We start from the raw sequence: 55,993 nt of genomic DNA, 5'->3' as shown, positions 1-55,993 counted from the left end.
ATCTGAGCACTCTGGCGTAAAAGGCGGGCCCGCGTCAGGCGGCGGCCTGGACGGCGTCCACGCGGGCCAAGGCGCTCAGGTGGTGGCGCCGGGCGTACAGGAAGGCCATGCCGATCGCGCAGCAGGCCGCGCCGACGACGTACGGCACCGCGATGCCGATCTCCTCGCCGAGCTTGGTCGCGACGAACGGCGCCAGCGCGCCGCCCATCCAGCGCACGAAGTTGTACCCGGCCGAGGCCACGGGCCTCGGGGCGTCGGAGACCTCCATGGCCGACTCGGTGAAGACGGTGTTGTTCAGGCCGATCGGGATGCCCGACAACACGGTGAACACGATGATCCCGGCGTGCGCCCCGGCCGGTCCCGACACCGCGATGCCGAGCTGGAAGACCGCGAGCAGGCCGAGGGCCAGGTACAACACGTTCACCGAGCCGATCCTGCGCTGGAGCGGCGGCGCGCCGAACACCGAGGCCAGCGCCACGCAGACGCCCCACCCGAAGAACACCGCGCCGATGCCGTACGGCGACATGTGCAGGATGAAGGGGGTGAAGGCGAGGATCGTGAAGAAGGCGAAGTTGTAGAACAGGGCGGTGAACGCGGTCGTGGACAGGCCGCCGTGGGCCAGGGCCCGGATGGGGGCGCTGAGCCTGGTCTTCACCGCGGGCTTCGGCCCGGATCTGAGCAGGGTGGCGATCAGGACGAACCCGGCGGCCATCAGCGTGGCGGTGCCGAAGAAGGGCGCCCGCCAGTTCCAGTCGCCGAGCAGCGCGCCGACGAGGGGGCCGGCGGAGATGCCGAGGCCGAGCGCGGCCTCGTACAGGATGATGGCCGACTCCGCGCCGCCGCTGGCCGCGCCGACGATGACGGCCAGCGCGGTGGCCACGAACAGGGCGTTGCCGAGCCCCCAGCCGGCGCGGAAGCCGACGAGTTCGGCGACGCTGCCGGAGGTGCCGGCCAGCGCGGCGAACACGACGACCAGCGCCAGCCCGGCCAGCAGCGTGCGCTTGCCGCCGATGCGGCTGGAGACCCAGCCGGTGATCAGCATCGCCACGGCGGTGACCAGGAAGTAGCTGGTGAACAGCAGGGACACCTGGCTGGGCGTGGCGTGCAGCCCCTGGGCGATGGAGGGCAGGATGGGGTCGACGAGGCCGATGCCCATGAAGGCCACGACCGCGGCGAACGCGGTGGCCCAGACGGACATCGGCTGGCGCAGGATTCCGCCGCCGGATTGCATGGTGCTCCCTTACTCAGTGGGTGTGTCGGCGCCGAGCTTGGCCAGGACGGGCAGGGCCGCCGCGAGCACGTCGCGCTCGTCGTCGGTCAGGGCGGCCAGGTCACGGGCCAGGCGGGCGATCCTGGCCCGGCGTACGGCGTGCAGCCGGTCGCGGCCCTCGCCGGTGAGCTCGACCGTCCTGACGCGGGCGTCGGCCGGGTCGGAGCCGCGTGCCACCAGGCCCGCGTACTCCAGCCGGTTGATCTGCACGGTCATGGTCGGGAGCTGGACGGCGTGCTCCTCGGCCAGCTCGGTCATCCGGCGCGGGCGGTGTTCGAGCGAGCCGAGCACGGCGTACTGCTGGGTGGTGACGGGCTGGCCGGCGCTGGAGCGCCGCAGCAGCAGGACCAGGTGCCGCAGCACCTTGGAGACCTGCTCGGCCATCTGGGTGGGATCGTCCCTCATACTTAGCCAAACTAACTTAGCCTGGCTAATATTCCGGGCGAAAGGAAGGCGGCACCCCCGCCGGGGATGCCGCCCGCCAAGGATTACGGGCGCTCGGTCTCCAACCGGACGGTGTCCTCCACCGTCACCTGCTTCCTGGCCCCGATCGCCGGGTCCAACGGTCGCAAGTACGTCTGCCGCACCCCGGGCACCCGGTCCTCCACCACGAACGTGGCCCGCGTGTACGCCTCGGCCCCCGGTTCGTGCACCTGCGGGACGACCTTGAAGTCGGCCGTGAGCAGGTCTCGCTCGATCTTCGTCAGCACGTAACCGCGCTGGTTGTTGTAGAACTTCAGGTGCGGATTGATCGTCAGGTACGGATGCGTGGCCGGGTCGGAGTCCGCGCCGTCGCCACCGGTGGTGATCGAGGAGGCCACCAGCTCCGAGCCGACGGTCGGGCCGGTCGGGTCGTCGTAGTCCAGCTTGAGGTCGCTGGCCCAGTGGGCGTGCACGTCGCCGGTCAGCACGACGGGGTTGCGGACCTGGGCGTCCATCCAGCCCTGCGTGATGCGCCGCCGGGAGGCGACGTAGCCGTCCCAGGCGTCCATCGAGGTGATCTTGGCGGGGCCGGCGTTGTTGTCGCGCTGGGCGAAGAACACCTGCTGGCCCAGGATGTCCCACTGCGCGCGCGAGCGGTGGAAACCGTCGATCAGCCACGCCTCCTGGGCCGCACCCGTGATCGAACGGGCCGGGTCGAGGGCGGCCGGGCAGTCGCGGTAGCCGTCGCCGCAGCCCTGGTCGTCGCGGTACTGGCGGGTGTCCATCATGTGGAAGGTGGCCGTCCGGCCCCATCGGATGCGCCGGTAGAGCTGCATGTCGATGCCGCGCGGGATGGAGGTGCGGCGCAGCGGCATGTTCTCGTAGTAGGCGCGGAAGGCGGCGGCGCGGCGGGCCGGGAAGTCCGGCTGGGGCACCTCGGGCTTCTCGGGCACCTCGTCGGCCCAGTTGTTGTCCAGTTCGTGGTCGTCCCACACGACCAGCCAGGGCGCGGCGGCGTGCGCGGCCTGGAGGTCGGGGTCGGCCTTGTACTGGGCGTGGCGCTGGCGGTAGTTCGCCAGCGTCTCGGTCTCGGGGCCCTCGTGGTCGCGGACGTTGCCGCCGGGGATGGTGTAGGTGTCCTTGGTGTACTCGTACTGGTAGTCGCCCAGGTGCAGGATCAGGTCCGGGTGCTCCTCGGCCAGCCTGCGGTAGGAGGTGAACCAGCCGTGCTCGTACTGGGCGCAGGAGACGAAGGCCATCGTCAGCGCGCCGTGGGACAGCGGGTGCGGGGCGGTGCGCGCCCGTCCCATGGGCGAGACGTACGGGCCGACGCGGAAGCGGTACCAGTACTCGCGGTCCGAGCTCAGGCGGTCGACCTCGACATGGACGCTGTGCCCCCACTCGGGCGCGGCGACGCTCGCCCCCGAACGGACGACGCGCCGTCCGCGCTCGTCGGCGTAGACCTGCCATCGCACGGTGAACGGACGCTGCGGCATGCCGCCGAAGCCGTCCTCGGCCAGCGGGTTCTGGGCCAGCCTGGTCCACAACACGAACCCCTCGTGGTCGGGGTCGCCGCAGGCCACGCCGAGCGTGAACGGGTCGGTCGACAGGCCGCGCGAGGCCAGGGCCTGGGCGGTCTCGGCGGCCGGGTCGGGATCGGCGCTCGCGGCCGTGGCGGGGATCGCCGCGGCGGCGCCCGCCGCCAGCCCGGTGACCAGGAAATGCCTGCGGTTCAGCTGGGACACGGTGCGCTCCTCGGGACGATCAAGGGTGAGGGACGCCCGTAGCCTGACTGAGGTTCATGACCTGGCGGTGAACCCGGGACAACAGAAAAGAGGCGACATTCTTCGTGAATGCCGCCTCTTTCGAAGCTTTTCATCGGCACATGACGATCATGAGCCTACGGCGGGCCGCCGGCCTGCGGCGACGCGCCGGAGTTCACCAGCCGCGCTCGGCCAGCCGGTGGGGCTGCGGGATCTCGTCGACGTTGATGCCGACCATGGCCTCGCCCAGACCGCGGGAGACCTTGGCGACGACGTCGGCGTCGTCGTAGAAGGTGGTGGCCTTGACGATGGCCGCGGCGCGCTTGGCCGGGTCGCCCGACTTGAAGATGCCCGAGCCGACGAACACGCCCTCGGCGCCGAGCTGCATCATCATGGCCGCGTCGGCCGGGGTGGCAATGCCGCCCGCGGTGAACAGCACGACCGGCAGCTTGCCGCTCCTCGCGACCTCGGCGACCAGCTCGTAGGGGGCCTGCAGCTCCTTGGCGGCCACGTAGAGCTCGTCCTCGGGCAGCGTGGTCAGGCGCTTGATCTCGGCGCGGATCGTCCGCATGTGGGTGACGGCGTTGGAGACGTCGCCGGTGCCGGCCTCGCCCTTGGAGCGGATCATGGCCGCGCCCTCGGTGATGCGGCGCAGGGCCTCGCCGAGGTTGGTGGCGCCGCAGACGAAGGGCACCGTGAACTGCCACTTGTCGATGTGGTTGGCGTAGTCGGCCGGGGTGAGCACCTCGGACTCGTCGACGTAGTCGACACCCAGCGACTGCAGCACCTTGGCCTCGACGAAGTGGCCGATGCGGGCCTTGGCCATGACGGGGATCGACACGGCGGCAATGATGCCGTCGATCATGTCGGGGTCGCTCATCCTGGACACGCCGCCCTGGGCGCGGATGTCGGCGGGCACACGCTCAAGGGCCATGACGGCGACGGCGCCGGCGTCCTCGGCGATCTTGGCCTGGTCGGGGGTGACGACGTCCATGATGACGCCACCCTTGAGCATCTCGGCCATGCCGCGCTTGACGCGGGCCGTTCCGGTGACGGGGGTGCTTTCAGGCGTGCTGGACAACGGTCTTCCTCACGGGCTCTCAGGGCGGACGGTAAGTTATCAAACCCATCGTAGGTCCTTAGGGACCCCTCCCCCGACATGCCACGATGTCAGGATTTGTCGCCCAAGTTGTACAGATAGGTCATCAAGGGGTGACGGGTTTGCGGCTGGCGAGGGCGATCCAGACCTGGCCGGGGGCGAAGTTCATCGGCTCGCCGCTCTCAGTGGTGAACGTCGTGCCGGTCTCCTCCGATTCCCGTTCCCAGTTGGCCGTGAAAGCTTTGCCGTCGCGCAGCACGACCGCCTTGCCCTTGCCGGTGGTGTGCACGAGCGGCGTGTAGCTCTGGTGGAAGTCGTGGAACTCCGAGCGCTCGGTCTTGGTGTACTGCACCACGATCGTGGGCGCGCCGAGCTGGCCTCCCTCGGCGGCCATGTCCTTCTTGCCGTCCTGCCAGATCAGCCACTGCTTCTTGGCCTCCGACCAGGCGAAGGTGAAGCGCGCCGCGGGCCACCTGACCGTGTACGACTTCTTGTCCACGCCGCCCTCGGCCGGTGCGTCGCCGAAGGTGAAGCCGACGTCCTTGGCCTTGGTGGCCTTGGGGGCGCCCGACAACAGCTTCTTGGTGTTGGCGAACAGGTTGTAGGGGGCGTAGCGGCCCGGCTGGCGGAAGTAGGCACCCGGGTTGCGGGTGTCGCCGACGTCGTACAGCGGGGCCTTGGCGATGTACGGCAACATCTTGGTCTGCGCCCCGGAGTAGGCGAAGGCGGGCTTGCCGTACTGCGGGACGAGGTGCAGGTCGGAGATGCGGGCGCTGCGCACCGGGCCGACCTTGGCCGGGATCTTCGAGGAGAAGATCGCCATGAGCCGGGTCAGACCGGCCTCGACCTGCTCGACGTACACGATGTCCGCGCTCTTCAGCCCGAGCTGCGGCTTGCCCGCCGAGGTGTTCTCGATCTTCACCGCGAGCACCGGCTTGAGCTCCTCGTACGGCTGGCCGGTGAAGGGATGCCCCTCAGCAGCCGTCTCTGTCGGCTCCTCGGACGGGCTGACGGTGGCCGCCTGCGGCGCTTTGCCGGAGGCCGGCTCGTCGGACGAGCAGCCCGCGACGGGCACCAGCACGGCCGCCCCTGCCAGAGTCACCGAGATCATCCGGGATAGCCGCACCTGTAACAACTCCTCGCCTTTGCCCAGAAATCGGGAGCAGCTTACCGGCCTCCTCACATTTGGTCATTCAGGTGACATAGATGACGGCGGATTGTCGTCGATCTCGAAGAAGCTCGGGAACTCGGTGTGCCCGGCCAGCCGCAGCGTCCTGGCCAGCCAGCGGCGCTGCGCCGTACGGGTGACGCCGACCGCGTTGTTGTAGAAACGGCGGGAGTAGACGACCTTGGCCACCGCCGCGTCGAGCTCCTCCAGCAGGTCGCCGCCGCCGGGCGACTCGGTCAGCTTCTCCCTGAACCGTTCCTGGTCGGCCGCGGCCCGCAGCGCCCGCGACAGGTCGCTCTCGGCGTGCTCGCGCTCCTCGGGCCCGGCGATCCTGGCCTCGTGGGCGGCGGCGGCCAGCACCAGCGAGGTGGCGGGGTCGAGCAGCCGCGAGCCGGCCAGTTCGAGCACCACGGCCCGGCGGCGCATCAGCGCGGCCTCCAGCGACTCGCGGGCCAGTTCGAGCCTGATGTGCAGGCGGTCGAGCCGGCCGGCCCGCCAGGAGATGTAGACGGCCGTGAGCACCACGACGATGCCCACGATCAGCACGATCATGGTGGATGTCACAGTAAGTCCCTAGAAATGCTCTCGGGGGGCCGTCACAGATCTTCCTCCACGCGGCCCGCGCCGCTGGTGGTCACCGTCTCGTAGACGCGCACCACGTCGCGGGCGACCGTGGACCAGTCGTACTTCCTGACCGCGACCAGCGCCTCGGCGGCCAGCTTGGCACGCCGCTCGGGGGCGTCGAGCAGGGCGGCGGCCTCGCGGGCCAGCGAGGAGGCGTCGCCGTTGGCGAACAGCGCGCCGGCCTGCCCCTCGCCCAGCACCTTGCGGAAGGCCGGGATGTCGCTGGCCAGCACCGTGGCGCCGGAGGCCATGGCCTCGGCCAGCACGATGCCGAAGCTCTCGCCCCGGGTGTTGGGCGCGCAGAACACGTCGACCGAGTGGTAGGCGCGGATCTTGTCGGCCTCGCTCACCATGCCGAGCACGGTCACCCGTTCGTGGAAGGGCTTGCGTACCTTGTCGTAGACGTCCTTGGCGTCGCCGGGGCCGGCGATGAGCAGCTTCAGGTCGGCCCGGTCGGCGGCGAGGGAGTTGAAGGCGTCGAGCAGGATCGGCAGGCCCTTGCGCTCTTCGTCCATGCGGCCGAGGAAGCCGATCGTGGCGCCGTCGGGCCCCCAGCCGGGCAGCGGCTCGGCCTCGGTGTAGCGGGCCACGGTCACCCCGTTGGGGATCAGCACGGTGTCGCCGCCGAACTGCTCGACCAGGCTCTTGCGGGCCGCGTCGGAGACCGCGATGCGGCCGCTCAGCTTCTCCAGCGCGCTGCGCAGCAGCGGCTCGGCCACCGCGATGGCCCGCGAGCGGCTGAAGGAGGCGTGGAAGGTCGCCACGATCGGCCCCTTGGCCGCCCAGCAGGCCAGTACGCCGAGGCTGGGGATCAGCGGCTCGTGGATGTGCAGCACGTCGAACTCGCCCGTACGCACCCAGCGCCGCACCCGCGCGGCCGACAGGAACCCGAACGACATCCGGGCCACCGACCCGTTGTAGGGCACCGGCACCGCCCGGCCGGCCCCGGTCACGTACGGGGGCAGCTCGTCGTCGTCGGCCGCGGGCGCGATCACCGACACCTCGTGCCCCTGTGCCATGAGCGCCTGGGCCAGGTCGTCGATGTGCTGCTTGACCCCGCCGGGCATGTCCCAGGAGTAGGGGCAGACGATGCCGACCTTCATCTCGGCAGGTCTTCCAGCCAGAGCCGCTGCAGCATGTGCCAGTCCTCCGGGTGCTCGGCGATGCCCTTCTCGAAGACGTCCGTCATGGCCTGGGCGACGGCCGCCACCTTCTCCTGCCGGGTGCCCTCGGCGGGCACCGGGACCTCCTCGTGGATGTGGATGCCCCAGTCGTCGCCCACGAAGTAGACGGTCGCCGGCAGCAGCGCGGCGCCGGTCTGCACGGCCAGCAGCGGCGGCCCGGCGGGCACCTTGGTCGTGGCGCCGAAGAAGCGCACCTCGATGCCGCTCTTGGTCAGGTCGCGCTCGGCGGGCAGGCAGACCACACCGCCCTTGCGCACCCGGCCGGCGAGGGTGCCGAAGTTGTGGCCGTCGCCGCCGGTGAGCGGCAGCACCTCCATGCCGAGGCCCTCGCGGAAGGCGACGTAGCGGCGGAACAGCGACTCGGGCCGCAGCCGCTCGGCGACCGTGGTGAACGGGTGGCCGACGCCGACCAGCCAGGCGCCCGCCGCGTCCCAGTTGCCCATGTGGGGCAGGGCCAGCACCACGCCCCGGCCCGCGGCGACGGTGTCGTGGATGTGCTCGGCCCCGACGACGTGGGTGCGGCGGACGACCTCCGGACGGGGGATCGAGGGCAGGCGGAACACCTCGTGGAAGTAGCGGAAGTAGGAGCGCATGCCGGCCCTGCTCAGCTCGCGCAGCTCCGCGCTGTCGGCGTCGATGCCGGTGACCCTGGCCAGGTTGGACTCCAGGCGGCGTACGGACTTGCCGCGCCTGCGCCACACCCGGTCGGCCAGGAGGCGGAAGACCGCGGCCGTGGGGCGCTGGGGCAGCAGCGGGACCAGCTTCCAGCCCGCCGCGAAGCCCGCCGCCACGACGCGGTCGCCGATGGACACCTGCTCGCTCATGCTTCCCTCGTCTGCCGGTAGACGTGCACCACCCGCTGCACCACGGTGATCGTGCTGGCCGCCGCGAGCAACCACATCCCGAGCGGCAGCACGTACGGCACCCCGACCCCCGAGAAGAAGGTCGCGACCAGGGCCACGACCAGCCGCTCCGGACGCTCGGCCAGCCCCACGTCCGCCGTGAGGCCGAGGCCCTCGGCCCTGGCCTTGGCGTAGGAGACGAGGGAGCCGGCGACCAGGCAGGCCAGCGTCACACCGGCCATCAGAGTGTCGCCCCGGGCGACGAAATACAGGATCAGGCCGGCGAAGATCGCCGCGTCGGCCACCCGGTCGAGCGTGGAGTCGAGGAAGGCGCCCCAGGTGGTGCCCCCCTTGCCGCCGAGCCGGGCCACCACGCCGTCGAGCAGGTCGAACAGCACGAAGACGGTGATGAGCAGCGCCCCCCAGGCCAGGTGGCCCAGCGGGAACAGGAGCAGGGCGGAGATCACCGTGCCGAGGGTGCCGATCGCCGTGACGGCGTTCGGGCCGATCCCGCGGCCGACGAGAGCCCTGCCCAGCGGGGTGAGTATCCGGGTCATGGCCGGGCGCAGGAGTTTGAGCATCGCGGTCCGATCGTAGGCCATCGCGTGAGCGGCCACTTTCTTTGCCCCGCACCCCTTGTGATATTCGCCACAGGGGTATTTGGTGAACACACCGCGTCCATGCGGTTTCTGTCACCCTCCGCGCGGGCGCGGCGTTGGACTCATACCGACGACGCGGGAGGCGAAGTGGCGGAAAGGAACTCTGGCGGGGCCATGGGAGCCGCGGGCAGGGCACCCACGGCCGACAGGGCGGATGCGATACGCAATGTCGTGCTGGTCGGCCACTCAGGAGCGGGCAAGACCACCCTGGTCGAGCAACTGCTGGCCACGACGGGCACCATCCAGCGGGCGGGCCGGGTCGAGGACGGCAACACCGCCAGCGACTTCGACGAGGTCGAGGTCCGGCAGCAGCGCTCGGTCAACCTGGCGCTGACGCCGCTCGTGCACAACGGCATAAAGATCAACCTGCTCGACACCCCGGGGTACGCCGACTTCGTGGGCGACCTGCGCGCCGGTCTGCGCGCGGCCGACGCCGCCCTGTTCGTCGTGTCGGCCTCCGAGGGCATCGACGGCCTCACGCAGATGCTCTGGGAGGAGTGCTCCCGCGTCGGCATGCCCAGGGCGGTCGTGATCACCAAGATCGACCACCAGCGCGCCGACTTCGACGACGTGCTGACCACCTGCCAGGACGTCTTCGGCGACGGCGTCGCCCCGCTCTACCTGCCCGTGATCACCAACGGGCACGTCAACGGCCTGATCGGGCTGCTGTCGCAGAAGTTCTACAACTACGCGACCGGCACCCGCACCGAGAAGGAGCCCGGCGCCGAGTACGAGGCCCAGATCGAGGAGCGGCGCGGCGAGCTGATCGAGGGGATCATCCAGGAGAGCGAGGACGAGTCGCTCATGGAACGCTACCTGGAGGGCGACCCCATCGACACCAAGGTCCTGGTGGACGACCTGGAGAAGGCGGTCGCGCGCGGCAGCTTCTACCCGGTGCTGTGCAGCGGGCTCGGCGACGGCCACGCCGTGGGCATGACGGAGGTGCTGGAGCTGGTGACCCAGGGCTTCCCCTCGCCGCTCGAACACCCGATGCCCGAGATCACCGACCTGTCCGGCAAACCGGTCGACGGCATCGCGTGCGACCCCGACGGCCCGCTCGTGGCCGAGGTCGTCAAGACCACCAGCGACCCGTACGTGGGCCGCATCAGCCTCGTACGCGTCTTCTCCGGCACGCTGCGTCCCGACATGACCGTGCACGTCTCCGGCCACGGCCTGGCCGACCGCGGGCACGAGGACCACGACGTGGACGAGCGCATCGGCACGCTGACCAGCCCGCTCGGCAAGACCCAGCGCCCGGCGGCCAAGGGCTCGGCCGGGGACATCGTGGCCGTGGCCAAGCTGTCGCGCGCCGAGACCGGCGACACCCTGTCGGAGGTGGACCGGCCGCTGCTGATGACCTCCTGGCAGATGCCCGACCCGCTGCTGCCGGTCGCGATCAGGGCCAGATCGAAGGCCGACGAGGACAAACTGGCCCAGGCGCTCGGCAGGCTCGTGGCCGAGGACCCGACGCTGCGGCTGGAGAACAACGCCGAGACCCGGCAGCTCGTGTTGTGGTGCATGGGCGAGGCGCACACCGACGTGCTGCTCGACCGCCTGGCCAACCGCCACGGCGTGGAGGTCGAGCGGATCGAGCTGCGGGTGCCGCTGCGCGAGACGTTCGGCGGCAGGTGCCAGGCGATGGGCCGCAACGTCAAGCAGACCGGCGGCCACGGCCAGTACGCGATCTGCCATCTGGAGGTCGAGCCCCTGCCCTCGGGCGGCGGGTTCGAGTTCGTGGACAAGGTCGTCGGCGGGGTGGTGCCCCGGCAGTTCATCCCGTCGGTGGAGAAGGGCGTGCGGGCCCAGATGGAGCGCGGCGTGGTGGCCGGCTACCCCATGGTGGACGTACGCGTCACGCTCTACGACGGCAAGGCCCACTCGGTCGACTCCTCCGACATGGCCTTCCAGATCGCCGGTCAGCTCGCGCTGAAGGAGGCGGCGGCGAAGGTGCCGACACTGCTGCTGGAGCCGGTGGACGAGCTGTCGGTGCTGGTGGCCGACGACCACGTGGGCTCGGTGATGTCCGACCTGTCCTCGCGGCGCGGGCGCGTGCTCGGCACCGAGCCGGTGGGCACCGGGCGCACGCTGGTCAAGGCCGAGGTGCCCGAACTGGAGATCACCCGGTACGCGATCGACCTGCGTTCGATGTCGCACGGCACCGGCACGTTCACGCGTACGTTCCTGCGTTACGAGCCGCTGCCGCCGAACCTGGCGAGCAAGGTCGCGGCCACGGAGTGACACTGGATGCGGTTTGGAGCGCCGGGAGGGGAACGTGTCCCTCCCGGCCCGCCCGTTTCATCACCTGCCTGCCGTTTCGTAACAGAAGCATCACGACTTCATTTCTTTTTTCAGGTCCGATCACGTAGGAGCAGATGTCAAACTGGGTTGCACTATGCGAACTGGACGCCCACTCCTAGCCGCTGCAGCCCTCGCGGTCGTGACCACCAGCGCCGCCTACGTGTTCGGCCCCGGCGCGACCGAGAGCCCCGCAGCGACCAAGAAGACGACGACCACCGCCACCGACGCCGCCGAGGCGGCGGCCTGCAAGGCCGATCCCCGCTACCCCAAGCGCCAGTTGCGCGGGGTGTGGATCGCGACGGTCAAGAACATCGACTGGCCCTCCCGCGCCGGCCTCGGCCAGGCCCGCCAGAAGGCCGAGTACGTCAAGATCCTCGACAGCGCCGTCAAGCGCAATCTCAACGCCGTCTTCGTCCAGGTGCGACCCACGTCCGACGCGCTCTACCGGTCCTCGCTGGAGCCCTGGTCCCAGTACCTGACGGGCACCCCGGGCAAGGACCCGGGCTGGGACCCGCTGCCGTTCCTCATCGAGGAGGCACACAAGCGCAACCTGGAGTTCCACGCCTGGTTCAACCCCTACCGCGCCGCCGAGAGCGCCGACGTGTCCAAGCTCCCGGCCGACCACCCGGCCCGCAAGCACCGCGACTGGACGGTCAAGTACGGCGGCGGCCTCTACTACAACCCCGGCCTGCCGCAGGTGCGCGAGCACGTCACGAAGGTCATCACCGACGTGGTCAGCCGCTACGACGTCGACGGCGTGCACTTCGACGACTACTTCTACCCCTACCCGGGCGGCGGCGGCACCTTCGACGACAAGGCGGCCTTCGCCAAGTACGGCAAGGACCAGAAGCTGGCCGACTGGCGGCGGGGCAACGTCAACAAGCTCGTGGCCCAGGTCGACCAGGCCGTGCACGACACGAAGAATTACGTGAAGTTCGGCATCAGCCCGTTCGGGATCTGGCGCAACAAGTCCAACGACCCCGACGGGTCCGCCACGGCCGGCATGTCCGCCTACGACTCGATCTACGCCGACGCGCGGGCCTGGATCAAGGCCGGCACCGTCGACTACGTGGCCCCGCAGCTCTACTGGCCGCGCGGCTTCAAGGCGGCCGACTACAAGGCGCTGACGTCCTGGTGGGCCGGCGCGGTCGAGGACACCGACGTCCAGCTCTACATCGGCCAGGCGCTCTACCAGGTCGGCACCAAGACCAACCCGGCCTGGGCCAGGCCGGGCGAGTTGTCGGCGCACCTGACGATCAACCAGCGCTACAAGCAGGTCGACGGCGACATCTACTTCAGCGCCAAGCAGCTCCTGACCAACCCGCTCGGGGCGATCGACCTCGTGGCCAAGGAGCACTACAGCCGCCCGGCGCTGATCCCGCTCATGGACGACCGCGGCGGCGAGGCCCCGGCCACGCCGGCCGACGCCAAGGCGGCCGGCTCCACCGTCTCGTGGAAGCCGTCCGACGGGGCGCGGGCCTACGCGGTCTACCGGGTGCCGAAGTCGGGCAAGACGTGCCACACCACCGACGCCCGCAACCTGGTGGCCGTGGTGACGGACACCTCGTACACGGCCAAGGAGCCGGGGACGTTCCTGATCACCTCGCTCGACCGGACGCACCACGAGAGCAAGGCGGTCAAGGTCAAGACGGGCTGAGGCCGTCGCGGTCCGGCCGGTGAGGGGGGCCGGTCTCCGCCCAGGTACGGGCGAGGGCCGCGACCGCCTGGTCCAGGAGGGCCGGCGGCAGGGCGAAGCTGAGGCGCAGGCGGTCGCGGTGGCGGCCGTCCGGGGAGAACAGGGAGCCGGGGGCCACCGCCACGCCGTGCTCGCGGGCGGCCACGGCGAACCTGTCGGTGTCGGCGCCGGGCAGCCGGGCCCACACCGACAGACCGCCCTGCGGACGTGACCAGGTCCACTCCGGCAGACGCGCGGACAGGGCGGCGGTGAAGTGGTCGCGGCGGCGGGTCAGCTCGGCCAGCCAGGGCGTCACCGGGTCGCCGTCGAGGAGGTCGACGGCCAGCCGCTGGGAGACGGCGCTGGTGGCCAGGTCGGCGTCGAGCTTGGCCTCCAGCAGGCGGGCCAGCAGCGGTTCCGGGGCCGTCAGCCAGCCCACCCGCAGGCCGCCCCAGAGCACCTTCGACAACGAGCCCACCGTCACCGTGCCGTACGGATGGGCCAGGGCCAGCGGCTCCGGCGACGGCCCGCCGTCGTGCACGAGGGAGGCCAGCGTACGGTCCTCGACCAGCGGGACGTCCGCGGCGGCGGCCAGTTCGGCCACGTGCCGCAGGTCGGACACGCGGCCGGTGGGGTTGTCCACGGGGAGCGTGAACACGGCGGCCGGGCGGTGGCGGGCGAGCGCGTCCTCCACCGCGGCGGGGACGGCGAGGTCCACGGGCACGGCGTGGGCCCCCGCCCGCCGGAACACGCTGAGCGCTCCCCCATACGCCGGGTCGCCGACCAGCACGCGGTCGCCGGGCCGCAACAACACCCGGGCCGCCAGGTCGATGCCCTGCTGGGCGCCGGAGGTCACCAGGATCTCCCGGTGCGGCCCGCGTTCCGCCGCGGCCAGTACGGCGCGCAGCCGGGAATCGCCCATGGCGTCGTAGCCGTGGCCGCTCGGCGCGCGCATCAGGTCGGCGGCGTCCAGCGCGGGCACCGCCAGGTGCGAGGGGTCGGGGACGACCGAGGTGGACAGGTCGGCCGGCACCGCGCCGCCCTGGAGCAGGCCGCCGAACGTCGGGACGCCCACCACGTACGTGCCGCTGCCCTGGCGGCGTTCGCACAGGCCCTCCTCGCACAGGGCGTTGAAGGCGGCCGCCACCGTACCGCGGCTGAGCCCGACCGCCTGGGCCAGGTCGCGTTCGGACGGCAGCCGGGTGCCCGGGGTGATGGCACCGGTCTGGGCCAGGTCGGTCAGCGCGCCCGCGAGCCGCCGGCCGGCCGGGCCCTGGTGGAGCCGGAGCCGGTCGCGGAGCAGGGTGACAAGGTTCTCTTCTCTTCCCACGCCACTATTATCCCGTTATTGTGCCACTTATCAATGAATTGGCCTACTTATTGTGCTTGTTGGTGGCCATTTACGGGGAGGAGCGGCACGATGCGGGAAGCCGAGCACATCTGGATGGACGGGGAGCTGGTCCCCTGGGCCGAGGCCCGTGTGCACGTCCTGACGCACGCCCTGCACTACGGCACCGCCGTGCTGGAGGGCACCAGGGCCTTCGACACGCCCGCCGGCCCGGCGGTCTTCCGGCTCGACGAGCACCTGCGACGGCTGGAGCGCAGCGCGCGGATCATCGGGATGCCGCTGCCGTACACGCTGGACGAACTGCGCGCGGCCACGCTCGCCACGGTCGCCGCCAACGGCCAGTCCTCCTGCTACATCCGCCACCTGGCGCACCGCGGCTACGGCGAGATGGGCGTGGCGGCGCGCGCCTGCCCGACGGTGGTGTCGATCGCGTCCTGGGAGTGGGGGGCGCTGCTCGACTCGGGAGTGCGGCTCATGACCAGCTCGTGGCAGCGTAACGACCACCGGGTGGTGCCGACCGCGGCCAAGGCCACCGGCCCCTACCTGAACTCGGTGATGGCCAAGGCCGAGGCCCTCCAGGCGGGCTACGACGAGGCGGTGCTGCTGAACGCGGCCGGCAATGTCAGCGAGTGCACCGGCGCCAACGTGTTCGTCGTGCGCGACGGCGTCCTCGCCACGCCCCCGCCGCACGCGGGCGCGCTGGAGGGCATCACGCAGGACACCGTCGGACGGCTGGCGGCCGACCTCGGGCTGACCGTGTCCAGGCAGGACCTGCTGCGCACCGACCTCTACACCGCCGACGAGGTCTTCGTCTGCGGCACCGCGGCCGGTATCGTGCACGTCAGCGCGGTCGACCACTGCGAACTGGGCGGCCCCGGCCCGGTCACGGGCAAGCTGGCCGACGCCTACGAGGCCGCCGTGCACGGCCGCGACGACCGCTACCGCCACTGGCTCACCCCCGTAGGCGGCTGAAGCGCCCCGCGCGCCTCCCGGCCCGTGAGAAGGTAGGGGAACCGGTGGCGCCGGATCATGACGTGCTCTGGCGTGCCACGGACATCATCGATCGCTGGAGGTCCTCGGGTGAGGCGCGCGCTCGTCGTGCTGGCCGTTCTGGCCGGTTCCGTACTGCTCGGCCTTCAGGGCCCGGCCACCGCCGACGGCGTGGCGCGCGACACCGGCAGGGTGGCGCTCATCGGCGTCCCCGGCCTCGCCTGGGACGACGTCACCCAGGCCGACGCCCCCAACCTGTGGGAGCTGACCCGCGGCAGCGCGATCGGCTTGCTGTCGGTCCGTACGGTCAGCAACATCACCTGCCCGTACGACGGATGGCTCACCGTGTCGGCGGGCACCAGGTCGGCCGCCGGATACGCCTGCGGCGCGCCGCCCGCCCCCGAGACGCGGGGCACCGGGGCGGTCATCCCCGACTACCGCTACCTCATCGACGTGGCCGGGCAGCGCAACGCCGGCATTCTGGGCGAGACGCTGAAGGCGGCCGGCCGCTGCTCGATCGCGATCGGCCCCGGCGCCGCCCTCGCACTGGCCGACCGGCAGGGCGCGGTGCCGCGCTACCACGCCTCCCCGCTCCAGGTCAGGACGGCCGACCTGGAGCAGTGCCCGATGATCGCCATGGACGTCGACGACCTCGTCCACCCCTACCTGACCAGCGGCAAGCTGCCCAAGGTGCCCGAGCAGCTCGGCCCGCGGGAGCGCCGCGACGCGCTGCGGCTGGCCGACGCCAAGGCGGGCGCGCTGCTGTCGGTCCTGCCGGCCGGCACCACCGTGCTGCTGGCGGGCCTGTCCGACCACGGTTCGGTGCCCCACCTGCGGGTGGCCGCGCTGCGCGAGCCCGGGGCGCAGGGGCGGCTGCTCGGCGCGGCCTCGACCCGCCGGGCCGACATCTCGATCCTGCCCGACCTGACCGCGACCGTGCTGGCCAAGCTCGGCGTGCCGGCGCCGGCCACGGTCATCGGCGTGCCGCTGCAGGTGGGCGAGCCGGGCGCGACGATCGACCGGCTGCGGCGGGGCGACGACACCGCCCAGGCCATCCGCTCGGTCAAGGGCATCTACTTCACCGTCGTGGCGGTGTTGCAGGTGCTGTTCTACGTGATCGCGTTCCTGCTGCTGCGCCGGCGCAAGGGCCTGTCGCCGGTGCGCTTCGCGGCGGTCGCGCTGGCCGCGCTGCCCGTCTCCAGCTACCTGGTCAACCTGCTGCCCTGGTCGAGCCTGCCCCAGCTGATCGCCGGGGTGCTCGGCTGGGTCGCCGCCGTCACCGCGCTGGCCTTCGGCGGCCCCTGGCGGCGCCGTCCGCTCGGCCCGCTCGCCGTGGTGGCCGGGGTCACCGCCGTCACGCTCGCCGGTGACCTGCTCACCGGTACGACGTTGCAGCTCAACAGCGTGATGGGCTACAGCGCCGAGGTCGGGGCCCGCTACTACGGCCTGGGCAACATCCCGTTCGCGCTGCTGGCCACCGGCACGCTGCTGGCCACCACGGTGATCGCCCACCGGTGGCCGGGGCGGCCCGGCGTGGCCGCGATCGTGGTGCTCGGGGCGTTCGCGATGGTGCTGGGCGGCTCGGGCATGGGCAGCGACTTCGGCGGCGTGATCGCGTTCGTGCCGGGCATCGCGGTGACCGCGCTGCTGGTGGCGGGCAAGCGGGTGTCGATCGTGAAACTCGGGGCGTTCTGCGTGGCGGGGGCGGTGATCGTGATGACGTTCGCCGTGCTCAACTACCTGCGTCCGCCCGACGAGCAGACCCACCTGGGCAGGTTCGTCGGCCAGGTGCTCAGCGGCGAGGCGTTCGAGGTGATCTTCCGCAAGCTGCAGGCCATGCTGGCCACGCTGCTCAGCCCCAACCTCATGCCCATCGTGATCGCGGCCGTGGCCTTCCTCGTCTACGCGATCCTGCGGCCCGACCAGGCCAGCGCGGGCGTGGTGCCGGCGGCGTTCCGGCACTCCCCCGCGCTGCGCGCCGGGCTGATCGGCACCCTCGTCAGCGGGGTGATCGGGATGCTGGTCAACGACTCGGGGGCCGCGGTGTTGTCGATGGCGCTGGCGCTGGCCGTGCCGCTGCTGCTCGCGGTGGGCATCGGCGCGCTCGGGCGCGAGCAGCCGGCGGAGGCTCCCACCGCCGGCCATCTGGCCCGTACGGCCGACTAGGGCGGCGCCGGGTCAGCGTCCGGCCTGCGGGTGACGCCGCAGCACCATGAGGGCGACCAGCGCCGCGGGGACGGCCAGCACGAAGCCGGTGACCATGCCGACGCCGAGCCCGGCGGCCTGCTGGAGCCAGCCCAGAGCCGCGTAGAGCGCTCCCGCCACCGCGGCGGACACCCCGAGAACCATCCCCGCCGCGCTCGCCGGCTCACCGGGCGCCAGGTCCTGCGCGATGACGACCGTGATCGGGCTGCCGACGTACAGAAGGGCGCCGGCCAGCGCGGCGGCCAGGAAGTACGGGACGCCGCCCGGTTCGAGCGTCACGATCGCGATCAGCGGCACCGGCGCGGCGGCGAGCGAGCCGATCAGCACGGGCCGGCGGCCGACGCGCGGCGCGAGCACGCCTCCGAGCAGCGCGCCGAGCCCGGCGGCCAGCGAGAACACGGCGAGCGTCCAGCCGAGCAGCCCGGCGTCGGCGGCCACGCCGTGCTCGCGGACCAGCCAGAGGGGCATCGAGCTGGTGAAGGTCATGAAGGCCAGGCTCGCCAGGCTCGTGGCCAGGGTGAGCCCGCCGATGGGACCGCGCAGCAGCCGGAACCGGAAGAGCGTACGCAGCGGACGGCGGCCGTGCGGCTCCCAGTCGGGCAGCAGCAGGAAGACCAGTACGGCGAACAGCACGCCGGGCACCATCAGCCACGGCGTGACCTCGACCCCGAACGCCGAGACCACGGAGAGAATCAGCACCGGCCCGAGGGCGAACCCGGCCATCCCACCGGCGGTGAACAGTCCCACGCCCAGCGTTCGATTCGGCACGGTGGGGCCGCCCGCCACCGCCGTGCCCACGGGATGCAGCGCCGCCGCCCCCATGCCGCCGACGATCAGCAGGGCGAAGACCGCCGCCAGCGCGGGCGCGACGCCGATCAGGCTGAGGAACAGCGAGGCCATGAGCACCCCCGCCGCCCCGACCACGCGCAGGCTGCGGTCCTCGGCCATCGCGCCGAAGAACGGCTGGGTGACCGACGACGAGATCGAGTAGACGGCGACGAGTACGGCCAGCAGGGCCGGACCGAGCCCGAAGCGCACCTGCAACGTCGGCAGCAGGGCCCCGAGCATCGCGGTGATGGCGTCGTTGACGAAGTGCACGCCGGCGAGAAAGACGGCGAGCGAGGTCCCGCCGAGGACGCCGGGCTTGCGGATCACGTGTGGCATGACGGACTCCTTCGGTCACGCCTTAATACCACCGGGGGGTATGACGTTATTCCGTGAGCCCGCCAGGCCGGGTGGTCGCGGCTAGTCCGTCCAGGCGTCGGCCAGGAGTTGCCGGGTGTCGCGCAGGAGTTGGGGCAACACCTTCGTCTGGGCCACGACCGGCATGAAGTTCGTGTCGCCGCCCCACCTCGGCACCACGTGCTGGTGCAGGTGGGCGGCGATGCCGGCGCCCGCGACGTGACCCAGGTTCATGCCCACGTTGAAGCCCTGCGCTCCGCTGGCCTTGCGCAGCGCCCGCAGCGACCTCTGGGTGAACTCGCCGAGCTCCGCCACCTCGGCCGGGGTCAGCTCGTCGTAGTCGGACACGTGCCGGAAGGGCACGACCATCAGGTGGCCCGAGTTGTACGGGTAGAGGTTGAGCACCGCGTAGACGACCTCGCCCCTGGCCACGATCAGGCCGTCCTCGTCGTCCATCGCGGGGATCGCGTCGAACGGGCACCCGTCGCCGGGACCGGTGCCCGTCGGCTTGTTCTCGCCCTTGATGTAGGCCATCCGATGCGGGGTCCACAGCCGCTGGAAGTTGTCGGGGGCCCCGGCCCCTGCCTGATCGTGCATACCAAGCAGCATAGGACCCCGGGCGAAGGGCCGCCCTCCCGGCCGTGAGCCGGTCCGGACGAGCCCCCCTAGGGTGGGGACATGGCAGATCGATTCGAACCCATGCCCGAGGACTGGCAGCGTGCCCTGGCCGTCGTGGCGCACCCCGACGACCTCGAGTACGGCTGCGCCGCCGCCGTCGCCACCTGGACCGACGCCGGGCGCGAGGTCTCCTACCTGATCGCCACCCGGGGCGAGGCGGGCATCGACACGATCGCCCCCGCCGAGTGCGGCCCGGTGCGCGAGCGCGAGGAGCGGGCCAGCGCGGCCGTGGTCGGGGTGGACGTCGTGGAGTTCCTCGACCACGCCGACGGGGTGATCGAGTACGGCCCGGCGCTCAGGCGGGACATCGCCGCCGCGATCCGCCGGCACCGTCCGGAACTGGTGATCACCCTGAACCCCGACGACACGTGGGGCGGCACGTACTGGAACACGCCCGATCACCGGGCGGTGGGCCGGGCCGTGCTGGACGCCGCCGGAGACGCCGGAAATCGCTGGATATTTCCCGACACCGAGGCCCCGCCGTGGAACGGCGTGCGCTGGGTCGCCGTCGCCGGCTCCAACTCCCCCACCCACGCCGTCGACGTCACCGGCGGCCTGGAACGCGGTGTACGGTCACTGGTCGAGCACCGCGCCTACATCGAGGCCCTGACCGACCAGGACCCGGAGGCCTACGCCCGCGAGCTGATCGAGGGCTCCGCGCGGGAGGCGGCCGCACGCTTCGGCGGCCACCCGGCGATCCCGTTCCGCCTGTTCCGCTTCTAACGGGCCGCTCGCCGATGGGCCTGAGCCGCCCGGAGAACGGCTCAGGCCAGGCGGACGCGCGTCACACCTGGACGCGGCGCTCCACGGCGTTGACGATCTCGGCGATGGCCTCCTCGACGGGCACGCCGTTCTTCTGCTCGCCGTTGCGGTAACGGAAGGACACCGCGCCACCCGCGATGTCGTCGTCACCGGCCAGCAACATGAACGGCACCTTGGCCTTCTGCGCGTTGCGGATCTTCTTCTGCATGCGGTCGTCGGCCGCGTCGACCTCGACCCTGATGCCCCGCTCGCGCAGCCGCTTGGCGACGTCCTGGAGGTAGGGCACGTGGGCGTCGGCGATCGGGATGCCGATCACCTGCACCGGCGCCAGCCACGCGGGGAACGCCCCGGCGTAGTGCTCGACCAGGACGCCGAAGAACCGCTCGACCGAGCCGAACAGCGCCCGGTGGATCATGACCGGCTGCTGCCGGGAGCCGTCGGCCGCCTGGTACTGCAGGTCGAACAGCTCGGGCAGGTTGAAGTCGAGCTGGATCGTGGACATCTGCCAGGTGCGGCCGATGGCGTCGCGCACCTGGACGGAGATCTTCGGCCCGTAGAAGGCCGCGCCGCCCGGGTCCAACACCAGGTGGAGGTTCTCGGCCTCGGCCACCTCGCGCAGCGTCGCGGTGGCCTCCTCCCACGCCTCGTCGGAGCCGACGTACTTCTCCGGGTCCTTGGTGGACAGCTCCAGGTAGAAGTCCTCAAGACCGTAGTCGCGCAGCAGCTCCAGCACGAAGCGCAGCAGCGAGGTCAGCTCGTCGCGCATCTGCTCGCGGCTGCAGTAGATGTGCGCGTCGTCCTGGGTCAGGCCGCGAACCCGGGTCAGGCCGTGGACCACGCCCGACTTCTCGTAGCGGTAGACCGTGCCGAACTCGAACAGCCGCAGCGGCAGCTCGCGGTAGGACCGCCCGCGCGCCCTGAAGATCAGGTTGTGCATCGGGCAGTTCATCGGCTTGAGGTAGTAGCGGGCGCCCTCCAGCTCCATGGGCGGGAACATCCCGTCCTTGTACCAGTCGAGGTGGCCCGAGACCTGGTAGAGGTTCTCCTTGGTGATGTGCGGGGTGTTGACGAACTCGTAGCCGGACTCCTCGTGCCTGCGCCGCGAGTAGTCCTCCATCACCTTGCGGATCACGCCGCCCTTGGGGTGGAAGACGGCGAGGCCCGAGCCCAGCTCGTCGGGGAAGGAGAACAGGTCGAGCTCGGCGCCGAGCCTGCGGTGGTCGCGCCGCTCGGCCTCCTCCAGCATCTTCAGGTATTCGTCCTGCTTGTCGCGGGACTCCCAGGCGGTGCCGTAGATGCGCTGGAGCTGCGGGTTCTTCTCGCTGCCGCGCCAGTAGGCGCCGCCGGTGCGCATGAGCTTGAACGCCGGGATCGACCGGGTGGAGGGCACGTGCGGCCCCCGGCACAGGTCCTTCCAGCACAGCTCGCCGCTCTTGGCGTCGAGGTTGTCGTAGATCGTGAGCTGCCCGGCCCCGACCTCGACGCTCTCCTCCTCGGCCGCGCCGCCCTTGAGCCCGATCAGCTCCAGTTTGTACGGCTCGCCCGCCAGCTCCTCGCGCGCCTGCTCGTCGCTGACGGCCCGGCGGGAGAACAGCTGCCCCTGCTTGACGATCTCCCGCATGCGCTTCTCGATGCGCTTGAGGTCGTCGGGGTTGAACGCCTGGGCGACGTCGAAGTCGTAGTAGAACCCGTTCTCCACGGGCGGGCCGATGCCCAGCTTGGCCTCGGGGAACAGCTCCTGGACGGCCTGGGCCATGACGTGCGCGGTGGAGTGGCGGACGATGGCCCTGCCGTCCTCGCTCGCGACCTCGATCGGCTCGACCACGTCGTCCTGGGCCAGCGGGTGGGCCAGGTCGCGCGGCTCGCCGTTGACCCGGGCCGCGACGACGGTGCGGCCGTCGGCCTCCAGCGCCTCGCCGGCCGTCGTGCCGGCCGCGACCACACGCTCGGCTCCGGCGAGGGTGATGCGTAGCTCGGCTGACACGATGTCTCCCTTGGATCGCGCTCGATGCCCGGCACCGAGGCTGGTTCGATGGTGAACACCGATGCTATCGCGGGTGAAACCCCAGCCTTGTCAGGTCCTGCCGGGTCCCGTGGAAGAGGTTCCGGTCGAGCGGGCTGTTGGCATATTGGTGAATCGTCCAGTCGCGCCACGGCGAGGGCACGATGGGCTCGCCGCGCGCCTTCTCCGGGCAGGCGATCCACAGCGGGTACTCGGCCAGGCCCGCGCAGTTCCCCGCGCGGGCGAACCAGGGGAAGGTGTAGACGAAGGGCCGCAGGCCGGCGTGCCGCTCGATGTGGTGGCACCAGCGGCGGGCGTACCTGGCGACCTGCTCGGGCCGCTGCCCGTCGCCGGACTCCAGGTCGAGCGCCACCAGGTCGCCCCTGCGCAGGCCGCCCGCCGACCTGAGCACCGCCAGGAAGTGCCGGGCGTGCTCGATCGGGTCGCCCTTGGGCCTGGCGAAGTGGTACGCGCCGCAGACCATCCAGCTCTCGCGCATGCCGTTCCAGTTGCGGGCGAACCACCTGTCGGTGTAGTCACCGCCCTCGGTGGCCTTGGCGAAGGCGAAGGAGACCCCGGCGTCGGCGTGATCGGCCCAGTCGACGGAGCCCTGCCAGTTGGAGACGTCTATGCCATGCAGCAAACGCTTCACCTTGCCGGAGTTTATTGAGATGTCCCCCTATGAACCCTTCGACGCGCCGATGAGCAGCTCACGGGTGCGTTCCCGGTTGGCGAAGGTGGCGCCGACGAAGTCGGTCACCCCGGCCTGCTTCAGCCGTTCGAGCTGGGCGAGCACGGACTCCTCGTCGCCGACGACCGCCACGTTCCCCGGCCCGGCCGCGCCCTCGCGGTCGAGCATGGCGCGGTAGGAGGGGAGCGAGCCGTAGACGGCGAAGATCTCGTTGGCGCGCTCGACCGCGCCCGCGGGGTCGTCGGTGACGCAGACGGGCAGCGCGCAGACGACGCGCGGCGCCTCGCGCCCGGCCTCGGCCGCGGCGGCGGTGATGGTCGGGGTGACGTGCTCGGCCACCGTCTTCGGGCCGGTCATCCACAACACCGTGCCGTCGGCCACCGTGCCGGCGAGCTTCAGCATGCGCGGGCCGAGCGCGGCGATGAGCACCGGGAAGCCCGCGCCCGGCGTGGTGAGCCGCACGTCGGCCTTGATCGTCTCGCCCGCGGCCTTGACCTGCTCGCCCCGGGAGGCCGGGAGCAGCACGTCGAGGTACTCCTTCATGTGCCGGTAGGGCCGCTCGAAGCTGAGGCCGAACATGTGCTCGATGACGACCTGGTGGGACAGGCCGATGCCGAGCGCCAGCCGGCCGCCGAGCGCGGCGTTGGCGGTCATCGCCTGCTGGGCCAGGGCCGCCGGGTGACGCGGGTAGGTGGGCACGACGGAGGTGCCGAGCTCGATGCCGGGCACCTGGCTGCCGGCCACGGCCAGCGCGGTGAGGGCGTCGAGGCCGAAGATGTGCGACAACCAGGCCGAGGTGAAGCCGTCGTCGGCCGCCTGGGCGATCTCGTCGCGGAGCGCGCCGAGCGGGTCGGGCCCTTGCCGTTCATTCAGGAAATATCCGAAACGCATGGAAACAGAACTCCATTCTGGAGGCAGACGCGCCTGTATCTTCCCACGCCGCCGGGCGCGCTCACCCGTCCGAAGGGTGCGGATTTGTAAAGTGGCCTCATGACGCACGATCGCGCAGGACAGCCAGCCCAGCCCGCCGACCTGGTCGACGTCGCCCGGCTGGTGACCTCCTACTACGCCCTGCATCCCGACCCCGCCGAGGTGGCGCAGCGGGTGGCGTTCGGCACGTCGGGCCACCGCGGCTCCTCCCTGCGGACGGCCTTCAACGAGGACCACATCCTGGCCACCAGCCAGGCCATCTGCGAATACCGCGCGGCTCAGGGCACCGACGGGCCGCTGTTCCTCGGCATCGACACGCACGCGCTGTCCGAGCCCGCCCGCGTCTCGGCGCTGGAGGTGTTCGCGGCCAACGGCGTCGAGGTGCTGATCGACTCGCGTGACGGCTACACGCCGACGCCCGCCGTCTCGCACGCCGTCCTGCGCCACAACCGGGGCCGCGCGTCCGGGCTCGCCGACGGCGTCGTGGTGACGCCGTCGCACAACCCGCCCTCCGACGGCGGCTTCAAGTACAACCCGCCGCACGGCGGGCCCGCCGACACCGACGCCACCTCCTGGATCCAGGACCGCGCCAACCAGTTGCTCGCCGACGGCATGAAAGGCGTCTCGCGCGTCTCCTACGCCAAGGCCCTCGCCGCGGCCGGCCGTTACGACTTCCTCGGCACGTACGTCGACGACCTGCCCTCGGTGGTCGACCTCGACGCGATCAGGTCGGCCGGGGTACGCATCGGGGCCGACCCGCTGGGCGGCGCGAGCGTGGCCTACTGGGGCGAGATCGCCGAACGGCACCGCCTCGACCTGACCGTGGTCAACCCGCTGGTCGACCCCACGTGGCGGTTCATGACGCTCGACTGGGACGGCAAGATCCGCATGGACTGCTCCTCGCCGTACGCGATGGCGTCCCTGATCGCGCAGCGGCAGTCGTACGACATCGCCACCGGCAACGACGCCGACGCCGACCGCCACGGCGTGGTGACGCCCGACGGCCTGATGAACCCCAACCACTACCTGGCCGTCGCCATCTCCTACCTGTACGCCCATCGCGACGGCTGGCCCGCCGACGCCGGGGTCGGCAAGACGATGGTGAGCAGCGGCGTGATCGACCGGGTCGCCGCCTCGCTGGGCCGGCGCCTGTACGAGGTGCCGGTCGGTTTCAAGTGGTTCGTCCCCGGGCTGCTCGACGGCTCGCTCGGCTTCGGCGGTGAGGAGAGCGCGGGGGCCTCCTTCCTGCGGCGCGACGGCTCGCCCTGGTCCACCGACAAGGACGGCCTGATCCTCGCCCTGCTGGCCTCGGAGATCCTGGCGGTCACCGGCGAGTCGCCGAGCGCCCACTACCGCCGGCTCACCGAACGCTTCGGCGAGCCCGCCTACGCCCGGGTGGACGCGCCCGCCACCCGCGAGGAGAAGGCGGTGCTGGCCAAGCTGTCGGCCGACCAGGTGACGGCCTCGTCGCTGGCCGGCGAGCCGATCACGGCGGTGCAGACCTCGGCCCCCGGCAACGGCGCGGCGCTCGGCGGGGTGAAGGTCTCGACGGAGAACGCCTGGTTCGCGGCCCGCCCATCAGGCACCGAGGACGTCTACAAGATCTACGCCGAGTCCTTCAAGGGACCCGACCACCTGGTCAAGGTGCAGGAGGAGGCCCGCTCACTGGTCTCCGCCGCCCTGGGCTGAGCCGCTCCGGCCGGGCGCGGGCGACAACTCAGCGGGGCAGCTCGCGGGCGGTGGCGGCGGGCATGCCGGTACGGCCGAGATCGGCGTGGCGGCCCGCCAGCACGCCCGCGCGGTAGCCCGTGCCGCTGGTGGTCGGAACCGCCATGCGGATGCGCGGGTAGTGCGCGGCCACCGCCAGGTCGACCTCGGCCCGGCGGTCGGCCAGCACCAGCGCGGTGCCCGTCCCGGCGGCCGTCGCCTGGCTCTCGGCGCGCGACTCGGCCTCGCGCAGCAGCCGGTACACCTCGTCGGTGAACCCCAGCAACCACGAGCGCCGGTAGGCCCGCGCGGCGGCCAGCTCGCCCGGCGGCCGTACGCGGGCCAGGCCGGAGGCCATCTGCAACAGCAGGGACGTGGCCAGCACGTCGGCGCGTTCGAGGTCGGCGGCGAAGCCGAACACGTGCACCCGCTGGCCGCCGTCGCCGCGCCCGATCAGCAGCGGACGGCAGCGGACGGCCTGGGCGACCAGGCTGACCAGGCGGGCCTTCTCCCTGGCCCAGGGGGCGGGCAGGATGACGACCCGGTCGCCGGGGGTCTGGCGCGTGCCGGGCGGCGGGAGCGTGTCGATGCCGTACTTGGCCATCAGGGCGGAGGCCGCGGCCAGGAACGTGGCCCGCTCGTGCTCGTTGTCCGTGCGTTCGGCCTTGGCCAGGAGTTTCCTGACGCGGTCGAGCGTGCGCTCCCGCAAACGTGCTCCCCCTACTTGGCCAGCACCCGCCCGTCGTCGGCGATGGCCGGGAAGGCGCCGGTGTCGACGATGCCGTGCTGCTGGTACAGAGCCTCGATCAGGGCGTGTGCCTGCGGCTCCAGCTTCCACAGGGCACGATACTCGCGGGCCGTGGCCAGCGGGATGCCGATCTCCTGGGCGATGTCGACCGTACGCGGCACGATGCCCTTGGAGATCTGCCGGTCCCAGAACTCGCGGGCGGCCCTGATCTGGGCGGCGCGCTGGGCGGTGTCGACGACCTGCGGGGTGGCGTCGAACACCTCGACGTCCTCGTCCTCGTCGTCGACGAGTTCGGCCAGCGCGGGCGGCAGCGCCGGGCGGGCGGGCACGGGACGGTGGTCGGCCTCGGGCTCCCACGGCACGCGCGGGTCGGCGTCGATGAGCGCGGTGGTGTTGTACAGGGCGGCGATCTGGGCCAGCAGCGCTTCCTGGCGCTGCTGGTCGACGGCCAGTCCGGTGTGCTCGACGGCCTGGTCCATGGCCTTGTCGAGCTTGGCCAGCGCGGCGCGCACCTTGCGTTCTGAGCCGCCGCCGTCGCGCAGGGCCTTGGCCCGCTTGGCGGCCAGGGCGACGCGGGTGAGCCTGCGGTGGGCGTCGACCTCGGAGGCCGTACGGTCGCTGACCTCGGCCAGGCCCATGCGGACGAGCATGCGTTCGGGGGTCATGCGCCAGTTGATGCGGCCGGTGCCGCGGATGCGGTGGCGTTCGATGGCCATGCCGCGTTCCCAGAGCCAGGCGGCGACCAGCGGGGCGGCCAGGCGGAAGAGGGCCTCGGGGAGGCTGCGGGCGTCCATGCTGGACAACACGGCGGTCAGGCAGGTCAGCGCCCAGACCGCGATGCCGTCGATGCCCGCGGAGAAGTTCTCGCGCATGTTGCGGCGGGCGCGGACGGCCGAGGTGATGATCGCGACCTCTATGAAGGCGAACAGCAGCAGCCGGAGCGGCCCGTCCAGGCCCAGTACGTCACCCGAGAAGCGCCACATGCCCTGGGCGGACACGCCCGTGGCGATGGAGGCGGCGACGATGGTCAGCACGTCCTCGACGGGGCGGGCGGCGACGTAGCGGGCGAATAACCAGACAGCCGCCCTCCAGGCCATCCTGAGAACCAGGAACGCCAGCACGAGCCCGGCCAGGCCCAGCAGGGCGATGACGGCGGTGGCGAACGGCTTCTCGGCGACGAAGGCTGCTATTTCCTCAAATGTCGGCATCAGTCACTATCCGCGAGGCTCAACTCCAGCTTGTCTACCGACGAGATCATCGCAGACTGTCGACCCCTTGTACGCCAAACGCCACCGATTTCCCCTGTCTCCCACCGGTTCCTGTGACACACGCCGTACCGGAAGGGGGTTGTGGCTAGCCGGTGGCCTGCGGCGCGGCGCACAATGAGGCGAAAGGAGGGGATCGTGAGCAAGCGATCTCGCCGCCGCCGAGCTCTGGCCAGCGGGGCGCCGAGCTGGAGACCGGGTTTCGGGCCGGGCGAGCCGCCCGGCCCCGGCGGCTCCTCCCCCGGCACCCGTCCCCCTGATGATCCGCCCGAAGGCGGGGGCGGGGTGCGCGAGCCGCGCAGGCCGAAGCCCGTGCCGCCGTCGTTCTCGATGGAGGCGCCGCCGCCGGAGCCGCCCCTGCGGGCCCGCGACCGTACGCTCCCCCTGCCCGACGAGGCGGCCGCCGCGATACCGTCCCGATGAGCGACCCGATGAGCGGCCCGACGAGCGGCCGGACCTGCAGCGGGGTGAACGGCAGAGGGCGGCGGGGTGGGCGGCCATGCGGTCGGGCGGGTGGGACGTCAGGGTGAGAGGTAAATTCGTCCTTTCGGAGGGCACCAGCCGCCTGTCCGGATGGGACCATCTACCGAGGGATTTATCCCAACATCGTGTGATGTATCCCAGCAGGACGGATTTCCATGTCTGACACAGAGTTCCCCTTCGTCCAGTTCATGCGCGAGGACTTCGACCCGGTCGCCGAACTCGGCCGCATCCGGGACGAGCACGCCGTCTTCCCCATGAAGATCCCGGGCGACCAGACCGTGCACCTGGTCACGCGATGGGAGGACGTGCGCGGTGTCCTCGGCGACCACGAGCGCTTCAGCAACGACTTCGCCGGCATCTCCGGCCTCGGCTCCAACCAGGAGGACCCCGGCGGCCTCGGCTTCCGCGACCCGCCCGAGCACACCCGGCTGCGCAAGTACCTGACCCCCGAGTTCACCATGCGCCGCCTGCGCCGGCTGGAGCCGCGCATCGAGGCGATGGTCGAGGAGCACCTGGACCGCATCGAGGCCAAGGGCCCGCCCGCCGACCTGGTGGAGGACTTCGCCCTGCCGATCCCGTCGCTGGTGGTGTGCGAGCTGCTCGGCGTCCCGTACGAGGAGCGCGCCGACTTCGTCAAGATCAGCAAGGACCGGTTCGACCTGTCGGCCGGGCCCGAGGCGTCCCTCCAGGCGATCAACGACGCGATGGCGTACCTGGTGGACCTGGTCGCGCGCGAGCGGCGCGACCCAGGCGAGGGCCTGCTCGGGCAGCTCCTGCGCGAGCACGGCGACGACCTCGACGACCGTACGCTGGCCAGCATGTCCGACGGCCTGCTCACCGGCGGGCACGACACCAGCACCAGCATGCTCGCCCTCGGCGCCCTGTGGCTCATGCGCAACCCGGAGCAGGCGGCCAAGGTGCGCGAGGTGGACGGCTACGTCAACGACGTGGTCGAGGAGCTGCTGCGGTACATGACGGTCGTGCAGGTGGCCTTCCCGCGCTTCGCCCGCGAGGACATGGAACTGCACGGCGTGCAGATCAAGAAGGGCGAGATGGTGCTGTGCTCACTGACCGGCGCCAACCGCGACCCGTCCCTGGGCCCGGACATGAACGAGGTGCGCCCCGGCCGGGAGACCGCGGGCTCGCACCTGGCCTTCGGCCACGGCATCCACCGCTGCATCGGCGCGCCGCTGGCCCAGATGGAGATGCGCATCGCCTTCCCCGCCCTGCTGCGCCGCTTCCCCGGCCTGCACGTATCGGGCGAGGTGCCGTTCAGGGAGCTCGCCATCGTCTACGGCGTCAAGGAGCTACCCGTCGCCTGGTAGAGCGGTTACGTTCACAGTGTGAACGAGCCCGTCATCGACCTGGCCTCGATCGGCGCCGTCGTGTTCGACACCGACGGCGTGGTCACCGACACCGCCCGGGGGCACGCGGCCGCCTGGAAACACGTCTTCGACGCCTTCCTGCGCGGCCGCTCCGCGCCGTTCGACATCCGTGACGACTACCTGCGGCACGTCGACGGCCGGCCGCGGCTCGACGGCGTACGCACCTTCCTCGCCTCGCGCGGCATCGGCGTGCCCGAGGGCGGCCCCGACGACGAGCCGGGCGCGCCCACCGTCCACGGGCTCGGCCTGGCCAAGGACCAGATCTTCATCGCGCAGGTGGACAAGTACGGCGTGGCCGCCTTCCCCTCCACCGTGGCGCTGCTGCACGAGCTGCGCCGAAGGGGCGCGCGCACGGCCGCCGTCTCGGCGAGCCTGCACGGCCGCAGGCTGGTGACCGCCGCGGGCGTGGCCCACCTGTTCGACCTGGTCGTGGACGGCAACGACGCGGCCCTGATGAACCTGCCGGGCAAGCCGCACCCCGCCCTGTTCCTGGAGGCCGTACGCCGCCTCGCGTTGCCCGCCGCCGGCGCCGCCGTGGTGGACGCGGCGCTGCCGGGCGTGCAGGCGGGCGGCAAGGGCGGCTTCGGGCTGGTGGTCGCGGTCACCCGGGACGACCCGGACGACGCCGCCGCGCTGGCCGGGCACGGCGCGCACGTCGTGGTGCCCGATCTGGGCGAGCTGAGCGTGCGCGGCAGGGTCCTACCCTTGAGGGCGTGACGGTTCTGATCGATCCCCCCAACTGGCCGGGGCCGCGCGGCCTGATGTGGTCACACCTGGTCAGCGACAGCTCGCTGGATGAGCTGCACGCGTTCGCGGCTCAGCTCGGGGTGCCGGGCCGGGCCTTCGACCGGGACCACTACGACGTGCCGGAGACCGTGCACGCGCGGGCGGTGTCGCTGGGCGCCGAGCCGGTCGGCTCGCAGGAGCTGCTGCGCCGCCTGATCGCCGCCGGGCTGCGCCGCCGCAAGCGCCGCACGCCCTAACCCGCCGCGTCCAGGCGGGCCAGCTCGGCGTTCATGTTGGCGCGGGCGCGCTCCTCCCACAACTCGCGGGCCCGGTCCGTACGGTAGAGGCGCGGCGCGGCCAGCAACCGGCGCAACACCTGGGAGCGGCCCAGCCGGAACAGCTCGTCGGGCACGTGCGCGTACTCGCGGCGGATGTCGGCGGCGTAGGCGTCGTAGCCGGGGCGGCCCAGCACGGCCAGGTCGGCGTCGCACAGGACGGCCCCGTCGCGGTCGTCGCCGGCCACCGTGTCGTGGGCGGCGGTCAGCCGGACCAGCCGGGCGGCCGTGGCGACCCGGCCCGGCGGCACCCCGCAGCGCGGCAGGCGGGCCTGGACGAGCTGGGCGCTGCGTTCCTCGTCCCAGCCGGGCCTGCCGTCGTAGACGGCGTCGTGGAACCAGGCGGCCAGGCGTACGGCGGCGGGGTCGGCGGCCTCCCCGGCCAGGTCGTCGACGGCGGCCAGCACCGCGGCGAGGTGGTGGAGGGTGTGGTAGCGGCGGTGGGGCTCGGCCCAGCGAGCGATCAGCTCGGCCCCGGCGGCCCGCGCGGCCGGTGAGCCGCCCGCCAGCGCCAGCCAGTCGCCGGTGAGCCGGGACACGAGCGCGTCCGAGGGCGGGTGGTGGTCGGTCACGCCACCACCGTACCGGCGTCGCGATCACCGGGTGCCGGCGCGGCTCGGGCAGGTGGCTGAGAGGGCCCCGGCGACCTGCTGATCAGGGCCTGAAGGACCCGTTTGTATCGTCGAATACACCCGGTATTTACCTGGCCGTCCCGCCCCTCTGCCTCTCCGTACGGGGACCTGGTTCCCCCCGGAAAGGAGACAGCGACATGGCGACCGGTGAGTTCCAGGTGATGAAGGTCTCGGCCGAGCAGTTGAACGGCGTGCTCCACGGCCAGGTTGTCGACCCGGGCGCACAGCCCACGAACGTCGTGCGCTGTGGCGAGGGTTGGACCGTGGACGTGAGCTGGGAGGTCGCCGGCGAACTGGTCGACTGGCTGGCGGGACGCTGGCATTTGGAGATCATCGCCGACCTGCTGGGAGGTGGTGAGACCCGTCATCCCGCACCACCGGTGGAGATGACCTTCACCCCTGGCTCGGGACGGTACACCGCTTCCGTCCCGATGCGCGGCCAGCTCGGGCCCGGCACCTATGACCTGGTGGTCAACCTCACCACGACGACGGCCGCCGGCTCCGCGGGGGCGCTCGGCGGCTTCGTCGTGATCAGCAAGATCTCGGTGAAGGAATGAGCGCCGGCCGCCCCGGGCCCCTTCCGGGGCGGCCGGCGCCCGCCGGGGACGCCCGGCGCCCTGCAACCAGGCCGCAAGTCACCCGCCCTACGCTCCGGGCTGGCGGCCACGGGGCAATGCGAGACCGCCGCGCTGTATCTCACGTCACCGGGGGCGCTCTGACCCGGTGAGCGATCGATGGTCCCAGGGGGGACCAATGACGGGAGACCCCATGTCCGAAGTGGAACAAGCGCTTGCGCCAGGCGTTCCGATGACGGCGGACGACGTCCTCCGCATCGCCGCCTGCAAGGACAGGAACCCTGCTCTGGAAGCCATGGTCATCGCCCATGGCTACCACCGCGTCGCCGGGGACCTGGCCCAGCACCTGGGCCAGGACGCGACCAACTGGTACTGCTACGCCAAGTGGACCTCCAAGGCGGTCGGCGAGAGCCTCGACCTGACCCCCGGTTCACCCTTCCTGACCGGCTTCGGCGACCGGCTGCACGTGCCGGCGCGCCTTCGGCGCCTGTTCCGCGCCACGCTGCTGACCCTGCTCGGGCCCAGCTACCAGCTCGGGCTGGCGCTGGCCAACCGGGCGATCTTCCTGGAGACCGCCAGCCTGGCGGCCAACCTGTGGAACGGCACGCCCGACTGCTACGTCAAGGTGAGCCCGGAGTCGCAGAACACGCCGATGCCGCCGGAGTTCCTGTCCGGGCTGCTGGAGGAGGCCGACGAACGTTACCTGCGGGACGCGGCCCTGCTGCTGTCGCAGGCGCGGGCGGCCACCGACCCCGACGAGCGGGCCGAGCTGATGTTCGGGGCGAGCGTCGCGTTGTCGGCGTACGAGCAGAAGCGCGCGCAGAAGGCACTGGAGCTGGTGCTGTACCGGCCGGTGCGGTGGCTGACGCGGGTGTCGTGGCGGTCGCTGCGCTCGCTGGTGACCCGGCGGCCCTTCCCCCGCTTCCCGCTGTTCAGCGCCCGGCACGACGACCAGCCGTGGCTGACGCGGGTGCTGGAGGGCAAGTGGTCCTCGCTCTACACCCGCCACCTGTTCTCCGTACGCACGCCGCTCAGCGACATCAAGGTCGGCCGTCCGCTCACCGCGCCCCCGGGCGTGGACATGACGCTGGCCTGGCGGCCCATCCGGAACGAGAAGGTGCGCAAGCTCGCCGAGGAGTTCATCCCGGACGACGTCGAGCAGGCCACGGCCGGGGTGATCGACTGGGTGTCCTACCCCGACCGCATGCGTTTCATCGTCAGCTACTTCCGCACCTACCAGCGGGTGGGCGCGCTCTACGACCCGCCGTTCGACCCCGAGCTCACCGCCGTGCTCGATGCGGAGATGGCCCGCGGCACGCTGCCGGAGCCGATGCCGGGCGAGCCGGAGACGGCCCGGCTGCTGCCGGAGATGCGGCGCAAGGTGTACGCCTTCCCCGAGGAGACCGATCCCGACGCCTACGAGATGGCGCGCTTCGACTTCGAGCCCTTCCTGGAGGCGATCCCTCTTGACCGGTCAGGAAAGTAGCACTCAGTCCAAGAAGTCTCTGGTGATCTCGCGGTCCTGCAGCAGGCCGCGCAGCTTGGCGAAGCAGCGGGCCCGGGTGGGGCCGATGCTGCCGACCGGACGGCCCAGCCTGCGGGCGACGTCGACGTAGTGGGGCTCGGAGGTTTCCGTGAGTGCTCGAAACAGCACGCGCTGGGCCGCGGGCAGCTCCTCGACCAGCTCCTCCAGCGTGCCGGCCAGCCAGATCCTGGCCAGTTCCCGGTCGACGTCGTCGGTGCTGCCCAGCGTGTCGAGGTCGGGCGTGCAGATCTCCTTGGTGCGCCGGGTCAGCTTCAGGCACTCGCGGAAGGCGATCGTGGCCAGCCAGCCGGGCATGCGCTGGGGGTCCTCGACGCGCTTGAGGTTCTGCCAGGCCAGCATCCAGGTGGTCTGGAGCACGTCCTGGGCGTCCTCGTGGCCCAGCCTGAAGCGCCGGATCCTGGACCGCAGCATCGGCGTGAACTCCTCGACCAGCCGCTCCCATGCCTGGGCGTCGCCTCCTTGGGCGTCCGAGACCAGGGCGGCGGTGTCGCGGCGCTCCAACGTATCCAACTGCATCATCGTCTCCCCGCCGGCCGGGGTCCTTGGGGGTCAACCTCACTCGGCCGGCACCCCAACGTTGCTCCGGGTGACCTTCGCGCACTGTCGCGGACGACACAGTGCGGGTGTGGCGCTCGTCACATTCGGCAGATCGCTTACCACTTGCTGCCCGAATGCCGAATGCGTCCTAAAGTTCTTCCATGAGCGCCAGCAGCGGGGCGGTTCCACACGACGTCCAGGCGGTCGCCGCCGTGCTGGCGGAGGTCCCGTTGTTCCGCGTACTCGGGGCGGCCGGCATCGCGAGCACCGTACGGGCCGGGGTGGCCAGGCGGTACCGGACGGGGCAGATCATCCTGCACCAGGGGGACCCTGGCGAGTCCCTGTACGTGCTGCTGGACGGCCTGGTGAAGGTCGTCTTCACGACCGAGCACGGCGACGAGATCGTGCTCAACATGCTGGGCCGCGCGGAGACGTTCGGCGAGATGGCGCTGCTGGACGACTCGCCGCGTTCGGCCTCGATCATCGCCGTGCGCCCCTGCTGGATCTTCGCGCTGCCCAGGGCGCGGCTGCTGGAGCTGATGCGGGAGCATCCGGGGCTGGCCGACGAGTTCCTGCGCATGCTCGGGCAGATGGTGCGCCGGCTCACCGGGCAGGCCGCCGACCTGGCCTTCCTCGACCTGGGCGGGCGCCTGGCCAAGCTGCTGCTGCAACTGTCGGTCAAGCGCGGGCAGACCGCGGGACCGGTGGTGGACATGCCGGGGCTGACCCAGTCCGACCTCGCCGCGCTGATCGGCGCGTCGCGGCCGGCGGTGAACCGGGCCCTTCAGTCGCTCGCCGCCCGCGGCCTCATCGCCATCAAGGGGCGCGCGATCACGCTGCTGGACGTCGAGGCCCTGCGGAAGCGCGGAGGTCTCTGACCCGATCTGGAGTACGGGGAACATGAACGAGCACGAGAGTGGCGCCGCCGAGCGCTGGCCGGCGGAACGTTTCCGGCAATTAAGGCAGCAGGCCGACCCGGACATCGACAAGATCGTGTCCGGTTACCTGGAGGGCAGGGCCGACGGGGAGAACGCGCTGTCCATGCTGCACGCGGTCGTGATGGAGCTCGGACGGGCCAAACGGGAGGCGAGGACGCCTTCGGGAGAGACCGGCCCCTCGGCCATCTTCGACGCGATCGACTTCAACAAGGACCTGCCCGAGTGGGGCGACGACGCGGCGCTGCTGGCCCGCGGCCAGTCGGTGTTCGCCGACTACGGGCTGTACCAGTCGGTCGCGCTGTTCTGCAAATGCCTGCCCATGGCCTACGTCGAGGTCTCCAGCGCCAAGGTGCTGGCCGGCGTGTCGGACCTGGCCACCCACAGCCTCACCCGCCGCGTCGCCGAGACCGGCCAGATGCTGGTGGACGTCATGGGCCTGAAGGCCACCGACAGCATGGCGCCCGGCCGTCCGGGGCACACGACGGCGATCGGGCTGCGCATCCTGCACTCGTTCGTACGGGCCCTCGCCGCCGAGCACTTCGGCGACGACTGGGACACCGCCAGGTACGGCCCGCCGGTCAACCAGGAACTGCTGCTGGCCACCATCTTCGACTTCTCGGTCGTCACGTGGGAGGCTCTGGAGAGCATGGGGGTGCGCCTCAGCGACGACGACAAGGCCGCCCACCTGTACACGTGGAGCGTCTTCGGCCACCTCATGGGCGTCGAGGCGTGCCGCGACCGGCCGCTCACCCTTCAGGACGTGCCGCCGGTCAGCGAACGGCTCGGCCGCCTGTACGAGTCCAGCGACGAGGGCCGCAGGCTGATGGCCGTGCTGCTGGCGGAGATGGAGGAGTTCATGGCCCTGGGCTGGCGTAAGCTGCCGCGCAGCCTGGTGCACTGGGTCTTCCGCGACGCCCGCCACAACGCCGACCAGGTCCCGGCGCTGCTCGACGTGCCGCCGCCGGCGTGGTGGTTCAACGCGCTGTTCGCGCTGGCCAGGGCGGGCAACCGCTACGGCCGCCTGATGGGCCCGGTCGACGCGGTGATGCGCTGGCTGGTGCGCCGGGCGGGCAGGCACATCGTCATCGCCATGATCGACCGCTACTCGGGCGGGCACGCCGCGTTCCAGATCCCGGAGGAGCTGGCCTCCCAGTGGCGCATTAAGCAGTCGAAGACGGCGCGCCGGACGCGTAAGCTCCGCCACAGCGTCCGCAAGGGCGTACGGAAGGGCGTCGGCAAGGCGGCCAGGGCGCCCGTACGCGCGAGGGAGGAGCTGCCCGCGTGAGCACCCCGCACGAGCCAGGCACGCTGACCACCGCGACGATCCTGTTCACCGACGTGGTCAGCTCCACCGCCATGCGGATCAGGCTCGGCGAGGAACGCGCCAACGTCGTCTTCCGCCGCCTCTACCAGCTCCTGCACTCGGTGGTGACGGCCAGCGGTTCGACGTTCACCAAGAGCCTGGGCGACGGGCTGATGGCGGTGTTCGGCTCGGCCACGGCGGGGCTCGACGCGGTGATCGCGGTCGAGCAGGCCGTCGCGGCCGAGAACGAACGCGCGCTGGAGAAGATCTCGATCAGGGCCGCGCTGGCGGCGGGCGACGTGTGCTGGGGCGAGGACGACGTCAGCGGGCTGCCCACGGTGGAGGCGGCCCGCCTGGTCGCGGTCGCCGAGGGCGGCCAGGTGCTCTGCACCGACCTGGTGCGCCGCCTGGCCCAGGGGCGCAGCCGGCACGAGTTCAAGGACCTCGGCCGGCTGCCGGGCAAGGGCCTGCGGGAGCCGATGCACACCTACGAGCTCCACTGGCAGAGCGCCGACAACCAGCACGCCGGCGGCCTGGCGCCCTGGCTGGACAGCGGCCACATGCTGCCGTTCGTCGGCAGGGACGAAGAGCTGCGGGCGCTGGAGGAGGAGCTGCGGGCGGCCGAGTTCGGCAGCGGGCTGGTGATCCTCCAGGGCGATCCCGGCGTCGGCAAGACCCGGCTGGCCTCGGTCGTGGCGCGGCGGGCGCTCAAGCGGCAGTTCACGGTGCTGGCGGGGCGGTGCACCGATCCGGCGCGGCAGGCGTACGAGCCGATCGCGGGCGCGGTGGAGCGGCTGGCCCGTACCTCGCCCGCGCTGCTGCTGCGGGCCGGGGTCGACCAGCAGTGCGGGCAGCTCGTCCGGCTCGCGCCGTCGCTGGCCGCTCCCCCGCTGTCGCTGGCCGTGCCGCCCGCCACCGAGCCGGTCTCCGAGCGCTACCACCTGATGGCCGCGGCCCGTACGCTCATCGAGCGCCTGGCCACCGTACGTCCGGTGTTGCTGGTGATCGACGACCTGCAGTGGGCGACGCTGGAGTCGCTGCAGATGCTCAACTCCCTCATGTACGACGCCGACGCCCTGCCGCTGCTGATCCTGGCGACCTCGCGCCCGGTGCCCGTCGAGTCGGCGATGCCCGAGCTGCACAAGCTGACCGCCGACGGCCGCGTGGTGCAGGTCTCCTCCTTCGGCATGGACGAGGTCAGCCGGGCCCTGTCGGAGGTGCGCAGCGACGGCGACCCCGAGCTGCTGTACCGGATCACCGGCGGGAACGCGTTCCTGGTCACCGAGGTGGCCAGGGAGCTGGCCTCGGGCGCCGACCTCGACGGGCTGACCGTGCCCGACTCGGTCACCCGGATGGTCAGGGCGCGCCTGGCCCAGCTCCACCCGGACGCCCGCGACCTGGTCAGCCTGCTGGCCGTGGGCGAGCGTATGGAGTCGGCCGCGCTGCGCCTCGGCCTCGGCCTGGACGAGGCCCGTTTCGTGGCCGCCGTCGAGGAGGCCATGGGCGCGGGCCTGGTGACCATGGCCGACGGCGGCCAGTGCCAGTTCTCCCACGAGCTGACCCGCACCGCCCTGTACGCCACGCTGTCGGCCCCGCGCGCCGGGCTGCTGCACGGCCGGGTCGCCGACGCGCTGTGCCAGGCCGACCCGCAGGCCATGGAGTCACGCCCGTACGTCGTGGCCACCCACCTGCTGGCCGCCGCCGAGCACGGCCGCGACCCCCGCCGTACGGCAGAGGCCGCCGAGGCCGGCGTGCAGGCGGCCCGCCACGCGCTGGCCGGGCTGGCCCACCGTGAGGCGGTCACCTGGTACCAGCGGGTGCTCGGCCTGCTGGCCGACTTCCCCGGCGCCTCCCCCGAGCGGCGCGCCGAGCTGCTGATGGACTGCGGCCGGGCGATGTGGCTGGCCGGGGACCCGGAGGCCAGGCAGACCCTCAACCAGGCGGCCGAGCTGGCCAGGGAGTGCGGGCGCGACGACCTGATCGTGGTGGCCGCGCTCGGCGGCGACCGCGGTTTCTCCAGCATCTCCGCCGCCACCGACAAGCGCCGCATCGCGCTGCTGACCGAGGCGCGCAAGCTGGTCGACTCCACCGACCTGAGCACCAGAGCGCTGCTGGCGGCCCAGCTCGCCTCCGAGCTGATCTGGGCGCCCGACGGCGAGCGGCGCTTCGCGCTGAGCGACGAGGCGGTGGCGCTGGCCCGCAAGTCGGGCGATCCGCGCACGCTGGCCAGCGTGCTCGGCATGCGCAGCCTGACGATCATCCCGGCCGACCCGCTGCACCAGCGCCACCGCGACGGCGACGAGATGCTGGAGGCCGCCCGCCGCACGGGCGACGACCTGGCGCTGTTCCAGGCCTACGTGCAGCGCACCCCGCCCGTGCTGGACAGCGGCGACACCGCGCGGGCCGCCACGCTGCTCGACCAGGCCGACGAACTGGCCCGCCGCCTGGCCCAGCCGCAGCTCAACTGGCTGATCGGCTACTCCAGGGCGGGCCTGACGCTCATGCAGGGCGACCTGTCGCAGGCCGAGTCCGAGGCGCTGTCGGCCATGCGGCTCGGCTCCGAGATCGGCCGCCGCCTGGAGGCCGTGGCCATCTACTCCGAGCAGATCTCCGAGATCCGCCGACTCCAGGGACGGTTGTGGGAGCTGCGCGACCGGCTGCGCCGCATCGCCCAGGCGCCGCAGGTGGACCCGGTGCACGCCGTGCTGCGCTACCTGTGCGAGATGGGCGACGAGGAGGCCGGCCCGCTGCTCGACCGCATCCTGGCCGACCGCGGCGCGGTGCCGCCGCGGAACATGGCCCACCGGCCCGCCCTGGACAACCTGGCCGTGGCCGCCGCCCACCTGCGCCGCCCGGAACTGGCCGAGCGGTTGTACGCCTCCCTGGCGGCCGACGGCGAGACGTTCGGCCACGGCACGGTCGCCCACCACTGCGGCCACCACTACCTGGCCCACCTGTGCGTGACCATGGGCGACCCGCGGCGGGCCGGCGAGCACTTCGAGGCCGCCGCCGAGGTGCACGAACGCAGCGGGGTGCCGCTCATGCTGGCCGAGTCGCTGCTCGACTGGGCCGCCCTGCTCGACACCGCCGACGTCGGCGGTCCCAAACCGGCGGCACTGCGTGAGTGGTGCGCCTCGCTGCTGCCCGGCCGCGGCGCCGTCCTGCTCGACCGCCGGCTGTCCGCACACCCCGTTTAACCTGCGACGACATCGGGCAATCCGGCACGGGGGGCGCGATGAGGGAGTACGGGGTTCACGCATGGCCGGGGGATTTCCGCCGATCGGGACGTACGCGTTCCTGTCGGACTGCCACACGGCGGCGCTCGTCGCGCCCGGCGGGGCGGTGGAGTGGATGTGCGCGCCGCGCTTCGACGGCCCGAGCGTGTTCGCGCGGGTCCTGGACCGGCGGCTCGGCGGCGCGTGGGAGCTCGACGTGGCGGGCGCGCGGGTGGACGGGCGCGGCTACGTCGAGGAGACGCTCGTATTGCGCACCCGCTGGACCGGCCGCGAGTGCGAGGTCGTGGTGCACGACTTCTTCGCCACCGCGCTGCCGGAGTCGGGCGGCGACGGTCTCGTGCCCGTCCGGATGCTGGTGCGGTGGGCCAGGTGCGAGCGCGGGCGGGCGGTGGTGCGCTCCCGGGTGCTGGCCAGGCCCGACTACGCCACCCGCGAGGCCCGCTGGAGTGCGCGCGACGGCGTGCTGGCCGAGGAGTCGGGGCTGCTGCTGACCGGCACGCCCGCGCCGGAGGCCGAGACCACGCTCGGCGAGGGCGAGTCGTGGGCGATCGCGCTCGACTACGCCGGCCAGGGGCTCGCGCCGGTCCGCGATCCCGCCCGGCTGCTGGAGGAGACCGTGCGGTCGTGGCGGTCGTGGTCGGCGCGCTCGGCGTACGACGGGGTGGGGGCGCGGCAGGTGCGGCACAGCGCGGTCGTGCTGCGCGGGCTGCTGTTCGACGAGAGCGGCGGGCTGCTCGCGGCGCCCACGACGTCGCTGCCGGAGTGGCCCGGCGGGCCGCGCAACTGGGACTACCGCTACGTGTGGCACCGCGACGCGGCCCTCATGGTGCTGGCGCTGCTGCGGCTCGGCCACCGCGAGGAGGCGGGCCGGTACCTGGCGTTCCTGCTCGGGCAGTGCGCGATCCACCAGGACGACGTGCCGCCGGTGTTCTCCGTCGACGGCGGGCCGGTCGCCGGCGAGACCGTGCTCGGCCATCTGGAGGGGTACGCGGGCTCGCGTCCGGTGCGGATCGGCAACGGCGCCGCCGGGCAGCACCAGCTCGACAGCTACGGCCACATCCTCGACGCGGCCATGGCCTACCACGCGGTGACCGGCGAGCCGCCCGGCGGACCGGTGTTGTGGCGGCTCGTGGAGCAGGCCCGCGCCCGGTGGCGGGCGCCGGACGCGGGCATCTGGGAGGCGCGCGGCGGCGAACGCCACTGGACCTACTCCAAGCTGTACGCCTGGGTCTGCTTCGACCGCGCGGTCCGGCTGGCGGAGGCGACCGGCGAGCCTGGCCTGCCTCTCGCGGAGTGGCGGGCCGAACGCGAGGCCGTCCGCGCCGAGCTGCTGGAGCGCGGCTACAACGCCGACGTGGGCGCCTTCACCCAGTCCTACGGCTCCGAACAGGCCGACGGCTCGCTGCTGCGGCTGCCGCTGCTCGGCTTCCTGGACGGCGACGACCCCCGCGTGCTCGGCACCCTCGACCACATCCAGTCGCGCCTGGGCGAGGGCGGCGCCCTCGTGCACCGCTACGACCCCGAGGCCACCCGCGACGGGGTGGGCGGGCCGGAGGGGGCGTTCCTGATGTGCTCGTTCGAGATGGTGTCGGCGCTGGTGCTGGCCGGGCGGACGGCCGAGGCCCGCGACCGGTTCGACACGTTGTGCGCGCGGGCCGAGCCGCTCGGGCTGTTCGCCGAGGAGATGACCGGCGACGGGCACATGGTGGGGAACTACCCGCAGGCGTTCACGCATCTGGCGCTGATCGAGGCGGCGCTCAACCTGGACGCCTCCGGCCCCGCCGACGCCCTGCACGACTGGGCCGAACACGGCGGATGACCCGGCCCTTGGGCCGGACACGGCGGATGATCACCCCACTCCCCGCCGTTCGCCGAAGATCGGCCTCCTGCTAGCGTGCGGCGGGTGAACGGGCGCGCGGTACTCGTGACAGGAGCCTCCAAAGGCATCGGGAGGGCGGTCGCCACGGCGTTCGCCGCTCAGGGCGACCGGGTCGCCGTCCACCATCGCGACTCGGCGCGGGCGGCCGAGGGCGTGCTGGCCGGGCTGGCGGGCTCGGGCCATGTCGTCGTCCAGGCCGATCTGGCCGATCCCGAGGGCGTGCGGCGCATGGCCGACGAGGTCGCCGGGGCGCTGGGCGGGATCGACGTCCTGGTCAACAACGCCGGGGTCTACCATCTCCACCCCATCACCGGCACGTCGTACGAGGAGTGGCAGGCCGCCTGGCGGGAGGCGTTCGAGGTCAACCTGATGGGCGCGGCCAACCTCACCTGGTGCGCGCTGCGGCACATGCGCGCCGGCGGCCGCATCGTGAACGTCAGCTCCCGCGGCGCCTTCCGCGGCGAGCCCGACGCCCCCGGCTACGGCGCCAGCAAGGCGGGCCTGAACGCTATGAGCCAGTCGCTGGCGGTGGCGCTCGCACCCCACGGCATCGCGGTCGCCTCGGTTGCCCCGGGATTCGTGGCGACCGAGATGACCACCGAATACCTCAAGCCACCCCTCGGGGACGCCATCCGCGCGCAGAGCCCGTTCGGCCGGGTCGGGGAGCCGGACGAGATCGCCGCCGCGGTGCTCTACCTGGCCTCCCCTGCGGCCGAATGGGCCAGCGGCACCGTCCTCGACCTGAACGGCGCCTCCTACCTCCGCTGAGGCGCGGTCAGCCGGTGGCGGCCTCGCGGAGGGCCTGCCGCCACGGGGTCCCTTCGGCGACGTGGCGGCGGAGCTCGCGGGCCTGCCTGGGCAGGTTCCAGGTCATGGCGCCGGTGACGTGCCCGTCCGTGCCGTACAGGCCGGCGAACCGGCCGCTCGCTGGGTCCCCGGCGACGATCTGGAAGCGGGCCGCGCCGCCGGTGAGGCCGTACGCCTGGATCTTCACGTCGTACTGGTCGGTCCAGAAGTAGGGCACGGGGGCGAAGGCGGCGGTGCCTCCCAGGAGCGTACGGGCGGCGGCCGTGCCCTGCTCGGTGGCGTTCAGCCGGTGCTCGACGCGCAGGCGCCCGAAGCGGGGGTGCCGCCAGGAGGCGACGTCGCCGGCGGCCACCACGCCGGGAGCGGCCCGGCACCGGTGGTCGCACTCCACGCCGTCCCCCAGGTCCAGGCCGCTGCCGGACAACCAGCCGACCGCGGGCTCCGAGCCGACGGCCACGAGCACCAGGTCGGCCGGGACGTGGACGCCGCCGTCCAGGTCCACGCCGTCGACCCGGCCGTCGCGGCCGGACAGGCCGGTGACCAGGGTGCCGAGGTGGAGGCGGACGCCGTGCCGTACGTGCAGGCCGGCGAGCAGGTGGGCCACCTGGTCGCCGAGCGGGCCGATCATCGGCGCGGGCAGCGGGTCGACCAGGGTGACGTCCAGGCCGAGCTCCCGGGCGACGGCGGCGACCTCCGAGCCGAGGAAGCCCGCGCCGACGACGACCGCCGACCGGGCGGCGAGCAGCCCCTCCCGCAGGGCGAGGGCGTCGTCGAGGGTGCGCAGCACGTGCACCCCGCCGAGCCCGTGTCCCGACGGCAGCCGTCGCGGGACGACCCCGGTGGCGATCACCAGCCCGTCGTACGGCAGGACGCCGCCGTCGGAGAGGGCGAGTTCGCGGGCGCCGGTGTCGAGGGCGGTGGCGGCGACGCCGAGCCGCCAGTCGGCCGCGAGCGCGGCGCGGGCGTCGTGGCGGCGTAACGTCACGCGGCCGGGCTCCCACCGGCCGCGCAGGATCTGCTTGGACAGCGGCGGCCGGTCGTAGGGCTCGCGCCGCTCCGCGCCGACCAGGGTCAGCGAGCCGGTGAAGCCGTCGCGGCGCAGGGCCTCGGCGGCGGCCAGACCCGCCGCCGAGGCGCCCACGACCACGATCCGGGCGGGCCCGCTCACGGCGCGGTCGGCGTGGCGGTCAGGGTGATCGCGAGGGCCGGGCAGATCCGGGCGGCCTCGCCGACGTCGGCCAGCAGTCCCGGTTCGGGGTGGTCCTCCAGGAGTACGACGATGCCGTCCTCGTCGCGCTGGTCGAACACGCCGGGGGCGATGAGGACGCACTGGCCCGAACCGGTGCAGGCGTCCTGGTCCACGGTGACCTTCATGGGCTTGACTCTCCTTCGCTCGATCACCAGGTGACGGGCAGTTCGCGGACGCCGTAGAAGACGGCCTGCTGCTTGAACGCCAGCTCCGACGGAGGCGTGGCCAGTGCCAGCGTGGGGATACGCCGGTAGAGGGTGCCGTAGACGACCTGCAGTTCCACCCGGGCCAGCGGCTGGCCCAGACACTGGTGGACGCCGTAGCCGAAGGCGACGTGGTGGCGTACCCGGCGGCGGACGTCGAGCACGTCGGGGTCGGGGAAGGCCGACGGATCCCGGTTGGCGGTGCTCTTCACCACGACGATGCCCTCGCCCTTGCGGATCAGCCGGCCGCCGATCTCCAGGTCCTCGCGCGCGACGCGGCGGGCCTCGGTGTGGGTGATGGACAGGTAGCGCAGGAGCTCCTCGACGGCGTTGGCCACCAGCGCCGGGTCGCCGTCGCGTACCGCCGCGAGCTGGCCGGGGTTCGCCAGCAGCGCGGCCGTGCCGAGCGCGATCATGTTCGCGGTGGTGTCGTGCCCGGCCACCAGCAGGAGCTGGCCCATGGTGGCGATCTCCCGCAGGGTCATCGCGCCCGTCCCGTACTGCTCCACGGCCAGCCGGCTGAGGACGTCCTCGCCCGGGTCGGCGCTCTTCGCCGCCACCAGCGCCTCCAGGTAGGCGTTCAGCTCCTCGCCGGCGGCCAGGGCCCGTGCCGGGTCGCCCTCGTCCATGACCAGCTCGCCCGCCACCCGCTGGAAGAAGGCCCGGTCCGCGTACGGCACGCCGAGCAGTTCGCAGATCACCAGCGACGGGACCGGCAGCGCGAGCGCCTCGACCAGGTCGGCCGGGTTCGGCCCGGCGAGCAGGTCGTCGATGAGGTCGTCGACGACGCGCTGGATCCTGGGCCGCAGCGCCTCCATCTTCTTGACCATGAAGTCGGCGGTCAGCAGCCGCCGGTGCGCGGTGTGCTCCGGCGCGTCCATCTGCATCAGGGTCTTCATCCGCGCGTCGCGGGCCTTGCTCACCGCGTTGGTGTGCGGGAAGCCGGGCTCGGCGACGTCCACGCCGACGCGCGGGTCGGCGAGCACCGCGCGGACGTCCTCGTACGCGGTGACCAGCCACGGAGTGGTGCCGTCCCACAGGCGTACCCGCGAGACCGGCTCCTCCTTGCTACGGCGGGCCAGCTCCGGGGCCGGGTCGAACGGGCGGCCGGCCGCGCGGGGCATCGGGAAGATCGTCGTTTCCGGCGGGGCATCGGTCATGCTGTCTCCTGAATTCGGGCACATCGATCGCCTTGATCGTTCTGTGAACGCGGAGCGTCGTCCTCAGCGCTCATACGTCAAGGCTGTCGTTGAACCAGCCCCGGAGACTTCCGCCCGAGACCGCTGTGAAGGCGGCCTAGAAACCCTCAAAGCCCGGTCGAACCCCGCCCGCCTCGAACCTCCCCTCGAACCTCCCCTCGAATGTCCCTTCGAGCGTCCCCTCGAACGTCTCGAAGTAGGCGGCCGTCTCCGCGTCGGCCGGGTAGTACGACTCGATCGAGATCTCGTCCAGCGTGATGTCCAGCGGGGTGCCGAACGTGGTGGTGGTCGAGAACAGCCGCAGTTCGAGGTCGCCGAACCGGAAGATCATCGGAATGGTGACCTCGGACTCGACCGGCCGGCTCGTCTCGTCGGCGCCGGGCGCGAGCAGTTCCTCGTAGATCGCGTGCAGCTCGGCGTCGGGGGCGATGGCGAGCTGGCGCGAGATCCGGGCGCGCAACACCGCGCGTACCTCTGCCAGGTTGACGATCCGGGGAGCGAGCCCGCCGCGGCCCAGCCCCAGCCGCACGATGTTGACCGGCGGCCGCAGCAGGTCGGGCGCGACGTCCACGAGGAACGCGTCGAGGGCGCGGTTGCTCATCACGATGTTCCACCGGCGGTCGAGCACCACCGCCGGGTACGGTTCGTGGGCGCGCAGCACCCGCGCGATCGCGTCCCCGGCCGTGGACAGCGTGCCCGTGCCGAGCGGACGTTCGGTGTAACGGGGGGCGAAGCCGGCGGCGAGCAGCAGCCGGTTGCGCTCCCGCAACGGGACCTCAAGCTGGTCGGCGAGCCGCAGGATCATGTCGGCGCTCGGGTTGGACTTGCCGGTCTCCACCAGGCTCACGTGACGGGCCGAGACGTCGGCGGCGATCGCGAGGTCGAGCTGGCTGAGCCGCCGGCGGTGCCGCCATTGCCGCAACATCTCCCCGATGCTGTTCATGGCCGCCGATGCTACTCGCCATGAAATCCCCTTTCATCGACATCCTCCGCCGCGCCGGAAACACTGCTCTCCATGACGACCGACAATGCGACAACCGACAACAAGGCCATCGTCCAGCGGGCCCTGACCGAACTCGTCGGGACGGGTGACGTCGACGCGCTCGCGCCGCTGCTGAGCGACGACTTCGTCCATCACCGGCCCGATTCGACGGCCTCGACCAAGGCCGAATGGCTCGACGCCGTACGCGCCGCGCTGGTTCCGCTGGCCGGCATGGCCGTGGAGATCGACCACGTGCTGGCCGACGGCGATCACGTCGTGATGCACTCGCGCCGCCGGGCGCCCGGCGGCGGTCCGGAGATCGTGGTCGTCGACATCTGGCGGCTGGACGACGGGCTGATCGCCGAGGCGTGGGAGATCATCGAACCGGTGTCCCAGGCCGCCGCCAACCTGACCTGGTGGGCGGCCGGGACCGGCCCTGGTGACAACGGCGGTACGGAACGGTAGAAACGACCCGCGGACCCTCCGGTGACCGGCCCTTCGTCGCCGTCGCACCGGAGCCCGCGCAGCCGCGGTTGACATTGACCCAAGGTCAAGCCCGACCGTGGTGCCATGACGAACTCGAACACGACTCATTCAGCCTGGAGTGGCATGCTGCCGGTGGAGGACACCGCCCTGGCCGTGACCGACACCGGCGGCACCGGCACCCCCGTGGTCTACCTGAACGGCTCCTACGCCAGTCAGCGTCACTGGCGCCCGGTCATCGACGACCTGGGCCCGCGGTGGCGGCACATCACCTACGACGAGCGGGCGCGCGGCAGGTCGAAGAGATCGGCCGACTACTCCTTCGAGGCCTGCGTCCGGGATCTCGACGCCGTGCTGAAGGCCAGAGGGCTGGAGCGGCCGCTGCTGGTGGGCTGGTCGTACGGCGCGCTGCTCGGCGTGCACTGGGCGGCCAGGCACCCGGACCGCGTCGCCGGCGTCGTCGGCGTGGACGGCCCGTACCCGGCCGGCTGGACCGACGAGGCCGGTCACGAACGCATCCGGCGGCTGTTCCGCACGTACCGCTGGGCGTTGCCGATCGCCCGTCTCGCCGGCAACGCCGCGCGGATGAGCGCCGAGCAGCACGCCGAGGTCAGCATCGAGGCCCACCTCCTGCACGCCGCCCTCGAACCGATCCTCGACGGCCTCACGGTCCCGCTCCGCTACGTGGTCGCCTCGGGGGAGGCCTTGGGCAGCAAGAACGACGAACAGGCGCAGATGCGCCTCACGATCAACCCGGTGCTCGCCCGCAACCCGAACCTGGCGATCGCCGCCAAGGTCGGCGGCAACCACGGCTCGATCGTACGCAAGGACTTCCACGCGATCGCCGAGACCACCCGCGCGCTCGCCGCCCTCACCCGCGAAGGTCGCAGAGAACCATGATGAGCGGTGTCACGATCGGCCAGGCGGCGGCCTACGCCGGCGTCACGATCAAGACGATACGTCACTACCACCGGCTCGGCCTGGTCGACGAACCGCTGCGCGACAGCTCCGGCTACCGTCGCTACGGATCGTCGGAGCTGCTGCGGCTGATCCAGGTCCGTACGCTGGCCGAGGCCGGCGTACCGCTGTCCGGGATCGGCCCGCTGCTCGCCGCCGATCCGCGACACTTCGCCACCGACCTGGCCGAGGTCAAACGGCGGATGACCGAACGCATCGACGAGCTGATCGCCCGCCGCGACCTGCTGGACCGGCTGGCCAACGGCGACCGGACCCTGTTGCCCGACCGGGCCTGCGCGCTGCTGGACCGGGCCGCCGGCCTCGGCTTCACCCCGGACGAGGTGGCGGCCTACCGCGAGGGCATGGTGCTGACCAGGGCCCTGGTCCCCGACGACTTCGACGACTACCTCGGCGAGGCCGAGCGCGCCCTCGACGACACCCGGTTCGTCGACCTGAACAAGGAATGCTGGGCCGCCAAGGACCTGGCGCCCGACGACCCCCGTATCGAGGAGCTCGCGACCGCCGTGGCCGAGCGGTTCCTCGCCAACCCCGCGTTGCTCGCGACCTCGAAACGCCTGCGGGCCCGCGCCGACACCACCCGGTACGGCCTGCTCAACCACCACGGCGAGGACCAGGCGGCACCGGCCATGGCCCGGCTGACCGCGCTGGTCGAGGCGAAGCTCCGGGCCGCCGGCGTGGACATCCCCCACCAGTGACCGCACACTTCGCCGCGCCGATCGGCCCGGGCCGCTGTCCGGTGCGTCACGAGCGCCGGCAGCCGAGCGCCGGTCCCCGTCCGGCGCTCGACGCTCGGCGCTCAGGTCACCCGATGGTCGTGCCGGTGACCAGCGGCAGCGAGATCGAGGTGCTGGCCAGGTCGACCGTGACCCTGGTCCCGGTGCCGGGTTCGAGGTCGGGCTCCTGGAGAAGGTCGGCGTTGGTGCCGGTCAGCACCAGGCCGAGCCGGTGTCCCGCCTTGAACTCGTAGTCCTGCGGCAACATCTTCCAGCTGATCCGGTACGGCCTGCCGGGCGTCAGCGGGGTCGAGCGGCTGAGCGACCTGTGGTTCTGCGCGTCCAGGATCCCGCGCGAGACCACGTTGAAGCCGGAGACCGCCGTGTTGTCGCCGGCCCTGGTGTAGCAGCCGTCGTCGTCGGCCGTACCCTGTCCGACGCAGTCCTTGCCGCCGATGACCTTCAGTCCTTCCGCGGACGTCGCGGAGCGTTCGCGGTAGTCGATGCGGGTGTCGGTGCCGTAGTCGACGAGCAGGACGCCCAGGTTCGCGGTCGGTTTGTCAAGTTCGACCTTGAGGCTCACCGACGGCGTCCCGGACAGCCGGACCGCGTTCTTCAGCGGCGGGGTCAGGAAGGCCAGCCGGTTCGGGTCGGCGGTGGCGGGTCGCCGGCCATCGCGATCTCGGTCTGCTGGGTGTCGAGGTAGCCGCCGGTGCCGGTCGAGGGCTCGCGGCCCAGGGAGCCGTCCCGCTGGGGTCGAAGGATCACCTTCCGCGCCGGCGCCGGCCAGCCGGCCTGGCTGATCCAGCGGCCCGGGCCGAACTCCACCGGATGATCACCCAGGCCGGCCCGATCGGCATCGACTGGACGCCGGAGATGCGGGCACAGCATCGCATTCACTACGACCCACAGACGGTGACCCCACCGTCATTCAGAACAAGCCGCGACTGCATGGACAGACACTTCCTGGTGACGCCCCCCGAAGCGGGACAGTCACTCAGTTAGTCTCCCTAAAGATCAAAAGGGCCACTTCCCGTATTGGGATGTGGCCCTTGACCGTGGTGGGCGATACTGGGATCGAACCAGTGACCTCTTCGGTGTGAACGAAGCGCTCTCCCGCTGAGCTAATCGCCCGCCCTGTCGGCGCCTTGCGGTGCTGACGGGGAAAACCATACCGCACTCTGGGGGGTGCTGGCGAAACGGAGCCTCGCGGGGTGATCTTCGGGAGCTCCGGCTGGGAGGGATTCGTGCGAAAGGCGGCGGTTGCCCACCGGCATGGCGGGTCGGTGGCATACCATCGTCGTGTTCCGGAAGGCACCGATCGCGATCTTTTCGGGTAGAAACGTTCTTGGTCACGTCAGCCGGGGCAGGCTCTACAACAGCAAAACCCTCGCAAATACGACCCGATTGATGCCGTTTAGCCAGGTAGATGCCTAAATGTCCAGCTGTGATGTGTGTTACAGAAGGCCCTTGAGGCGGAATCTTTCCTACAGGTTTCTTCGTTCCGCGTCATAGCTCAGGACGAAGTCCGTCAGAGCAGTGAAAGCCCCGAAGAGGGGACCTACGACGAAAAGGTTTGGCTGACGATGAACAGCACCACCGTCTCCGCCGAGCTTGGCCTTCGGCTAGTGGTCCCCGACCGTACTACCGTCCCCCTGCTCGCCGGACTGAGCTACACAGCCGACGATCCGTACGCCATCCGCATGGCCTTCCACGTAGGGAACGACGAGCCGGTCGAGTGGATCTTTGCTCGTGAACTGCTGACCGTAGGCATCGTGCGGCGGGTCGGCGACGGCGACGTGCAGGTGTGGCCCGCACGCGCCGACGGCGAGCGCACCCTGCACATCAGCCTCACCTCACCGTTCGGGCAGGCGCTCTTCGAAGTGCCGCTGGCTCCCCTGACGGAGTTCCTGCACCGTACGTACGAGAAGGTGCCGGCGGGGCGCGAGACCGACTACATGGACCTGGACGCCGAGCTGACGAACATGCTCTGGCCGTCCTGATCGCGCTTGTCCGAAGCCTCGGCGTCCACCCCGGCGCCGGGGCTTCGTCATGCGTCAGGACGGGAGCGCGTCCAGGGCCTGGCGCATGCGTCCGATCTCGATGCTCTGGCCGGAATAGACGTCTCTGGCCAGCAGGCGCATGCGGTAGTCGCGGCCGCCCGCCAGCTCCTCCCCCGCCATTTTCACCGCCCCCTGGTGGTGGCGGGTCATCAGGCGCAGGAACATCCGGTCGAAGTCGCCGCCCTTGGCCGACCGGAGCGCGTTCAGCTCCTGCTCCGAGGCCATCCCGTAGCCGGCGGCCGCCGCGTCGTGGGCGTGCGCGGCGGGGGCGGGGCGGCCGAGTTCGGCGAGCCAGGTGGTCATGGCCCTGATCTCGGGGGTCTGGGCGGCGGTGATCGAGCGGGCGAAGGCGCGGATGACCGGGGTGGTCGTACGCGCCTCGACCATGGAGGTCATCTCCAGCGCCTGCCGGTGGTGCGGGATCATCGCCTCGGCGAAGCGTACGTCGGCGGCGACGGTCGGGGCCGGGCTCGGGCCGACACGTTCCCCGGGCGTCGCCGTACGGCCGGGGGCCCCGGGGCTGCCGGGCACCAGCACGGGGGCGTCCGTCCCGACGACCGGGACGTCCCTGACGGACGGCCCGGAAGGGTCGGACGGATCGGAGCAGGCCGTAAGCGCAAATGTCATCACAACTGTGATGAAGACCGTACGCGGCCACCAACGTGCTGGCATAGCTTCCATAGTGAGCCACGAGAGATAAAGGGGACGCGTGTTGATCTTCGCCAAGTTGCGCGGAGCGGTGTTGTGCGCGGTGCTGTTGCTGGCGTCGGCGTGCGCGGCGGAACCACCCTCGGCCGCGGATCCGGGGACAACCTCCTCGCAGGAGAGCGAAACGGCGTCAGGCACGGCGTCCGGCACGGTCTCGGGCTCGGGTGACGTACTGACCAGCCCCAACGTCAAGCACGTGGCCAACATCCCGCGCTCCGGCCCGTTCGCCGGGGGCGACAACTTCAACACCGATCTGGCCTTCCAGGGCGACTACGCGTTCGTGGGCAACTTCGCCGGGTTCGTGATCTACGACATCAGCGACCCGGAGCATCCGAAGACCGTGAGCCAGGTGTCCTGCCCGGCGCAGCAGAACGACGTCAGCGTGCACGGCGACCTGCTGATCCTGTCGATCGACGAGCCGCGCGACGGCGAGGGCTGCGACTCCGGTGACAGCGCCCGCACCTGGGAGGGCCTGCGGCTGTTCGACATCAGCGACAAGAAGAGCCCGCGCTACCTGGGCGCGGTGCGTACCGAGTGCGGGTCCCACACGCACACGATGGTGCCCGCCGACGGCAAGCTCTATGTGTACGTCTCCTCCCCCGGCCCGGAGCCGGACTCCAGCACGTGCCGGCCGCCGCACCAGAACATCCAGATCGTGGAGATCCCGCTCGACGACCCCAAGTCCGCCAAGGTCGTGGCCCAGCCGGACATCTTCCCGCAGCACCAGAACACCGAGATGTTCGCGGGCTGCCACGACATCACCGCCTACCCGGAGAAGAAGCTCGCGGCTGCGGCCTGCTTCGGCGACGGCGTGCTGCTCGACATCTCCGACCCGGTCAATCCCCGGGTGATCCAGCAGATCCGGGACACCGAGAACTTCCAGATCTGGCATTCGGCGACGTTCAACAACGACGCGACGAAGGTCGTGTTCGGTGACGAACTGGGCGGCGGCGGGCAGGCCACCTGTGACGCGAACACGCCGCGCACCAAGGGCGCCGACGCGGTGTACGACCTGGTGAACGGCAAGCTGGAGCGCCGCGGCTACTTCAAGATCCCGCGCGACCAGGAGAAGGACGAGAACTGCGTGGCCCACAACGGCTCGCTCGTCCCGGTGAAGGGCCGCGACGTCATGGTCCAGTCGTGGTACCAGGGCGGCGTGTCGATCTGGGACTTCACCGACTCGGCCGCCCCCAAGGAGATCGGCTTCTTCGAACGCCGCCCGTTCCCGGACGGCGGTGTGGCGGGCTCCTGGTCGGCCTACTACTACAACGGCTACATCTACTCCAGCGACATCCGCGAGGGCCTGGACGTGCTGCGCATCGACGACCCGATCACCGACCCGGCCAAGCAGGTCAAGATGGACGACTTCAACGTCCAGACGCAGAAGTCGTACTGAGTCCGGCCACGCGCCCCGCCGGAAAGGCGGGGCACGTGGTCAGCGGGTCACGGGTTGAGGTCGGCGGCGGCGCGCTCGGCGAAGATCCGCATGGCCTTGGCGGTGATCGGGCCGGGGGCTGTGGGCAGCGCGGTCCCGTCGACGAGGCCGATCGGCTGGATGTCGCGGGTGGTGGAGGTGAGGAAGGCCTCCTCGGCCTCGTAGAGGGCCTGCAGCGGCACGTCGGTCTCCTCGCCGCCGCACCATTCGAGCACCAGCGCGCGGGTGACGCCGGCCAGGCAGCCGGAGGCGAGCGTGGGGGTGATCAGGCGGCCGTCGCGCACGATGAAGATGTTGGAGCCGGTGCCCTCGCACAGGTCGCCCGCGAGGTTGCCGAAGATCGCCTCGCCGGCGCCCTGCCTCTTGGCGTGCAGGAGGGCCTTGGCGTTGTCGCCGTAGGAGGTGCTCTTGACGCCGGACAGCGCGCCGCGCTCGTTGCGCGGCCAGGGGACGACGGCCACGTTCGCGGTGTCGGGGAACGGCTTCTGCTCGTCGACGATGACGATCGAGGTGGTGCCCTGGTCGCCGCGGTCGGAGCCGAGCGGGCCCGGGCCGCTGGTGTAGGTGATGCGGATGCGGCCGAGCGTCCAGGCGGGGGCGGCCGCCAGGCACTTGGCGACGCCTTCCGCGATCGCCTCGACGTCGGGCTCGGGCAGGTCCATGCGCTGGGCCGAGAGCGTGAGCCGGTCGAGGTGCCGGGTGAGCGCGAACGACTCGCCGTCGACGATCTTGATCGTCTCGAAGACGCCGTCGCCGACCATGAGCCCGTGGTCGAACACCGAGACGGTGGCCTGCGCGGGGTCGATCAGCTCTCCGTTGACCCAGACAGGGATGTTCATCGATTTCCTCCTGAAGATGCCAGTGAGATGAGTCTGGATGCCTTCAGCTCGGTCTCCAGCCATTCACGTTCGGGGTCGCTGCCCCACGTGATGCCCGCGCCGGTGCCGAAGCGGATCTCACCTGCCGAGATCCAGAATGTTCTGATGCCCACGGCCAGAGCCGCCCTGCCCCGGTCGGCGTCGACCCAGCCCACCGCACCACAGTAGGGCCCCCGGGGTACCGGTTCGAGCTCATTGATGATGCGCAGGGCGGACGACTTGGGCGCGCCCGTGACAGACCCGGGCGGAAAAGTGGCGGCGAACAGCTCCGGCCAGCCCGCCCCCGGCGCGAGCCTGGCCCGTACGGTGGAGACGAGGTGGACGAGGCCGGGATGTTCCTCGACCGCGCACAAGGAGGGCACCTCGACCGAGCCGACCGCGGCGACCCTGCCCAGGTCGTTGCGGACCAGGTCGACGATCATGACGTTCTCGGCGTAGTCCTTCTCCAGCAGGTCGGCGGCGGTCACGCCGGTGCCCTTGATCGGGCCCGACTCCACGACGTCGCCGTCGCGCGACAGGTAGAGCTCGGGCGAGGCCGACACCACGCTCAGCCCCGGCACGTCGATGACGGCCGCGTACGGGGCCGGGTTGCCCTCGGCCAGCCGGGCGGCCAGCGCGAGCGGGTCGGCGCCGGGCGGGACGGGCGCGCTCAGGACGCGGCAGAGGTTGGCCTGGTAGACCTCACCCCGCTCGATGTGGTCGCGGATCGCGCGCACGCCGCGTTCGTAGGCGGCGCGGTCGAGCGAGGTGTGCCACTCGCCGGGATGTGGACCGTGCCAACTGGCCCTGGGTTCGGGCAGGGGGGCCGGGCGTACGCGGTCGAAGCGGGCGCAGGTCACCTTGCCCTCGTAGTCGACGACGACAGCCCACCAGCCCTCGCCGTCGAGCACGGCCAGGTCGGTCGTCACGTCACGGAGTTCCGTGGCGAGAAGACCGTTTAAGTGGGCGAATCCGTCGTACATACCTCCCATTGTCCCAGCATTTCGACGAGTTCCAGCGCGGCGGGCAACGGAACCTCGGGAAGGGCGGCGTACACCGTACGGACGGGGGTGGCGCCGCGCAGCGGTTTGAGCACCAGGTCCGGCGGCACGGCCCGCGCGGCGAGCTCGGGCACCAGCGTCACCCCGAACCCGGCGGCGACGAACCCGAACTTCCCCGACCATTCGGCCACCCGCAGCCCGCCCCGCGGCGTGAACCCGGCGGCGGCGGCCGCGGCCACCAGCAGCGTCGGCTGGCCGCGCGGCGCGGCCTCGATCCAGCTCTCCCCGGCCAGGTCGCGCAGGTCCACGTCGGACTCGGCGGCCAGCCGGTGCCCGGCGGGCAGCGCGACGAACAGCCGGTCCTCGCGCAGCGGCACGAGCCGGGCGCCCTCGGCGGGCAGACCGGCCGGGTAGTCGCTGACCACGGCCACGTCGAGCGCCCCGGCGTGCAGGCGTTCCATGAGCCGGGCCGTCAGCCCCTCGGTCATCCGCAGTTCGACGCCGGGATGGCGGGTCAGGAAGCGTTTCAGCGTGTACGGCATCAGGTCCACGTTCGCTGTGGCGAAGGCGCCCGCGCGCAGCGTGCCGCCGTGGCCGCCGTGGATGGCGGCCAGCTCCTCGCCCGCGCGTTCCAGCCGGTCGAGCACGGCGACGGCGTGCCGGTGCAGGGCCGTGCCCGCGGGGGTCAGGCGTACGCCGCGTGCCAGGCGTTCGAACAGCGGGCCGCCGGCGGCCCGTTCCAGCGCGGCGATGCGCCGGGAGACCGCCGACTGGGTGTAGCCGAGCAGCTCGGCGGCGGCCGTGAAGGAACCGCTCCTGGCCACCTCGTCGAAGAGGCGGAGCGTCTGGGGATCGAAGGCATTCGTGTCACGCATGGCTGCCATGCAATCTAGTCGGTGGTGGAATACCTCGCATCCCTGTTGACTGTGGTCCGTGATTGCATTTCTTGGACAGGGACGCATGGGCGTCCCCATGGCCCGGCGACTCGTGGAGGCCGGGCACAAGGTGACGACGTGGCGGCGCGGGAGCGGCGTGACGGCCGCCGAGGCGGTGGACGGCGCCGAGCTGGTGATCACCATGCTCAGCGATCCGGCGGCGGTGCGCGAGGTGCTGACGGCCGCGCTGCCCGGACTGCGGCCCGGTGCGACGGTGGTGGAGATGTCCACGATCGGCCCGGAGGCGGTGCGCGAGCTGCGCGCGCTGCTGCCGGAGACGGTGGCCCTGGTCGACGCGCCGGTGCTGGGCAGCGTGGGCCCGGCGGCGGACGGCACGCTGGTGGTGCTGGCCGGTGGCGAGCTGTCGGGCTGCCGCGAGGTGCTGTCGGTGTTCGGCACCGTACGGGAGACCGGGCCGCTGGGCTCGGGCGCGGCGATGAAGATCGCCGTCATGAGCGCGATCGTGCCCGCCCAGGTGCTGGTGGCCGAGACCCTGGCGTACGGGGCGGCGCACGGCGTCGAGCGGGACACGCTGATCGACGTGCTGGCGGGCACCCCCGTCGGCCAGGTGGCCGAACGGCTGCGCACACCCCCGGCCGAGACCCGGTACGCGCTCGGCCTGGCCGCCAAGGATCTGGAACTGGCCGCCTGGGAGGGCGCCTCGATGGCCACGGCCGCCCGGCGGCGGCTCCAGGACGCGCGGGCGGCCGGACTGGGCGACCGCGACGTGACGGCCGTGGCCGAGTTCGTCGGCGACCGGGCCGACGACCGGGCCGGCGAGGCGGTCGCCAGGCGCGCGGTGCCGCTGAACCTGAGCACGATCCCCGCCACGAACGGCGCGTACTCGCACGCGGTGCGGGTCGGCGACATGCTCTACGTCTCCGGCCAGGCCGCCTTCGACGATCAGGGGGACGTGGTCGGCCCGGGTTCGCTGAGGACCCAGGCCGAACACATCTTCGCGGTCACCACGCGCATCCTGGCCGACCAGGGCGCGACCTGGCAGGACGTCGCCTTCATCAGGACGTACCTGACGGGCATGGACGACATCCTCGAACTCAGGGACGTACGCGACCAGTACGTCACCGGCACTCCCCCGGCCAGCACGACCGTCGAGGTGTCGAAGCTGTTCAAGCCGGGGCTGGTGATGGAGATGGACCTGATCGTCGCGCTGCCGCGCGGGTCGGCGGGCTAGGAGCTGTTTCTTAGATCAGGTCCGGAGCCAGATAGCCAGGGCGGCCAGGGTGACGGTGCCGAGGAAGATGTAGGCGCGTTTGTCATAGCGCGTGGCCACG

At 71.8% G+C, this 55,993-nt stretch carries 52 protein-coding genes, 1 tRNA gene and 1 pseudogene; 23 read left to right on the top strand and 31 right to left on the bottom strand.

Features of this window, described 5'->3' with window-relative positions:
- Positions 1-34: 34 nt before the first annotated feature.
- The 9 genes from IEZ27_RS39405 to pgsA form a co-directional block, all read right to left on the bottom strand.
- Complete coding sequence (locus IEZ27_RS39405; protein WP_189651941.1) at positions 35-1,231, bottom strand: MFS transporter; 1,197 nt, start codon at positions 1,229-1,231, stop codon at positions 35-37.
- 9 nt (positions 1,232-1,240) lie between these two features.
- Positions 1,241-1,675, bottom strand: a complete 435-nt coding sequence (locus tag IEZ27_RS39400; protein ID WP_189651940.1) for a MarR family winged helix-turn-helix transcriptional regulator — start codon at positions 1,673-1,675, stop codon at positions 1,241-1,243.
- 83 nt (positions 1,676-1,758) lie between these two features.
- Positions 1,759-3,438, bottom strand: coding sequence for an alkaline phosphatase D family protein (locus IEZ27_RS39395; RefSeq protein WP_189651939.1), 1,680 nt, complete (start codon positions 3,436-3,438; stop codon positions 1,759-1,761).
- 193 nt (positions 3,439-3,631) lie between these two features.
- Positions 3,632-4,537 carry a pyridoxal 5'-phosphate synthase lyase subunit PdxS gene (pdxS, locus tag IEZ27_RS39390; protein ID WP_185844698.1) on the bottom strand — a complete coding sequence of 302 codons (906 nt, stop codon included), beginning with the start codon at positions 4,535-4,537 and terminating at the stop codon, positions 3,632-3,634.
- Between the two features lie 124 nt (positions 4,538-4,661).
- A complete protein-coding gene (locus IEZ27_RS39385; protein ID WP_189651938.1) occupies positions 4,662-5,666 on the bottom strand; it encodes a DUF3048 domain-containing protein in 1,005 nt (334 codons plus the stop codon).
- Between the two features lie 78 nt (positions 5,667-5,744).
- Positions 5,745-6,287 (bottom strand): hypothetical protein, encoded by a 543-nt coding sequence (locus tag IEZ27_RS39380; RefSeq protein WP_189651937.1) that lies wholly within the window; start codon positions 6,285-6,287, stop codon positions 5,745-5,747.
- A gap of 32 nt (positions 6,288-6,319) precedes the next feature.
- The gene (locus tag IEZ27_RS39375; RefSeq protein ID WP_125635599.1) at positions 6,320-7,450 is read right to left on the bottom strand and encodes a glycosyltransferase family 4 protein; all 1,131 of its coding nucleotides are present in this window, start codon (positions 7,448-7,450) and stop codon (positions 6,320-6,322) included.
- Entirely contained in the window at positions 7,447-8,355 is a 909-nt protein-coding gene (locus IEZ27_RS39370; RefSeq protein ID WP_189651936.1) for a phosphatidylinositol mannoside acyltransferase, read from the bottom strand. The genes IEZ27_RS39375 and IEZ27_RS39370 overlap by 4 nt, the downstream gene beginning before the upstream one ends.
- Positions 8,352-8,975, bottom strand: a complete 624-nt coding sequence (pgsA, locus tag IEZ27_RS39365) for a phosphatidylinositol phosphate synthase (RefSeq protein ID WP_125635595.1) — start codon at positions 8,973-8,975, stop codon at positions 8,352-8,354. The genes IEZ27_RS39370 and pgsA overlap by 4 nt, the downstream gene beginning before the upstream one ends.
- Before the next feature lie 171 nt (positions 8,976-9,146).
- Between pgsA and IEZ27_RS39360 the strand changes: the two genes are divergently transcribed.
- Both IEZ27_RS39360 and IEZ27_RS39355 read left to right on the top strand, forming a co-directional pair.
- Positions 9,147-11,270 carry an elongation factor G-like protein EF-G2 gene (locus IEZ27_RS39360; protein ID WP_379478627.1) on the top strand — a complete coding sequence of 708 codons (2,124 nt, stop codon included), beginning with the start codon at positions 9,147-9,149 and terminating at the stop codon, positions 11,268-11,270.
- A gap of 199 nt (positions 11,271-11,469) precedes the next feature.
- A complete protein-coding gene (locus IEZ27_RS39355) occupies positions 11,470-12,987 on the top strand; it encodes a glycoside hydrolase family 10 protein (protein WP_229824759.1) in 1,518 nt (505 codons plus the stop codon).
- Here IEZ27_RS39355 and IEZ27_RS39350 read toward each other — a convergent pair.
- Positions 12,974-14,335: an aminotransferase-like domain-containing protein gene (locus tag IEZ27_RS39350; RefSeq protein WP_189651933.1), complete on the bottom strand. Its 1,362-nt coding sequence runs from the start codon at positions 14,333-14,335 to the stop codon at positions 12,974-12,976. The two genes, IEZ27_RS39355 and IEZ27_RS39350, sit on opposite strands and share 14 nt — an antisense overlap.
- A 90-nt stretch (positions 14,336-14,425) precedes the next feature.
- Here IEZ27_RS39350 and IEZ27_RS39345 point away from each other — a divergent pair, with 90 nt between their 5' ends.
- Complete coding sequence (locus tag IEZ27_RS39345; protein WP_189651932.1) at positions 14,426-15,325, top strand: branched-chain amino acid transaminase; 900 nt, start codon at positions 14,426-14,428, stop codon at positions 15,323-15,325.
- A 108-nt stretch (positions 15,326-15,433) separates the two neighbouring features.
- Positions 15,434-17,509, top strand: coding sequence for a hypothetical protein (locus IEZ27_RS39340; RefSeq protein WP_189651931.1), 2,076 nt, complete (start codon positions 15,434-15,436; stop codon positions 17,507-17,509).
- A gap of 12 nt (positions 17,510-17,521) precedes the next feature.
- On the opposite strand, the gene IEZ27_RS39335 is transcribed toward IEZ27_RS39340, so the two are convergent.
- Together IEZ27_RS39335 and IEZ27_RS39330 are read right to left on the bottom strand one after the other, a co-directional pair.
- Entirely contained in the window at positions 17,522-18,712 is a 1,191-nt protein-coding gene (locus tag IEZ27_RS39335) for an MFS transporter (protein WP_189651930.1), read from the bottom strand.
- Positions 18,713-18,793: 81 nt separating this feature from the next.
- Positions 18,794-19,327 (bottom strand): HIT family protein, encoded by a 534-nt coding sequence (locus tag IEZ27_RS39330; RefSeq protein WP_229824758.1) that lies wholly within the window; start codon positions 19,325-19,327, stop codon positions 18,794-18,796.
- An 81-nt stretch (positions 19,328-19,408) separates the two neighbouring features.
- On the opposite strand from IEZ27_RS39330, the gene IEZ27_RS39325 reads away from it, so the two are divergent.
- Complete coding sequence (locus IEZ27_RS39325) at positions 19,409-20,131, top strand: PIG-L deacetylase family protein (RefSeq protein WP_229824757.1); 723 nt, start codon at positions 19,409-19,411, stop codon at positions 20,129-20,131.
- A 61-nt stretch (positions 20,132-20,192) separates the two neighbouring features.
- Here IEZ27_RS39325 and thrS read toward each other — a convergent pair whose 3' ends face one another.
- The 3 genes from thrS to IEZ27_RS39310 all read right to left on the bottom strand — a co-directional run bounded on the left by thrS (position 20,193) and on the right by IEZ27_RS39310 (position 23,754).
- Entirely contained in the window at positions 20,193-22,154 is a 1,962-nt protein-coding gene (gene thrS, locus IEZ27_RS39320) for a threonine--tRNA ligase (protein ID WP_189651928.1), read from the bottom strand.
- 64 nt (positions 22,155-22,218) lie between these two features.
- Entirely contained in the window at positions 22,219-22,815 is a 597-nt protein-coding gene (locus IEZ27_RS39315) for a glycoside hydrolase family 25 protein (protein ID WP_189651927.1), read from the bottom strand.
- Between the two features lie 36 nt (positions 22,816-22,851).
- Complete coding sequence (locus tag IEZ27_RS39310) at positions 22,852-23,754, bottom strand: TIGR03564 family F420-dependent LLM class oxidoreductase (protein WP_189651926.1); 903 nt, start codon at positions 23,752-23,754, stop codon at positions 22,852-22,854.
- A gap of 99 nt (positions 23,755-23,853) precedes the next feature.
- Between IEZ27_RS39310 and pgm the strand changes: the two genes are divergently transcribed.
- Positions 23,854-25,482: a phosphoglucomutase (alpha-D-glucose-1,6-bisphosphate-dependent) gene (gene pgm / locus IEZ27_RS39305; protein WP_189651925.1), complete on the top strand. Its 1,629-nt coding sequence runs from the start codon at positions 23,854-23,856 to the stop codon at positions 25,480-25,482.
- Positions 25,483-25,510: 28 nt separating this feature from the next.
- Here pgm and IEZ27_RS39300 read toward each other — a convergent pair whose 3' ends face one another.
- Together IEZ27_RS39300 and IEZ27_RS39295 are read right to left on the bottom strand one after the other, a co-directional pair.
- The gene (locus IEZ27_RS39300) at positions 25,511-26,209 is read right to left on the bottom strand and encodes a DUF2786 domain-containing protein (RefSeq protein WP_189651924.1); all 699 of its coding nucleotides are present in this window, start codon (positions 26,207-26,209) and stop codon (positions 25,511-25,513) included.
- A gap of 11 nt (positions 26,210-26,220) precedes the next feature.
- Positions 26,221-27,456: a hypothetical protein gene (locus tag IEZ27_RS39295; RefSeq protein ID WP_189651923.1), complete on the bottom strand. Its 1,236-nt coding sequence runs from the start codon at positions 27,454-27,456 to the stop codon at positions 26,221-26,223.
- A gap of 195 nt (positions 27,457-27,651) precedes the next feature.
- Between IEZ27_RS39295 and IEZ27_RS39290 the strand changes: the two genes are divergently transcribed.
- The 4 genes from IEZ27_RS39290 to IEZ27_RS39275 all read left to right on the top strand — a co-directional run bounded on the left by IEZ27_RS39290 (position 27,652) and on the right by IEZ27_RS39275 (position 30,364).
- Complete coding sequence (locus IEZ27_RS39290; RefSeq protein WP_189651922.1) at positions 27,652-27,936, top strand: hypothetical protein; 285 nt, start codon at positions 27,652-27,654, stop codon at positions 27,934-27,936.
- Between the two features lie 215 nt (positions 27,937-28,151).
- Entirely contained in the window at positions 28,152-29,321 is a 1,170-nt protein-coding gene (locus tag IEZ27_RS39285) for a cytochrome P450 (RefSeq protein ID WP_189651921.1), read from the top strand.
- A gap of 18 nt (positions 29,322-29,339) precedes the next feature.
- Positions 29,340-30,098, top strand: a complete 759-nt coding sequence (locus IEZ27_RS39280; protein ID WP_189651920.1) for an HAD family hydrolase — start codon at positions 29,340-29,342, stop codon at positions 30,096-30,098.
- Entirely contained in the window at positions 30,095-30,364 is a 270-nt protein-coding gene (locus IEZ27_RS39275; protein WP_125635565.1) for a DUF4031 domain-containing protein, read from the top strand. Before IEZ27_RS39280 ends, IEZ27_RS39275 begins: the two co-directional genes overlap by 4 nt.
- On the opposite strand, the gene IEZ27_RS39270 is transcribed toward IEZ27_RS39275, so the two are convergent.
- Positions 30,361-31,014, bottom strand: a complete 654-nt coding sequence (locus IEZ27_RS39270; protein WP_229824756.1) for an HD domain-containing protein — start codon at positions 31,012-31,014, stop codon at positions 30,361-30,363. The genes IEZ27_RS39275 and IEZ27_RS39270 overlap by 4 nt on opposite strands.
- Before the next feature lie 197 nt (positions 31,015-31,211).
- On the opposite strand from IEZ27_RS39270, the gene IEZ27_RS39265 reads away from it, so the two are divergent.
- Together IEZ27_RS39265 and IEZ27_RS39260 are read left to right on the top strand one after the other, a co-directional pair.
- Positions 31,212-31,631: a hypothetical protein gene (locus IEZ27_RS39265; RefSeq protein ID WP_189651919.1), complete on the top strand. Its 420-nt coding sequence runs from the start codon at positions 31,212-31,214 to the stop codon at positions 31,629-31,631.
- Positions 31,632-31,881: 250 nt separating this feature from the next.
- Positions 31,882-33,135, top strand: coding sequence for a hypothetical protein (locus IEZ27_RS39260; protein ID WP_189651918.1), 1,254 nt, complete (start codon positions 31,882-31,884; stop codon positions 33,133-33,135).
- 3 nt (positions 33,136-33,138) lie between these two features.
- On the opposite strand, the gene IEZ27_RS39255 is transcribed toward IEZ27_RS39260, so the two are convergent.
- The gene (locus tag IEZ27_RS39255) at positions 33,139-33,714 is read right to left on the bottom strand and encodes an RNA polymerase sigma factor (protein ID WP_194521995.1); all 576 of its coding nucleotides are present in this window, start codon (positions 33,712-33,714) and stop codon (positions 33,139-33,141) included.
- A 179-nt stretch (positions 33,715-33,893) separates the two neighbouring features.
- Between IEZ27_RS39255 and IEZ27_RS39250 the strand changes: the two genes are divergently transcribed.
- The 5 genes from IEZ27_RS39250 (at position 33,894) to IEZ27_RS39230 (ending at position 41,856) form a co-directional block, all read left to right on the top strand.
- A complete protein-coding gene (locus IEZ27_RS39250) occupies positions 33,894-34,610 on the top strand; it encodes a Crp/Fnr family transcriptional regulator (protein WP_189651916.1) in 717 nt (238 codons plus the stop codon).
- 22 nt (positions 34,611-34,632) lie between these two features.
- Positions 34,633-35,955, top strand: a complete 1,323-nt coding sequence (locus tag IEZ27_RS39245; RefSeq protein WP_189651915.1) for an oxygenase MpaB family protein — start codon at positions 34,633-34,635, stop codon at positions 35,953-35,955.
- The gene (locus IEZ27_RS39240; RefSeq protein WP_189651914.1) at positions 35,952-39,170 is read left to right on the top strand and encodes an ATP-binding protein; all 3,219 of its coding nucleotides are present in this window, start codon (positions 35,952-35,954) and stop codon (positions 39,168-39,170) included. Before IEZ27_RS39245 ends, IEZ27_RS39240 begins: the two co-directional genes overlap by 4 nt.
- Before the next feature lie 61 nt (positions 39,171-39,231).
- On the top strand, positions 39,232-41,028 hold the full coding sequence (locus tag IEZ27_RS39235) for a glycoside hydrolase family 15 protein (protein ID WP_189651913.1): 1,797 nt from the start codon (positions 39,232-39,234) through the stop codon (positions 41,026-41,028).
- Positions 41,029-41,112: 84 nt separating this feature from the next.
- Positions 41,113-41,856 (top strand): SDR family NAD(P)-dependent oxidoreductase, encoded by a 744-nt coding sequence (locus tag IEZ27_RS39230; RefSeq protein ID WP_189651912.1) that lies wholly within the window; start codon positions 41,113-41,115, stop codon positions 41,854-41,856.
- A gap of 7 nt (positions 41,857-41,863) precedes the next feature.
- Here the strand turns inward: IEZ27_RS39230 and IEZ27_RS39225 are convergent, their stop codons facing one another.
- The 4 genes from IEZ27_RS39225 to IEZ27_RS39210 form a co-directional block, all read right to left on the bottom strand.
- Entirely contained in the window at positions 41,864-43,063 is a 1,200-nt protein-coding gene (locus IEZ27_RS39225; RefSeq protein ID WP_189651911.1) for an NAD(P)/FAD-dependent oxidoreductase, read from the bottom strand.
- Complete coding sequence (locus tag IEZ27_RS39220) at positions 43,060-43,269, bottom strand: ferredoxin (protein WP_189651910.1); 210 nt, start codon at positions 43,267-43,269, stop codon at positions 43,060-43,062. The genes IEZ27_RS39225 and IEZ27_RS39220 overlap by 4 nt, the downstream gene beginning before the upstream one ends.
- 23 nt (positions 43,270-43,292) lie before the next feature.
- Positions 43,293-44,507, bottom strand: a complete 1,215-nt coding sequence (locus IEZ27_RS39215) for a cytochrome P450 (RefSeq protein WP_189651909.1) — start codon at positions 44,505-44,507, stop codon at positions 43,293-43,295.
- A gap of 136 nt (positions 44,508-44,643) precedes the next feature.
- Positions 44,644-45,489, bottom strand: coding sequence for a helix-turn-helix domain-containing protein (locus tag IEZ27_RS39210; RefSeq protein ID WP_189651908.1), 846 nt, complete (start codon positions 45,487-45,489; stop codon positions 44,644-44,646).
- 72 nt (positions 45,490-45,561) lie between these two features.
- Between IEZ27_RS39210 and IEZ27_RS39205 the strand changes: the two genes are divergently transcribed.
- The 3 genes from IEZ27_RS39205 to IEZ27_RS39195 all read left to right on the top strand — a co-directional run bounded on the left by IEZ27_RS39205 (position 45,562) and on the right by IEZ27_RS39195 (position 47,684).
- Positions 45,562-45,993, top strand: coding sequence for a nuclear transport factor 2 family protein (locus tag IEZ27_RS39205; RefSeq protein ID WP_189651907.1), 432 nt, complete (start codon positions 45,562-45,564; stop codon positions 45,991-45,993).
- A 144-nt stretch (positions 45,994-46,137) separates the two neighbouring features.
- A complete protein-coding gene (locus IEZ27_RS39200) occupies positions 46,138-46,911 on the top strand; it encodes an alpha/beta fold hydrolase (RefSeq protein ID WP_229824755.1) in 774 nt (257 codons plus the stop codon).
- Positions 46,908-47,684, top strand: a complete 777-nt coding sequence (locus tag IEZ27_RS39195) for a MerR family transcriptional regulator (RefSeq protein ID WP_189651905.1) — start codon at positions 46,908-46,910, stop codon at positions 47,682-47,684. Before IEZ27_RS39200 ends, IEZ27_RS39195 begins: the two co-directional genes overlap by 4 nt.
- A gap of 106 nt (positions 47,685-47,790) precedes the next feature.
- Here IEZ27_RS39195 and IEZ27_RS39190 read toward each other — a convergent pair whose 3' ends face one another.
- From IEZ27_RS39190 to IEZ27_RS39185, 3 genes are all read right to left on the bottom strand, one after another.
- Positions 47,791-48,342: a CocE/NonD family hydrolase C-terminal non-catalytic domain-containing protein gene (locus IEZ27_RS39190; RefSeq protein WP_379478629.1), complete on the bottom strand. Its 552-nt coding sequence runs from the start codon at positions 48,340-48,342 to the stop codon at positions 47,791-47,793.
- Positions 48,330-48,530, bottom strand: a complete 201-nt coding sequence (locus IEZ27_RS54430; RefSeq protein ID WP_229824754.1) for a hypothetical protein — start codon at positions 48,528-48,530, stop codon at positions 48,330-48,332. The genes IEZ27_RS39190 and IEZ27_RS54430 overlap by 13 nt, the downstream gene beginning before the upstream one ends.
- A gap of 231 nt (positions 48,531-48,761) precedes the next feature.
- Positions 48,762-48,836: transfer RNA gene (locus IEZ27_RS39185), tRNA-Val, on the bottom strand.
- A gap of 452 nt (positions 48,837-49,288) precedes the next feature.
- Between IEZ27_RS39185 and IEZ27_RS39180 the strand changes: the two genes are divergently transcribed.
- Complete coding sequence (locus IEZ27_RS39180; RefSeq protein ID WP_103958541.1) at positions 49,289-49,705, top strand: SsgA family sporulation/cell division regulator; 417 nt, start codon at positions 49,289-49,291, stop codon at positions 49,703-49,705.
- Positions 49,706-49,759: 54 nt separating this feature from the next.
- Here the strand turns inward: IEZ27_RS39180 and IEZ27_RS39175 are convergent, their stop codons facing one another.
- On the bottom strand, positions 49,760-50,392 hold the full coding sequence (locus tag IEZ27_RS39175; RefSeq protein WP_189651904.1) for a DUF305 domain-containing protein: 633 nt from the start codon (positions 50,390-50,392) through the stop codon (positions 49,760-49,762).
- Positions 50,393-50,477: 85 nt separating this feature from the next.
- On the opposite strand from IEZ27_RS39175, the gene IEZ27_RS39170 reads away from it, so the two are divergent.
- Entirely contained in the window at positions 50,478-51,869 is a 1,392-nt protein-coding gene (locus tag IEZ27_RS39170; protein ID WP_189652004.1) for an LVIVD repeat-containing protein, read from the top strand.
- A gap of 47 nt (positions 51,870-51,916) precedes the next feature.
- Here the strand turns inward: IEZ27_RS39170 and IEZ27_RS39165 are convergent, their stop codons facing one another.
- From IEZ27_RS39165 to IEZ27_RS39155, 3 genes are read right to left on the bottom strand one after another with little or no spacing between them, the layout of a single operon-like run.
- A complete protein-coding gene (locus IEZ27_RS39165; protein ID WP_185844692.1) occupies positions 51,917-52,747 on the bottom strand; it encodes an aminotransferase class IV in 831 nt (276 codons plus the stop codon).
- The gene (locus tag IEZ27_RS39160) at positions 52,744-53,748 is read right to left on the bottom strand and encodes a chorismate-binding protein (RefSeq protein ID WP_189651903.1); all 1,005 of its coding nucleotides are present in this window, start codon (positions 53,746-53,748) and stop codon (positions 52,744-52,746) included. Before IEZ27_RS39160 ends, IEZ27_RS39165 begins: the two co-directional genes overlap by 4 nt.
- Positions 53,724-54,641 carry a LysR family transcriptional regulator gene (locus IEZ27_RS39155; protein ID WP_229824753.1) on the bottom strand — a complete coding sequence of 306 codons (918 nt, stop codon included), beginning with the start codon at positions 54,639-54,641 and terminating at the stop codon, positions 53,724-53,726. The genes IEZ27_RS39160 and IEZ27_RS39155 overlap by 25 nt, the downstream gene beginning before the upstream one ends.
- Before the next feature lie 58 nt (positions 54,642-54,699).
- Between IEZ27_RS39155 and IEZ27_RS39150 the strand changes: the two genes are divergently transcribed.
- The gene (locus tag IEZ27_RS39150; RefSeq protein WP_189651901.1) at positions 54,700-55,893 is read left to right on the top strand and encodes an NAD(P)-binding domain-containing protein; all 1,194 of its coding nucleotides are present in this window, start codon (positions 54,700-54,702) and stop codon (positions 55,891-55,893) included.
- A gap of 15 nt (positions 55,894-55,908) precedes the next feature.
- On the opposite strand, the pseudogene IEZ27_RS54425 reads toward IEZ27_RS39150, so the two are convergent.
- A pseudogene (locus tag IEZ27_RS54425) lies at positions 55,909-55,993 on the bottom strand (IS5/IS1182 family transposase); the annotation flags it as partial.

It is taken from the genome of Nonomuraea spiralis (assembly GCF_014648435.1).
GTDB classification, from domain to species: Bacteria; Actinomycetota; Actinomycetes; order Streptosporangiales; family Streptosporangiaceae; genus Nonomuraea; species Nonomuraea spiralis.
This window is presented reverse-complemented; position numbering and strand designations above follow the sequence as displayed.

What these genes read in the sequence shown, in the direction of transcription:
- IEZ27_RS39405 (WP_189651941.1), bottom strand. Translation starts at nt 1,231, where the DNA reads ATGCAATCCGGCGGCGGAATCCTGCGCCAGCCGATGTCCGTCTGGGCC.
- IEZ27_RS39400 (WP_189651940.1), bottom strand. Translation starts at nt 1,675, where the DNA reads ATGAGGGACGATCCCACCCAGATGGCCGAGCAGGTCTCCAAGGTGCTG.
- IEZ27_RS39385 (WP_189651938.1), bottom strand. Translation starts at nt 5,666, where the DNA reads ATGATCTCGGTGACTCTGGCAGGGGCGGCCGTGCTGGTGCCCGTCGCG.
- IEZ27_RS39375 (WP_125635599.1), bottom strand. Translation starts at nt 7,450, where the DNA reads ATGAAGGTCGGCATCGTCTGCCCCTACTCCTGGGACATGCCCGGCGGG.
- IEZ27_RS39370 (WP_189651936.1), bottom strand. Translation starts at nt 8,355, where the DNA reads ATGAGCGAGCAGGTGTCCATCGGCGACCGCGTCGTGGCGGCGGGCTTC.
- pgsA (WP_125635595.1), bottom strand. Translation starts at nt 8,975, where the DNA reads ATGGCCTACGATCGGACCGCGATGCTCAAACTCCTGCGCCCGGCCATG.
- IEZ27_RS39360 (WP_379478627.1), top strand. Translation starts at nt 9,147, where the DNA reads ATGGGAGCCGCGGGCAGGGCACCCACGGCCGACAGGGCGGATGCGATA.
- IEZ27_RS39345 (WP_189651932.1), top strand. Translation starts at nt 14,426, where the DNA reads ATGCGGGAAGCCGAGCACATCTGGATGGACGGGGAGCTGGTCCCCTGG.
- IEZ27_RS39335 (WP_189651930.1), bottom strand. Translation starts at nt 18,712, where the DNA reads ATGCCACACGTGATCCGCAAGCCCGGCGTCCTCGGCGGGACCTCGCTC.
- IEZ27_RS39330 (WP_229824758.1), bottom strand. Translation starts at nt 19,327, where the DNA reads ATGCACGATCAGGCAGGGGCCGGGGCCCCCGACAACTTCCAGCGGCTG.
- IEZ27_RS39325 (WP_229824757.1), top strand. Translation starts at nt 19,409, where the DNA reads ATGGCAGATCGATTCGAACCCATGCCCGAGGACTGGCAGCGTGCCCTG.
- IEZ27_RS39310 (WP_189651926.1), bottom strand. Translation starts at nt 23,754, where the DNA reads ATGCGTTTCGGATATTTCCTGAATGAACGGCAAGGGCCCGACCCGCTC.
- pgm (WP_189651925.1), top strand. Translation starts at nt 23,854, where the DNA reads ATGACGCACGATCGCGCAGGACAGCCAGCCCAGCCCGCCGACCTGGTC.
- IEZ27_RS39295 (WP_189651923.1), bottom strand. Translation starts at nt 27,456, where the DNA reads ATGCCGACATTTGAGGAAATAGCAGCCTTCGTCGCCGAGAAGCCGTTC.
- IEZ27_RS39285 (WP_189651921.1), top strand. Translation starts at nt 28,152, where the DNA reads ATGTCTGACACAGAGTTCCCCTTCGTCCAGTTCATGCGCGAGGACTTC.
- IEZ27_RS39265 (WP_189651919.1), top strand. Translation starts at nt 31,212, where the DNA reads ATGGCGACCGGTGAGTTCCAGGTGATGAAGGTCTCGGCCGAGCAGTTG.
- IEZ27_RS39260 (WP_189651918.1), top strand. Translation starts at nt 31,882, where the DNA reads ATGACGGCGGACGACGTCCTCCGCATCGCCGCCTGCAAGGACAGGAAC.
- IEZ27_RS39255 (WP_194521995.1), bottom strand. Translation starts at nt 33,714, where the DNA reads ATGATGCAGTTGGATACGTTGGAGCGCCGCGACACCGCCGCCCTGGTC.
- IEZ27_RS39250 (WP_189651916.1), top strand. Translation starts at nt 33,894, where the DNA reads ATGAGCGCCAGCAGCGGGGCGGTTCCACACGACGTCCAGGCGGTCGCC.
- IEZ27_RS39245 (WP_189651915.1), top strand. Translation starts at nt 34,633, where the DNA reads ATGAACGAGCACGAGAGTGGCGCCGCCGAGCGCTGGCCGGCGGAACGT.
- IEZ27_RS39235 (WP_189651913.1), top strand. Translation starts at nt 39,232, where the DNA reads ATGGCCGGGGGATTTCCGCCGATCGGGACGTACGCGTTCCTGTCGGAC.
- IEZ27_RS39220 (WP_189651910.1), bottom strand. Translation starts at nt 43,269, where the DNA reads ATGAAGGTCACCGTGGACCAGGACGCCTGCACCGGTTCGGGCCAGTGC.
- IEZ27_RS39215 (WP_189651909.1), bottom strand. Translation starts at nt 44,507, where the DNA reads ATGACCGATGCCCCGCCGGAAACGACGATCTTCCCGATGCCCCGCGCG.
- IEZ27_RS39210 (WP_189651908.1), bottom strand. Translation starts at nt 45,489, where the DNA reads ATGAACAGCATCGGGGAGATGTTGCGGCAATGGCGGCACCGCCGGCGG.
- IEZ27_RS39205 (WP_189651907.1), top strand. Translation starts at nt 45,562, where the DNA reads ATGACGACCGACAATGCGACAACCGACAACAAGGCCATCGTCCAGCGG.
- IEZ27_RS39200 (WP_229824755.1), top strand. Translation starts at nt 46,138, where the DNA reads ATGCTGCCGGTGGAGGACACCGCCCTGGCCGTGACCGACACCGGCGGC.
- IEZ27_RS39195 (WP_189651905.1), top strand. Translation starts at nt 46,908, where the DNA reads ATGATGAGCGGTGTCACGATCGGCCAGGCGGCGGCCTACGCCGGCGTC.
- IEZ27_RS39180 (WP_103958541.1), top strand. Translation starts at nt 49,289, where the DNA reads ATGAACAGCACCACCGTCTCCGCCGAGCTTGGCCTTCGGCTAGTGGTC.
- IEZ27_RS39175 (WP_189651904.1), bottom strand. Translation starts at nt 50,392, where the DNA reads ATGACATTTGCGCTTACGGCCTGCTCCGATCCGTCCGACCCTTCCGGG.
- IEZ27_RS39165 (WP_185844692.1), bottom strand. Translation starts at nt 52,747, where the DNA reads ATGAACATCCCTGTCTGGGTCAACGGAGAGCTGATCGACCCCGCGCAG.
- IEZ27_RS39160 (WP_189651903.1), bottom strand. Translation starts at nt 53,748, where the DNA reads ATGTACGACGGATTCGCCCACTTAAACGGTCTTCTCGCCACGGAACTC.
- IEZ27_RS39155 (WP_229824753.1), bottom strand. Translation starts at nt 54,641, where the DNA reads ATGCGTGACACGAATGCCTTCGATCCCCAGACGCTCCGCCTCTTCGAC.